The sequence below is a fragment of the Cryobacterium sp. TMT2-15-1 genome (assembly GCF_004402345.1).
In the GTDB taxonomy this organism is placed as follows: domain Bacteria; phylum Actinomycetota; class Actinomycetes; order Actinomycetales; family Microbacteriaceae; genus Cryobacterium; species Cryobacterium sandaracinum.
Genome location: NZ_SOGD01000024.1, coordinates 1 through 46989, shown reverse-complemented (window position 1 = coordinate 46989; position 46989 = coordinate 1). Strand labels below are relative to the sequence as shown.

31 protein-coding genes and 2 pseudogenes are annotated in these 46989 nt (G+C 68.4%); 19 read left to right on the top strand and 14 right to left on the bottom strand.

Annotation, left to right across the window (positions count from 1 at the left end; translation table 11 throughout):
* A partial coding sequence (locus tag E3O62_RS05610; protein WP_134397824.1) for an AAA family ATPase occupies positions 1-1389 on the bottom strand: 1389 nt, incomplete at its 3' end.
* A complete protein-coding gene (locus E3O62_RS05605; protein WP_134397823.1) occupies positions 1386-2561 on the bottom strand; it encodes an exonuclease SbcCD subunit D in 1176 nt (391 codons plus the stop codon). The genes E3O62_RS05605 and E3O62_RS05610, both read right to left, overlap by 4 nt.
* A 187-nt stretch (positions 2562-2748) precedes the next feature.
* Here E3O62_RS05605 and E3O62_RS05600 point away from each other — a divergent pair, with 187 nt between their 5' ends.
* The 5 genes from E3O62_RS05600 to E3O62_RS05580 all read left to right on the top strand — a co-directional run bounded on the left by E3O62_RS05600 (position 2749) and on the right by E3O62_RS05580 (position 8638).
* The gene (locus tag E3O62_RS05600; protein ID WP_134393575.1) at positions 2749-3537 is read left to right on the top strand and encodes a DeoR/GlpR family DNA-binding transcription regulator; all 789 of its coding nucleotides are present in this window, start codon (positions 2749-2751) and stop codon (positions 3535-3537) included.
* Positions 3534-4505 (top strand): 1-phosphofructokinase family hexose kinase, encoded by a 972-nt coding sequence (locus E3O62_RS05595; RefSeq protein ID WP_134397822.1) that lies wholly within the window; start codon positions 3534-3536, stop codon positions 4503-4505. The genes E3O62_RS05600 and E3O62_RS05595 overlap by 4 nt, the downstream gene beginning before the upstream one ends.
* A complete protein-coding gene (locus tag E3O62_RS05590; RefSeq protein WP_134397821.1) occupies positions 4502-6508 on the top strand; it encodes a fructose-specific PTS transporter subunit EIIC in 2007 nt (668 codons plus the stop codon). Before E3O62_RS05595 ends, E3O62_RS05590 begins: the two co-directional genes overlap by 4 nt.
* Positions 6509-6599: 91 nt before the next feature.
* Positions 6600-8285 carry a phosphoenolpyruvate--protein phosphotransferase gene (gene ptsP / locus E3O62_RS05585; RefSeq protein ID WP_134393572.1) on the top strand — a complete coding sequence of 562 codons (1686 nt, stop codon included), beginning with the start codon at positions 6600-6602 and terminating at the stop codon, positions 8283-8285.
* A gap of 74 nt (positions 8286-8359) precedes the next feature.
* On the top strand, positions 8360-8638 hold the full coding sequence (locus tag E3O62_RS05580; protein WP_134397820.1) for an HPr family phosphocarrier protein: 279 nt from the start codon (positions 8360-8362) through the stop codon (positions 8636-8638).
* Positions 8639-8723: 85 nt separating this feature from the next.
* On the opposite strand, the gene E3O62_RS05575 is transcribed toward E3O62_RS05580, so the two are convergent.
* Positions 8724-12236 carry a TM0106 family RecB-like putative nuclease gene (locus E3O62_RS05575; protein ID WP_134397819.1) on the bottom strand — a complete coding sequence of 1171 codons (3513 nt, stop codon included), beginning with the start codon at positions 12234-12236 and terminating at the stop codon, positions 8724-8726.
* 269 nt (positions 12237-12505) lie between these two features.
* Between E3O62_RS05575 and E3O62_RS05570 the strand changes: the two genes are divergently transcribed.
* Positions 12506-12769: a hypothetical protein gene (locus E3O62_RS05570; RefSeq protein WP_174720110.1), complete on the top strand. Its 264-nt coding sequence runs from the start codon at positions 12506-12508 to the stop codon at positions 12767-12769.
* 2 nt (positions 12770-12771) lie between these two features.
* Positions 12772-13764 (top strand): FHA domain-containing protein, encoded by a 993-nt coding sequence (locus tag E3O62_RS05565; RefSeq protein WP_174720109.1) that lies wholly within the window; start codon positions 12772-12774, stop codon positions 13762-13764.
* Between the two features lie 453 nt (positions 13765-14217).
* Here E3O62_RS05565 and E3O62_RS05560 read toward each other — a convergent pair.
* Both E3O62_RS05560 and E3O62_RS05555 read right to left on the bottom strand, forming a co-directional pair.
* A pseudogene (locus tag E3O62_RS05560) lies at positions 14218-14529 on the bottom strand (MFS transporter); the annotation flags it as partial.
* Positions 14526-15377: a tryptophan-rich sensory protein gene (locus E3O62_RS05555; protein WP_241973340.1), complete on the bottom strand. Its 852-nt coding sequence runs from the start codon at positions 15375-15377 to the stop codon at positions 14526-14528. The gene E3O62_RS05555 and the pseudogene E3O62_RS05560, both read right to left, overlap by 4 nt.
* Positions 15378-15417: 40 nt before the next feature.
* Here E3O62_RS05555 and E3O62_RS05550 point away from each other — a divergent pair, with 40 nt between their 5' ends.
* Positions 15418-15804: a VOC family protein gene (locus E3O62_RS05550; protein WP_104169668.1), complete on the top strand. Its 387-nt coding sequence runs from the start codon at positions 15418-15420 to the stop codon at positions 15802-15804.
* A 25-nt stretch (positions 15805-15829) separates the two neighbouring features.
* On the opposite strand, the gene E3O62_RS05545 is transcribed toward E3O62_RS05550, so the two are convergent.
* Positions 15830-16528, bottom strand: coding sequence for an HAD-IA family hydrolase (locus tag E3O62_RS05545; protein WP_134393567.1), 699 nt, complete (start codon positions 16526-16528; stop codon positions 15830-15832).
* A 68-nt stretch (positions 16529-16596) separates the two neighbouring features.
* Between E3O62_RS05545 and E3O62_RS05540 the strand changes: the two genes are divergently transcribed.
* A complete protein-coding gene (locus E3O62_RS05540; protein ID WP_134397818.1) occupies positions 16597-18765 on the top strand; it encodes a S9 family peptidase in 2169 nt (722 codons plus the stop codon).
* Between the two features lie 92 nt (positions 18766-18857).
* A complete protein-coding gene (locus tag E3O62_RS05535; protein ID WP_134397817.1) occupies positions 18858-21935 on the top strand; it encodes a DEAD/DEAH box helicase in 3078 nt (1025 codons plus the stop codon).
* On the opposite strand, the gene E3O62_RS05530 is transcribed toward E3O62_RS05535, so the two are convergent.
* Entirely contained in the window at positions 21932-22456 is a 525-nt protein-coding gene (locus tag E3O62_RS05530; RefSeq protein WP_134393564.1) for a flavodoxin domain-containing protein, read from the bottom strand. The genes E3O62_RS05535 and E3O62_RS05530 overlap by 4 nt on opposite strands.
* 148 nt (positions 22457-22604) lie before the next feature.
* On the opposite strand from E3O62_RS05530, the gene E3O62_RS05525 reads away from it, so the two are divergent.
* The 4 genes from E3O62_RS05525 (at position 22605) to E3O62_RS05510 (ending at position 31048) form a co-directional block, all read left to right on the top strand.
* Positions 22605-24908, top strand: coding sequence for a bifunctional diguanylate cyclase/phosphodiesterase (locus E3O62_RS05525; RefSeq protein WP_134397816.1), 2304 nt, complete (start codon positions 22605-22607; stop codon positions 24906-24908).
* A complete protein-coding gene (locus E3O62_RS05520) occupies positions 24869-27208 on the top strand; it encodes a bifunctional diguanylate cyclase/phosphodiesterase (RefSeq protein WP_166786423.1) in 2340 nt (779 codons plus the stop codon). The genes E3O62_RS05525 and E3O62_RS05520 overlap by 40 nt, the downstream gene beginning before the upstream one ends.
* A gap of 69 nt (positions 27209-27277) precedes the next feature.
* Positions 27278-30484, top strand: a complete 3207-nt coding sequence (locus E3O62_RS05515; RefSeq protein ID WP_241973339.1) for a cation-translocating P-type ATPase — start codon at positions 27278-27280, stop codon at positions 30482-30484.
* A 63-nt stretch (positions 30485-30547) separates the two neighbouring features.
* Positions 30548-31048: a DUF6328 family protein gene (locus E3O62_RS05510; RefSeq protein ID WP_134393561.1), complete on the top strand. Its 501-nt coding sequence runs from the start codon at positions 30548-30550 to the stop codon at positions 31046-31048.
* A 67-nt stretch (positions 31049-31115) separates the two neighbouring features.
* On the opposite strand, the gene E3O62_RS05505 is transcribed toward E3O62_RS05510, so the two are convergent.
* Both E3O62_RS05505 and E3O62_RS05500 read right to left on the bottom strand, forming a co-directional pair.
* On the bottom strand, positions 31116-31769 hold the full coding sequence (locus E3O62_RS05505; protein WP_134397814.1) for a thermonuclease family protein: 654 nt from the start codon (positions 31767-31769) through the stop codon (positions 31116-31118).
* An 84-nt stretch (positions 31770-31853) separates the two neighbouring features.
* Positions 31854-32801 (bottom strand): DarT ssDNA thymidine ADP-ribosyltransferase family protein, encoded by a 948-nt coding sequence (locus E3O62_RS05500; RefSeq protein ID WP_166786422.1) that lies wholly within the window; start codon positions 32799-32801, stop codon positions 31854-31856.
* Positions 32802-32988: 187 nt separating this feature from the next.
* Here E3O62_RS05500 and E3O62_RS05495 point away from each other — a divergent pair, with 187 nt between their 5' ends.
* Positions 32989-35271 carry an FdhF/YdeP family oxidoreductase gene (locus E3O62_RS05495; protein ID WP_134393558.1) on the top strand — a complete coding sequence of 761 codons (2283 nt, stop codon included), beginning with the start codon at positions 32989-32991 and terminating at the stop codon, positions 35269-35271.
* A gap of 94 nt (positions 35272-35365) precedes the next feature.
* On the opposite strand, the gene fmdA is transcribed toward E3O62_RS05495, so the two are convergent.
* The 4 genes and pseudogenes from fmdA to E3O62_RS17315 all read right to left on the bottom strand — a co-directional run.
* Positions 35366-36622: a formamidase gene (gene fmdA / locus E3O62_RS05490; RefSeq protein WP_134393557.1), complete on the bottom strand. Its 1257-nt coding sequence runs from the start codon at positions 36620-36622 to the stop codon at positions 35366-35368.
* A 36-nt stretch (positions 36623-36658) separates the two neighbouring features.
* Positions 36659-36949: an FmdB family zinc ribbon protein gene (locus E3O62_RS05485; protein WP_134397812.1), complete on the bottom strand. Its 291-nt coding sequence runs from the start codon at positions 36947-36949 to the stop codon at positions 36659-36661.
* An 18-nt stretch (positions 36950-36967) separates the two neighbouring features.
* Positions 36968-37348: an AmiS/UreI family transporter gene (locus tag E3O62_RS17320; protein ID WP_255573739.1), complete on the bottom strand. Its 381-nt coding sequence runs from the start codon at positions 37346-37348 to the stop codon at positions 36968-36970.
* A 118-nt stretch (positions 37349-37466) separates the two neighbouring features.
* Positions 37467-37568, bottom strand: a pseudogene (locus E3O62_RS17315) (transporter); the annotation flags it as partial.
* Between the two features lie 898 nt (positions 37569-38466).
* Here E3O62_RS17315 and E3O62_RS05475 point away from each other — a divergent pair.
* The gene (locus E3O62_RS05475) at positions 38467-39561 is read left to right on the top strand and encodes an S-(hydroxymethyl)mycothiol dehydrogenase (RefSeq protein ID WP_134393553.1); all 1095 of its coding nucleotides are present in this window, start codon (positions 38467-38469) and stop codon (positions 39559-39561) included.
* Positions 39561-40190: an MBL fold metallo-hydrolase gene (locus E3O62_RS05470; protein WP_134397811.1), complete on the top strand. Its 630-nt coding sequence runs from the start codon at positions 39561-39563 to the stop codon at positions 40188-40190. Before E3O62_RS05475 ends, E3O62_RS05470 begins: the two co-directional genes overlap by 1 nt.
* A 277-nt stretch (positions 40191-40467) precedes the next feature.
* Here the strand turns inward: E3O62_RS05470 and E3O62_RS05465 are convergent, their stop codons facing one another.
* Positions 40468-45333 carry an NAD-glutamate dehydrogenase gene (locus E3O62_RS05465; RefSeq protein WP_134397810.1) on the bottom strand — a complete coding sequence of 1622 codons (4866 nt, stop codon included), beginning with the start codon at positions 45331-45333 and terminating at the stop codon, positions 40468-40470.
* Positions 45334-45509: 176 nt separating this feature from the next.
* Between E3O62_RS05465 and E3O62_RS05460 the strand changes: the two genes are divergently transcribed.
* On the top strand, positions 45510-46490 hold the full coding sequence (locus tag E3O62_RS05460) for an NAD(P)H-quinone oxidoreductase (RefSeq protein ID WP_134397809.1): 981 nt from the start codon (positions 45510-45512) through the stop codon (positions 46488-46490).
* A gap of 81 nt (positions 46491-46571) precedes the next feature.
* Entirely contained in the window at positions 46572-46700 is a 129-nt protein-coding gene (locus E3O62_RS17310; RefSeq protein WP_255570051.1) for a hypothetical protein, read from the top strand.
* The last annotated feature ends 289 nt before the right edge of the window (positions 46701-46989 follow it).

Here is a 46989-nt window from a genome sequence, read left to right as displayed (position 1 = left end):
GTCCACGGCCGCCCGCAGCCGCTCCGCCTGGGCGCGCGCCTCGGGTTCGCGGGCCGCCGCCAGCGCCGCCGCCGCCAGGGCCTCGTCGACCTCGTCCAGCCGGTCCGGCAGCTCGTCCAGGAGCGCCTGGGTCTGCGCGACGGATGCCACGTGCAGGGCGAGCTCCTCCTGCAGCGTCACGATATTGGCCTCGATGCCGGGCAGCAGCCGTTCGACGTCGAGAACGTCTTTCAACGATCCGAGCCGGCCCAGGAGATTCTCGATGACGGCTTTGAGGCTCTCCGTCGTTTCCACCAGACCTGGGTCGTCCTGATACTCACGCCAGGCGCCGTGCGCGTACGATTCGCCGATCAGGGCACGTTCGAGCGCTTCCTCCGCCTCCCTACGCGTGCGGAGCGCCGGCCACACGCGGGACGCCCGGTTCGCGGCCAGCACGGCCGCCCGGTCAAGGGCGACCGCCCCCTGCCGGGCCTCGAGAACGACCAGGGCCGAGTGAGCTTCGTTGCGGCGGTCCTGCCGGCTGCGCAGGTCTTCCTGGGCCTGCACGTTTGCGGCGGCCAACTCCAGCGCCGACGTGGCCCGGTCGGCCCCCGCCGACGCCTCGGCCAGCAGCTCGTCCAGCTCCGCCAGGGCGGCGTCGAACCAGGTCCGGTCGCGACTGCCGGGCGCGTCATCGGAGTCGTTGCCGGGCAGGTCTTCGCGCTGCAAGTGCCGGGACGCGGTGGCCGCCAGGCCGGCCAGGCGCTGGCGCACGGATTCCAGCGCATCATCGAGCGACTTGCGCCGGCTGATCAGCCCGAGTTCGAGATGCTCGAACCGGGCGGTGCCGAAGAGGGTACGCAGCACCCCTCGCCGGTCATCGGTCTTGGCCAGCAGGAACCGTTGGAACCGGTTCTGGGCCAGCAGGATCACCTGCAGAAACTGGTCCTGCTTGAGCGGCAGGATGCGGCTGAGCTCATGCCCGACGTCGACCGGACGGGTCGCCACGCTGCGCCAGCCCTCAGGGGTGTCCCGGTCGTCGTGCAGGTCACGGATGTCGAGGCGCGCGTCGGGCGGTGACATGGTCGTGCCCGGGCCGCGCTTCTTGTTCTTCTCGTACCTGGGTGTGCGATAGATGCGGTAGTCGTTCTCGTGCAGCGCGAATTCCAGCTCCACGAAAGTAGGGTCATCCGGTTCGCAGTGGTCACTGCGCAGCTGGGACTCCGTTCCCTCATAGCGCGGCACGCTGCCGTAGAGGGCGAAGCAGACGGCGTCGAGGATGCTGGACTTGCCGGCCCCGGTCTTGCCGGTGATCAGGAAGATTCCATCGGCATCGAAGCGCTCGAAGTCGATCACCTGTTCGTTCTTGTAGGGGCCGAATCCGGCGATCCGCAGACGTTTGATCTTCATCGGCTCAGCTCCCTCAGGTCACCCTCGGTGAGGAGTTCCGCCACCAGGTCGCGTTCGAAATCGGATTGGCCGACCCCGTTGCGCACGAACTCGAGGAACCCGGCGACAATCTCGCGGTCACTCTGGCGGTCGATGCGCTCACCGTAGCTGACGGCATCCGAGTCGACGACGACAGCGGGCCGATGCTCGAGCGTGACGCAGTGCGGGAATCGTTTCTGCAGGCGCCGGATGCCGTCGAGGGGACGCACCTGGTCGGTCAGGATGGCCGACACCCAGTCGGGCTCGAACTCGGCCCAGGCGTCATCGGTCAGGAGCTGTTCGATCTCGCCGGTGAGCACGCTGAGTCGCCGCGGAACCGGAAGCTCGATCCATTCGATGTCGGCGGCAGGGCCGCCCTGGAGCTCGACCAGCCAGCAGCCCCGCGGTTTGCCGGCCTCCGAGAAGGAGTAGTGCAGTGGTGCTCCCGAGTAGCGCACGCGGTCGGTGAGGTGGGCTCGCCCGTGGATGTGGCCGAGGGCGACGTAGTCCGGTCCTGTGAAGACCGACACGGGCACCAGATCGAGGCCGCCCGCGGTGATGTCCCGCACGGCATCGGCCGCCGCGGCCGCGGGCACTCCCGCCGCGAAGCAGTGGCTGAGCACCACCGATCGCCCGCCGCGCGCGGCCAGGTCATCGCGGATGCGCTGCATCACGACGGTGAGCACCTGCTCGTGGGTCCTGAGCGGTTCGTCTGCCGGCCCGTGAAAGACGCTGAGGTGCCGGACCAGCGCCGGCTCCAGGTAGGGGATGCCATAGAAGTGCACGGGCCCGTGCTCGTCCGGCACGGTGACCGGTTCGAGGAAATGCTCCGGCCGGGTCAGCACATGGACGCCCGCGAGTGCGGCCCACTCCGCCTGGAAGCCGAGGCGGGTGGCGGAGTCGTGGTTGCCGCTGGTCATCACCACCGTGGCCCCTGCCTGCTTGATTTCCCGCAGCACCGCCGCGAGCAGCGTGTAACTCTCGGCCGACGGCATGGCCGAGTCGAAGATGTCGCCGGCCACCGCCACCACGTCGATCCGGCGCTGCCGCACCACCTCCACCAGCGCATCCAGCACCTGACGCAGGGCATCCAGGGTCGAATGGGTGTGGAAGGTTCGCCCGATGTGCCAGTCGGACGTGTGCAGGATCTTCATGCCATTCACGTTATCGCCGACGGCCGACACCCGGCGGCACCGGGCAGCACCGGGCGAGCCCGGTCGACACTGGGCAGCAAGTTCTTTGTTTGTCTTTGTTTTTCTTGACAAACAAAAACAAACACAGGTAAAGTTTTTATATTCTACAAATTCGTGGTTTCGGCCACTCAGCGTCGAGGAGGTCGCCATGTTCGCCGAAGAACGTCAGGCCCTGATCGTCGATCTGGTCACCAGTTCGAACCGGGTCACGGTCAGCGATCTCGCCTCCCGCTTCGATGTCACCCCCGAAACGGTGCGGCGCGACCTCGACAGCCTCGAGGGCGCCCGCCAGCTGCGCCGGGTTCACGGCGGCGCAGTCGCGTTCGACCGGCAGAGCATGTCCGAGCTCAGCCTCGAGGAACGCCAGACGCAGCGGCAGGACGAGAAGCAGCGCATCGCGGCCGCCGCCCTCACCATGATTCCCTCGAGCCAGACCGGCTCCGTCCTGCTGGATGCCGGCACCACGACCGAGCTGCTCGCCGACCTCCTGCTCGACTGGACCCCGGCAGCCCCCGGTGACGAACTCCTGGTCATCACCAACGCGGTGCCGATCGCCACGAAACTCGCCGGCAACGACGCCATCTCGTTGTATATCCTCGGCGGCCGCGTGCGCGGCCTCACCCGCGCCGTCGTCGGTCCCAGCACCATCGCCCAGCTCGATTCGTTGCGGCCCGACATCGCTTTCGTCGGCGCCAACGGCGTGCACGCCGAATTCGGTTTCAGCACTCCGGATGCCGTTGAATCCGCCGTGAAGACAGCCATCGTCCGTTCGGCCCGTCGTGTTGTCGCACTGGCCGATTCCTCCAAGCTCGACAAGGAAACCCTGATCCGCTTCGCGGCCCTGGGCGACATGGACGTGCTGATCACGGACGCTCTCCCATCAGATGAACTTGCCGCAGCCCTCGCCGCGGCCGACGTTGAGGTTGTGATCGCGTGATTATCACGCTTACCCCGAATCCGAGCCTGGATCGCACCATCGAGCTCCGCGCCCCGCTGGCCCGCGGCGAAGTTCAGCGCGCCGGTTCATCCCGCGAGGAACCAGGCGGTAAGGGCGTGAACATCGTTCGCGCCCTCAAGGCCTCGGACATCCTGAGCCTCGCCATCCTCCCCGGCGACGAGTTGGACCCCGTTCTGGTGGCCCTTCGGGCCGCGGGGGTGCCCCACCTCGGCATGCCGATCGGCGCCACGATCCGGAGCAACATCGCGCTGACCGAGATCGACGGCACCACCACCAAGGTGAACGTACCCGGACCGGTACTGACCGCCGCGCAGCAGAGCGACCTGATCGAACTCGTGATGGAGAAGGCGGAGGGTGCCAGTTGGCTCGTGCTGGCCGGATCGCTGCCGCCTGGAGTGCCCGTCGACTTCTACGCCGACATCACCCGGGAGCTCCGCACCCGGTTCGGCGCGAGCGCCCCTCGGGTGGCCGTCGACTCGTCTGGCGCACCCCTCGCCGCCGCCGTCACGGCCGGACCGGACCTGATCAAGCCCAACGCCGAAGAACTGGCCGAGCTCACCGGCATCCGCGACCCGGAGAGCCTCGAGGGCAATCCGGTGCTCGTGGCCCGCGCCGCCGAGCGTCTCGTCGCCACCGGCGTTGGCGCCGTGTTGGCCACCCTCGGCTCCCAGGGTGCCGTGCTGGTCACCGAAGACGGCGCCTGGCTCGCGAAAACGCCGCCGATCGTCGCCCGCAGCACCGTCGGAGCCGGCGATTCCTCCCTGGCCGGCTACCTGCTCAGCAGCATCGCCGGCGGCTCCGCCCCCGACTCTCTCCGCCAGGCCGCAGCCCACGGGGCCGCAGCCGCGTCCCTGCCCGGATCAACCGTTCCGGCAATGCACCAAACCAGACCGGGCGATGTCACCCTGACGTCGCTCAACACCCATCCAAAGGAGGATGTCCAGTGAGTGCACTGATCACCCCGGAGCTTGTCGCTCTGGATAAGAACCTCGGAGCCGCACCCTCGAGCGTAATCCGGCATCTTGCCGAGCTCGTCGTCGGCGCCGGCCGCGCCACCGAGATCGAGAGCCTCTACGCGGATGCCCTCGCTCGCGAAGCGAAGACGGCAACCGGCATCCTCGGCGGCCTGGCCATCCCGCATTGCCGTTCGGCAGCCGTCACCGAGCCGACGCTGGCGTTGGCCCGACTGACTTCGCCGGTCGACTTCGGCGCCGCCGATGGTCCCGCGGACCTCGTCTTCCTGATCGCCGCTCCCGAGGGCGCGGACCAGGAACACCTCAAGATCCTGGCCAAGCTCGCCCGCTCGCTGATGCAGGCCCCCTTCACCGCCGCGCTGCGCGCCGCGAAGACCCAGGCCGAAATCGTCGAACTGGTCACCAGCGTCGTCTCCCCCGCTCCCGTGGCCGCCGGCGGCGTCGCCGGCGCCGACGTCGGAAGCACGCCCGCGGCATCCGCCGGTGTCAAGCGCATCGTCGCTGTGACCGCCTGCCCGACCGGCATCGCGCACACCTACATGGCCGCCGAATCGCTCGTTGCCGCGGCGAAGGCCGCCGGCGTTGACCTGCAGGTCGAAACCCAGGGCTCGGCCGGCCTCACGATGCTCGACCCGGCCGTCATCGCCGCGGCCGACGCGGTCATCTTCGCCGTCGACGTCGACGTTCGCGGTCGCGAGCGCTTTGCCGGGAAGCCCGTCATCCAGGTGCCCGTCAAACGCGGCATCGACGAACCGGCCAAGCTCATCCACGATGCCCTGGCCGCCGCCCAGAACCCCAACGCCCGCCGCGTCGGCGGCACCGTCGGTGCGGCCGAGGCCGAGGAGACCAGCGAGCACTTCGGGCAGAAGGTCAAGCGCGCCCTGCTCACCGGTGTCAGCTACATGATCCCGTTCGTCGCCGGTGGAGGTCTGTTGATCGCCCTCGGATTCCTCCTCGGAGGCTACGAGATCACCGAGGTCGCCGACACGGTCACCCTGGAGAACAACCTGTTCAACCTGCCGGAAGGCGGCATACTCACCTATCTGGGAGCGGTCTTCTTCAAGATCGGCGCGCTGTCGATGGGCTTCCTGGTTCCGGCCCTGGCCGGGTACATCGCCTACGCGATCGCCGACCGTCCCGGAATCGCCCCCGGTTTCGTCGCCGGTGCCGTCGCCGGGTTCATGGGTGCCGGTTTCCTCGGCGGCATCGCCGGTGGTCTGCTGGCCGGTGTCGCAGCCGCCAGCTTCAACAAGCTTGACGTGCCGCGCTGGCTTCGCAGCCTGATGCCTGTCGTCATCATCCCGCTGGTCGCGTCGATCGTCGCCTCGGGCCTGATGTTCCTCGTGCTCGGTGGCCCCATTGCGCTGCTGACCACCGCCCTGAACGAGTGGCTGTCCGGCATGACCGGCGCCTCCGCCATCCTGCTCGGCCTGATCCTGGGCCTCATGATGGGGTTCGACCTCGGCGGACCGGTCAACAAGGTTGCCTACGCCTTCGCCGTCGCCGGTCTCGGCACCGCAACCATGGCCAACCAGGCTCCGTGGCAGATCATGGCCGCGGTCATGGCCGCGGGCATGGTTCCGCCGCTCGCCATGGCCCTGGCCACGGTGCTCGACCGCCGACTGTTCACTGTCGCCGAGCGCGAAAACGGCAAGGCAGCCTGGCTCCTGGGTGCGTCGTTCATCTCCGAAGGCGCCATCCCGTTCGCTGCCGCAGACGTGCTCCGCGTGATCCCGGCCTCCATGGTGGGCGCCGGCGTGACCGGTGCTCTCTCGATGGCCTGGGGCGTCACCTCGAAGGCCCCGCACGGCGGAATGTTCGTCTTCTTCGCCATCGACAGCTTCGCACTCTTCGCTCTGGCGATCGCGATTGGAACCGTCGTCACGGCCATCCTGGTGATCGCGCTGAAGCGATACGCTCGAAAGACACCGTTGGTCACCGCGGACGCAGCAGCGCCCGCCCTGGTCAACGCTTAACCGCACGTCGGCCGCTCCGAGAAAATCGGGGCGGCCGACGCGTAGCATCAATAGCGCAGTATTTTTGCTGCGCAAGAATAGAGGTTGTCCCGTGCAGAATTTCACTGGTGTAGGCGTAAGCCCCGGCCGGATCATCGGATCCGTTCGCCAGATGCCCAAACCGATCAGCGAACCCCCGGCAGGTGAACGCCTGGATGCGGCGACTACACCCGAAGTCGCAACGGCAGAGCTGCGGACGGCCGCCAAGGTGGTGCAAACCGAGCTTCAGCGTCGCGCCGAAGCCGCCACGGGCGCCAGCAAGTCGGTTCTCGAAGCCACCGCGCTGATGGCCACCGACCCGATGCTGATAAAAGCTGCAGTGAAATTAATCGTTACCGGAACATCCGCCGAACGCGCGATCTGGGAGTCCGGCGCATCCGTCGCCGAGATGCTGCACAACCTCGGCGGCTACATGGCCGAGCGGGCCACGGATGTCCTCGACGTGCGGGCCCGGATCGTCGCCGAGCTGCGCGGCGTCACCGCCCCCGGCATCCCCCAGTCTGACGAGCCCTTCGTTCTCGTAGCCGAGGACCTCGCCCCGGCCGACACCGCCACCCTCGACCCGAACAAGATCCTCGCCCTGGTCACCAGCGGCGGCGGACCGCAGTCGCACACCGCGATCATCGCCCGCGCCCTCGGCCTGCCGGCCGTCGTCGCCGCCGTCGGCGTCGACGCCCTCACCGATGGCACCGAGGTCTACGTGGACGGCGCCGCCGGAACCCTCCAGGTTGACCCCGGCGACGACGAGCGCACCGCCGTCACGGCGTGGGAGCACGTCGCAGCCAGCCTGTCCGTGTTCGACGGCACCGGCACCACCGCCGACGGCCACCTCGTTCCGCTGCTGGCCAACGTGGGCGGGGCCGCTGACGCGGTCAAGGCCGCGGCCGCCGGCGCAGAGGGCGTCGGACTGCTCCGCACCGAGTTCTGCTTCCTCGAGCGCGACATCGAGCCCACTATCGACGAGCAGGTCGTGGCCTACCGCGGCGTGTTCGACGCGTTCCCCGGCAAGAAGGTCGTCGTGCGCACGCTCGACGCGGGCGCCGACAAGCCGCTGCCGTTCCTCACCGACAGCACGGAGCCCAACCCGTCGCTCGGCGTGCGCGGTTACCGCACCGACCTGACCAGCCCCGGCGTGCTCAAGCGCCAGCTCACGGCAATCGCCACCGCAGCACAGGCCTCCTCCGCCGTGGTCTGGGTGATGGCACCGATGATCGCCACGGTCGACGAGGCCGCCGACTTCGCCGCCATGTGCCGCGTCGCCGGGCTGAAGACCCCCGGCGTCATGGTGGAGGTTCCCTCCGCGGCGCTCCGCTCCGCGAGCATCCTGACCGAAGCCGAATTCGTCAGCCTCGGCACGAACGACCTCACCCAGTACACGATGGCCGCCGACCGTCAGCTCGGCACCCTCGCCGCGCTGAACTCGCCGTGGCAGCCCGCCGTGCTTCAGCTGATCCAGCTCACCGTCGCGGGGGCGATAGACGAGGGCCACAACAAGCCCGTCGGCGTCTGCGGCGAAGCCGCCGCCGACCCGGTTCTCGCCGTCGTGCTCGTCGGGCTGGGTGTCAACACCCTGTCTATGACGGCCCGGTCGATGTCCGCCGTGGGCGCCGTGTTGAAGTCCGTGACGCTCGAACGGGCGCAGGAACTTGCCCAGATCGCCGTTTCGGCCCGTAATTCGGACGAAGCGCGTACCCGCGTGCGCGCCGGATTGCCCATACTTGAAGAGCTGGGTCTCTAGCCGCTTCGGATCTACGTCGCATCGCATCATCGCCGGCGAGCCACCCCTTCGCCGGGCACCAATTAGGAGGAACCATGTCCGAACGTAAAGCCACCATCGCGAGCCGCGTCGGCCTGCACGCACGCCCCGCATCCATCTTCGCGGCGGCCGTCGGCGACCTGACCCTCGAGGTCACCATCGCCCTCGAGACCGACCCGGCCGAGGACGCGATGGATGCCTCCAGCATCCTGTCGCTGATGAGCCTGGGTGCCGCCAATGGCGACATCGTTGTGCTGCGCGCCGAGGGCGACGGAGCCGATGTGGCTCTCGAATCCCTCGTCAAGCTCCTCGAAACGGACCTCGACGCCGAGTAGCACCCCCGACCGAAGGCACCTTCAATCCGCGCGAATCATGCCGGAGTGAGGGTGCCTTTTCGTGGGTCAGGCTTCGACGCCGGAGTCAGGCCCGGGCGGGCGTGACCAGGGTGATGAACGCGCTCAGCTGGGCCAGACTCTCCACACTCGAGGGCAGGGTCTCGGTCAGGGCCGGCGAGTAGACCAGCCAGGCCGCCCACTGGGCACGGGAGATGGCCACGTTGAGCCGGTTTGCCAGGAGCAGGAACTCGAGGCCGCGCGGCACGTCCTCTGCCGCGGAGGCGGCAAGCGAGATCACGGCGACCGCCGCCTCCCGGCCCTGGAACTTGTCGACGGTGCCCACCGGCACGTCACCCAGACCGGCCTGCACGAGGTGGCGGCGAAGCAGCTCGACCTGCGCGTTGTAGGGCGCCACGACGATCACGTCGCCCTGCGCCAGCGATGCGCACCGGCCACCGGATGTCCAGGGTCGGCCGAGCAGACCGGTCACCAGTGAGACCACGGCTTCGGCCTCCTCCACCGACGAGGTGGAGTTGAACCGGTGCGGCACGGGCATCGGGTGCAGGCCCGGCTCCACTCCCTCGAGTCGGCGATCGGAGGGGTGCGAGCGCAGCCGCCCCTCGTAGGACAGCGCCGACACCGGAGCGCAGACCCTCGGATGCATGCGCCAGCTGGTCTTCAGAAAGTAGCCGAATTCCGGCGGGAGCACCTGGTGTCCGTCGCTGAGCCAGCCCAGAGCCGAGCCGTCGACCGGTTCGGGGTGCGTGCCCTGGCTGACCTGCGGCAGCTGTTGCGGGTCGCCGAGCAGCAGCAGGCGTTCGGCCGCGACGGCAGCTGCGATGGTGCTGGCGAGGGAGAACTGGCCGGCCTCGTCGATCACGAGCAGGTCGAGGGAGCCCCGCGGCACCCGGTCGGCGTTGCTGAAGTCCCAGGCGGTGCCGCCGAGCACCCAGCCGCCGGACTGGCCGGTGAACCGGGCGAAGGTCTTGGTATCCAGGAGGGTCCACGGCACCGGCTTTGTCTCGTCGCCCTTTTTCGCCTTCTTCCCGACCTGGCCGGGCTCCAGCCCCGCGTCGATTCCGGCGGCGAGTACGGCGCGGAGCATGTTCTCGACCGCGGCGTGGGACTGCGCGACGACGCCGACGCGCCAGCCGTGCCGCACGACGAGGTCGGCGATCACCCTCGAGCCGACGAAGGTCTTGCCGGTTCCGGGCGGGCCCTGCACCGCGAGGTAGGACCGGTCGAGCACGAGCAGGGTGTCCCGGATGGCGGTGCGCACATCCCCTTCACCATCACCCTCGCCGTCGCCGGGGCGCGCCGGTGGCTGCACCAGGGGCTGCGTCGGGCCGCTTGCCCCGAGCAACCGGGGCGGGCGTCGGCGCAGCAGGTCGAAGGCCGCGTCCGGCAGCGGTTCCGGCCACCGGGAGAGCACGGCGCGGCCCCACTCCGCGATCGCGGTCACCTGGCTACCGGCTGGCGGCGGAGTGCCGGGGGTGAGGGCGATCGGCATTTCCCGGTGGGCGGGTGCATCGCGTTCGAGCACCTCCTCGACCAAATAGACCGACTCGTCGATCACGTCGATGATGGTCGCCCTGTTGTGCGCGGTGCGCACTCCGGGGGCGTCGCTGCGGCTGATCGGCGGGTAGGGCAGGTCGTAGAGCAGGAACGGCTGCTGCCCGACCTTGAGCGAACTGCCCGGCGCGAGTGCCCCGGTCAGGCGCAGTACCCGGCGGTCGAGCGACTGGCGGCCTTCCCGGTGCCAGCCCAGGTGCAGGGCTGCTGTTTCGACGATGAGCACGTCCCTGGTGTCCGCCCAGTCGTCCACGGGCGCGCCCAGGCGACTGTAGTGGTCCCACCAGAATGATTTCTGCTCCCGCCGGTGGTAGTCGATCGCCGCCGAGGCGAGGGCGAGCGCGGTCTGGTCGGCGGTGCGCTCGGCCGGCGGAACGTCGGCAAGCAGCGCGGAGAGTTCCAGGTAGACCGGGTCCGGTTCCCGCACCGGCAGGGGCACGCCTGCCAGGGTCGCCGGCGACGCTGCGGTGGCGCCCGGCTGCTCGGCCGCGCGGGCCAGCAACCAGTCGCGCAGGCGCAGGGTGGAACGGCAGTCGTACGCGTTGTAACGGGCGATGTCCGTGAGAATCTGCTCCGCGGCATCCGTCTGGCCGGCGGCCAACAGGGTGCGCGAGCGCACGTATTCGGTGATCGAGTCGGCGGCGTTGGCCACGCCCTCGCGTTCCTCGAGCCCCATGTAGAGCGGTTCGAGCTTCTTGAGCGAGTAGCTGCGGCTGCCGATGCGCAAGCCCTGCCGCACGATCGGGTAGAGGTCAACGAGCACATTCCGGCGCACTAGGTCGTCGACCGCTTCTTCGCCGACCCCGTGCCGGGCGGCAAGGCCGAGCAGGTGGGTGCGCTCGTAGGGGGCGTAGTGGTAGATGTGGAGCCCCGGATGCCGCGAACGGCGCTCCCGCACATACTCCAGGAAGTCGATCAGGGCCTGACGTTCCTCGGCGTGGTCGTGCGCCCAGAAGGTGCGGAAGGTATCGTCCGGCAGGGCCAGACCGAACAGATAGTCCAGCCCCCACGCTCCGTTGCCGGCCTCCTGGTAGAGCGGGTCACCCTCGAAGTCGAAGAAGATGTCCCCCGCATCGGGTGCGGGCAGCGCCGCGAGGGCGGCCGGGTTGATGATCTCCCAGTTCAGTGGCCGGCCGGGAGCCCGGGGGGCGATCTGCAGCCGGGCCTGCCCCTGCAGGGTCGCCAGCGTGGCGTCTGACAAACCGGGGACGGGCTCGCGCCGCGCGGCGAGGTCGTCGATGGAGCGGACGCCCGCGGAGCGCAGCCGGGCACGCTGGCTGAGCCGCAGGTTCGCGACCAGGAGCACGTCCCGGTGCTGCTGCACCTGCTCCTCGCACAGGTCACAGCGGCCGCAGGCGGCGTAGCGAGGGTCACCCCACGGGGTGGGTGCAGGGTCGGCGAGGCGTTCGTCGACCAGCCGCTCGAGGCGGGCGCGCCGGGCGCGGTAGACCGGCAGGATGTCCTGCAACCGGTGCGAGCTCGTGCGGCCGTCGCCGAGCAGAAGGTGCACGTTCTCCCCCGTCGGGATGCCCATCCGCTGCAACTGGTCGCTATACGCCGCCAACTGCAGCAGCGCCGTGATCTTCGCCGAGCGTGCCAGCTTCGTGTCGTAGACCTCGTAGGTCGCGGCATGGTCGGCGGGGTCGCTCTGGTCGCCGCTCCCGGTGCGGATGATGAAGTCCGCGTAGCCCAGGAATCGCCCGTCGAAGAACGCGGCCTGGAACACCACCTCGGCCCCTGCGCGCAGGGCCGCCTCGCTCATTTCAACGGCGGAACCGATGTCGACGAGGTCGCCACGTTCGATCTCGACGACGGTGCGGGTCGCGCGCAGCTGTTCGAGCATCCGCAGTTCGTGGGCGTCGCCCAGCTCGGCGGTGCGCTGGAGCATGGCGTCAGCGGCTGCCGGGGCGGCGTCGATGCGTCCCAGTTTCGCGTCGAGTCTGCGCAACAGTGCCCACTCGCAGGCGGCCGCGGCGCTGAGGTCGCTCGCCGAGTAGCCAACGGTGGCGGAGTCTGATAGGAACACGTTGATCTCCTTTTTGCGCCCGCACAACCACACCGGAAGCGCTGGTCACGGTGGTTTCGAGGCTAGCGGAGACCACCGACCAGAACAGGGGGTGCCGCGCCCTTCCCCCTGCAGCCGTGCTCAACTAGGGTTGGCCTACACGCGGCAGACGAGGCTCCTGATGGCTGTCCGCGCTGCGGTTCACCGTTGATCCGATTCTGGCCGATTGCGGGCCCGATGTGCGACGACCGAGTGCCGTTTCCCTGCAACCAAGCGAAAAGGAACACACCGTGACTGACAGCCAGAACCCCGTACCCACTGCCAACGCCACCGGCCCCGACGCCCACAACATTAAGGACTGGACCGACCTCGGCAAGGAGATGTGGTCCTACCTGACCGGCAAGAGCGCCGCCATCAACTACAGCTTCATCGACATGACCGTGGAGGTGCCTCGCGACATCGGCCCCGACGCCCCCCGTGCCACCTGGAAGCTGAACGGCACCCTGCGGGTCACCACGAGCGAGGGTTCCGGCACCGAACCGCTCACCAAGTAGTCATGAGCCCCACCACCCGCCTGGACATCGACCTGGAGTTCTCCCTCGCGGAGCCGGGCACACCGGGCGACACCACGGAGGCGACCGGCGCCGAGCAGATGGGCGGAACAATCACGGCCAGCGGCCTCGACGTCGAGATCTTCTCCAGCAAGCCCGAGATGTTCGTGCGCACCAGCACGATGAAGCTGAAGCAGCTCCGCGGCCTGGCCGGCGCCCTGGCCGAACGCGGCCTGACCGTCTCCGTGTCCGGCCCCGACGGCCTGATCATCCGGCTGGGAGCCGTCAAGGCACCCGTCATCCAGCGCCTGCTGACCGGTTCGTCGCACATCACGCTCGGCAGCCGGGCCGCGCTGGTTCCGCTTCTGCGGCGGCGCAGTACCGCACCGAAAGCGGGCCTGACCCTGCCGTTGCCGCCGGGCACCCTGTTGCCATTGGTGCCGACCTTCGACCGGCGCATCCGTCGCCGGGTGACCACGACGCACTACACACCGGGGGCAGGCCGGCCCCGGCTGGTTTTCGTGATCGGCTCGGAGAACTGGAACGGTCAGATGCCGCGCGAGTTCGATCTGCTGCCGACGGTCACCACCATCGGTTCGGCCCCGGATGCCGACCTGCAGCTGGCCGGTCTGCAACCGTTCCATGCCGAAATCCGCCACGACGACAACGACGAGTACGTTCTGTATCCGCTCGGCGACGTTTCCGGCGGAGCCAAGCGAAATTACCGGCCGGACGAGCACGATGGGCAGGTCCTGCGCACCGGCGCCCGGATCGAGATGGGTCCGTGGCGCATGGCCTACTTCCGTGAGGAGTACGCCGACCACGGCCGCCCCTACGGCGGTCGCGTGGGCGGGGAGCTGTCCGTGCAAAAGCCGCAACCGAGCCGCCGCGCAGCCCGGTTGGAGCGCGAGGCCAACGCCGCCGCTGCCGGCACCACGAACGGCGGCATAGAGCCGACGTCCGCGCGGCCGGGGCCGGTGGACGACTCCGAGATCTAGGGGCAGGTCCGGGTCGACCGATCCTGGCCTCGCCACTCGCCGCGACGGATGCCGCCGAGCCGCCCCGAACCAATTCGACGGATTTTGAGGAAAAAACGGGTTTACGGGCTCTTTGGGAGGGTCGTGGGCAAAATCCCCGTCGGATTCGTTCGGGCTGCGCGGTGGAGCACGGGGTGGCGGGTGGGGTGACGCGCGGGGTCGCGGGGGATGCAGAGCGCAGCTGTGCGGCTGCGGCTCTGGCGGGCCTTGTGGCCAACTCAGGAGATCCGTCCGGCCGGGACGGACATCCGCACCAATTCCGCACTGGTCCGCGGGAGCCGGGCAATGCGGGCGACGGATGTCCTGAGTTGGCCACACGCGCAGGCTCGGCCGGGCCTGACCCACGGCGGAGCCCGGGATCCTCCCATCCTCGAAACCCGCTGGCCGTCAGGGACACGCAGCTAGACGGGCTCCCGCGAAGACGGAGGCTGTGGCGAAGACGATTGCGCCGAGAATCAGGATGCGCCGTCGACCGAACCGGTCGGCGAGCGTTCCGAACACCAGCAGCAGGGCCGCGAAGACCAGGGTGAAGCTCTCCTACACCCACTGCACCTGGGTCGAGGTGATCGCCAGGTCGTCGACGATCGAGGTGATGGCCACGTTGATGATCGTGGAATCGACGATGATCAGAGCGACGGCGACGCTGATGAAGACGAGACCGGCCCAGCGCCGCCGCGCCGGGGTGACGCCCGCCGGGGTGACGGGCAGGGTGGCCGGATCGCTCATGCGGCGAACGATCGGGACGTGGAGGACGTGGAGGTGCGCACGCGCACGGTGATGGTGACGATCAGGATGGCGGCCACGGCGACGATCGCCGTGATCGCCGTGGGAGTGGAGAGCAGGGTGCCGGCCAGCCGGGCCACGGCCACCCAGGCCAGGCCCCAGCACAGCGACGCGGCCGGGGCGAGGCGGCCGTGGCCGTAGAGCGCGAGGAACACGCCGACCAGCCCGGCGACGGCGATGACCAGCACCGCCCACAGGTCCGCGCTGAGGCCGAAGCCTTCGAAGCCGGAGACGACGAGCACCGCGGTGACGTTGGCGGCGGTGGCGATGGCCACCCAGCCCAGGTACAGGCCCACGGTGCCGTCGGCGACGATCGTCTCAATCAGGTTTTTGGGCCGGGTGCGGAGCGTGAGCTGGAACGCCCGGATCAGCACGACCAGCAGAAGCACGATCACGGGCACACTGAGCCAGAGCAGGTCGAACTGGATGCTCAGGATCCAGACGGCGTTCAGCACGAGCGACGCGGCGATGGGGTAGCCCAGGGCGCGTTGGCGGGCATCCGTTTTCTGCGCCGGCATGAATTGCCACAGGGCGTAGGCGATGAGGCCGAGGTAGATCGCGGTCCAGATGCCGAAGGCCGGCCCGTCGGGGGCGATCGGGGTCGCGTCGGCGGCGAGCGCACCGCCTGACGCGTTCTGGATCGGGGTTCCGCCGGCGGCCCCGGACCCGATGAACGATCCGACGACGGCCAGGATCGCGCTCACCAGCACCACCGTTTGACGCAGTGGATCGCTGCTCTTATTCATCTCGGTCTCCCAACGATCAGCTAGCGTGATAATCGACGGTTTCATCCTGACCTCCTCCGCCCCCTGGAGTATGCGAAACTGCCGCATGCGCATCAACGGAGTGCACCACATCGCCATTATCGCCAGCGACTACGACGTGTCCAAGGCCTTCTACCTCGACGTTCTCGGCTGCACGCTCGAAGCGGAATACTTCCGGGCCGCGCGCCGGTCGTGGATGGGCAAGCTTGCCTTGAACGGCCACTACCTGATCGAACTGTTCTCTTTTCCCGACACCCCGCCTCGGAAGAGCGGCCCGGAAGCGCTCGGGCTGCGCCACCTCGCGTTCGAGGTCGACGACGTGCCGGCCGCGCGCGACGAGCTGATCGGTAAGCACGTCGAGGTTGAGGAACTGAGGGTGGACCCGAACACCGGCAAAGCGATGTTCTTCTTTCGCGACCCCGACGGGCTGCCGCTGGAGATCTACGAGCGCTGAGTCCGGACGCTATTGCTCCGGGCTGCTACTGCTCGGTCACCAGGTGGAAGACCACTCCGTCATCCTGCACGGACACGCGCAGGCGGTCGAGACCGGAGACCACCAGGTCGGCCTCCAGGTCGGCGGCCCGATGGGTGCCGACGACGCCGATCGTGGCGCAGCCGGCGGCGCGGGCGGCGGCAAGGCCGGCTGGGGCATCCTCGACCACAACGCAGCGGGCCGGGTCGACGCCGAGGCGTTCGGCCGCCAGCAGGAACGGCTCGGGGAACGGCTTGCCGCGGCTGGTGTCGTCGATGGTCACCACCGTGAGCGGTGCAGGGAAGCCGGCGGCGTCCAGGCGCACCAGGCACAGCTGCCGGGCACAGGACGTGACGATCGCCCGGCGGGCCTCGGGGATGCTCGCCATGAGTTCCGCCGCGCCGGCCAGGATCCTGACACCAGCCGTGTCGGCCAGTTCGAACTCGGTGAGCCGGGTGACGGATGTCTCGACCAGTTCCTCCGGCACCAGGGTCGCGATCATCTGACGCGCCGGCACCCCGTGCTCGGGGCCGGTGAACGACGGGCCGAGGCCGACCTCGGCACCCCAGCGCAGCCAGGACCGGGTGACCGCCTGAGTGGAGTCGACCAGGGTGCCGTCCATGTCGAAGAGCACCGCCTGGAAGACCTGCCCCTGCAGGGCCTCCTCTCGGGAGGTTTCGAGCGGGGCGATTCCGGGCTGCGTCATTGTGGTTCCATTCGTCTCTGGGCTGGTACCCCTCAAGTCTGCGCCCTCACGGAACTACGCTATGACTCATGACCACTCCTCCCCGCGCGGTGCAGAAGCCACAGCAGCGCAATTTCCATGACGACGTGTTCACCGACAACTACGAATGGCTGCGCGACAAGGACAGCCCCGAGGTGATCGCACACCTCGACGCCGAGAACACCTTCACGGATGCCCACACCGCCCACCTGGCCCTGCTGCGGGAGCAGATCTTCGAGGAGATCAGGGGCCGCACCCAGGAGACCGACCTCAGCGTTCCGGTGCGACAGGGCCACTGGTGGTACTACACCCGCACGGTCGAGGGGAAGGAATACGGCATCCACTGCCGTGCGCCGATCTCCGCGCCGGACGACTGGACCCCGCCGGTGCTTCCCGAACAGATCCCCGAACAGACCAGCGGGCAGGCGAGCGGGACCGCCGGACTCCCGGACGAGCAGCTCGTGCTCGACGACAACGCCGAGGCGGCCGGCCACGAGTTCTACTCGCTCGGCAGCACCGACGTGAGCGGCGACGAGAGCCGGCTGCTCTACGCCGTCGACACCGAGGGCGACGAGCGATACACCCTGCGCGTTCGCGACATCGCGACCGGCGAGGACCTCGCGGACGAGATCCCGAACACCGGCGAGGGGGCACTGTTCGACCCGAGCGGCCGCTACATCTTCTATACGACCATGGACGACGCCTGGCGGCCCGACACCGTGTGGCGGCACGAGGTGGGAACCGCGGCCGCCGCCGACGTGTCGGTCTTCCACGAACCCGACGAGCGCTTCTGGGTGGGCATCGGCCTCACCCGCAGCCGCAGGTTCCTGCTGATCGAGGCCGGCTCGAGTGTGACCACCGAGACCCGGCTGCTCGACGCCGTCGACCCGACCGGCGAGTTCGCCCTGGTCTGGCCGCGGCTGGACGGCGTCGAGTACGACGTGGAGCACGCCGTGCTGGGCGGCGAGGATCGCCTGCTGATCGTGCACAACCACCACGCGGTCAATTTCGAGCTGGTCAGCGTCTCCGTCGCCGACCCGCGGGGTGAGAAACGGATTCTGCTGCCCCACGATACGGCCGTGCGCCTCGAGAGCGTCGACGCATTCCGGGACTTCGTGGTGGCCGAATACCGGCGGGACGGGCTCACCCGCGTTGCCGTGAGCGCCGAGGCACCCGACGAGGAACTCGATTTCGTCGAGCTCGGCTTCGAGGAACCGCTGTACTCCGTGGGCACGTCGGCCAATCCCGAGTGGGACACGCCGACCATCCGTCTCGGTTACACCAGCTTCGTCACGCCGTCGACGGTCTACGACCACGTGGTCGCCACCGGCGAGCGCCGGCTGCTGAAGCAGCAGCCCGTGCTCGGCCGCTACGACCCGACCCTGTTCGAGCAGCGCCGCGAGTGGGCCACCGCCGCCGACGGCACGCGCATCCCGATCTCCCTCGTCTACCGGCGCGACCTGGTCGCTCCGGGAACTCCCGCCCCGACCCTGCTCTACGGCTACGGCTCCTACGAGATCAGCATCGACCCGTCGTTCAGCATCGCCCGGCTCAGCCTGCTCGACCGCGGCATGATCTTTGCGATCGCCCACGTGCGGGGCGGCGGCGAGCTGGGTCGACTCTGGTACGAGAACGGCAAGAAGCTGCACAAGCGCAACAGCTTCACGGACTTCGTCGACAGCGCCCGGCACCTGATCGACCAGGGTTACTCCAGTCCCGACCGGCTCGTCGCCGAGGGCCGGAGTGCCGGCGGCCTGCTGATGGGCGCCGTGGCGAACCTGGCCCCGGAACTGTTCTCGGGCATCCTCGCCGGGGTGCCGTTCGTGGACGCGCTGACATCGATCCTGGACCCATCGCTGCCGCTGACCGTGATCGAGTGGGACGAGTGGGGCGACCCGCTGCACGACCCTGAGGTGTACGCGTATATGCGCGGCTACTCCCCCGTGGAGAACGTGCGCGACACGCAGTACCCGCGGATACTCGCCGTGACCAGCCTCAACGACACCCGAGTGCTCTACGTCGAGCCGGCCAAGTGGGTGGCCCGGCTGCGCGAGGTGGGAGCGGATGTTCTGCTGAAGACCGAGATGTCGGCCGGCCATGGTGGGGTGTCCGGCCGGTACAGCCGCTGGCATGAGACGGCGTTCGACTTCGCCTGGATCATCGATGCCGCCAGGGCGCATCCGTCGAGGGAAGCAGCGGTCACCGCGGTAGCTGTGTGAGCCTCAGCAGTTTTCCGGCGCATTCTCCGTCGAATCGGTTCAACCGCGGACACTGCGCTCCGACCGCGCTGCCCACATGAGAGCATGGAGCCATGTCTGACGCCGGGTCTCCCCCGGCGCGGGTGGACTGGAAGCGGATCGCGGGACCCCCGCCCTGCGAACCGGGTGGGACCGCCGATCCGCCCGTTCCGATGGGCCTCCAATTCGAGCTGCGCGAGCAGACGCCCCGCACGAACGACCGCTGGCGAGGTGCGACGGCCCGGCCGGTGACGAACGTGCGCCCCGGGCAGGGCGAGATCCGGCTCGGGGTGCGCCCGGTCATCCGAAGCGCCCGCGGCAACTGGGTGCGCGCGGACGTGGCGTGGAACCAACTGGGCTTCCACCGCAACCGCCTCAACCTCAACCGTGAGCACCACCGCTGGCTGAGCCAGATCCTGGCCCTGCACCGGGCCGTGCGCGGCGTCTACACCAGCCAGGAGACGGACTGGATCTACCTCGACGACTTCGCCAGCCCGCTGCTCTGGACCCTCTTCGACGAGGCCGAGACCCTGGGGCTGCGTCTCGTGGGCAGCACGAAGGATGCCACGGTCAGCGTGGGCCGCGCGGCCCACGTGAGCCTCGACGCAAGCCGGAACGCCGCCGGCACCCAGGGTCTGCTCCTGACCACCCGGCTCCTGTTTGACGGCACCCCGCATCCCCCCGAGCATTCCGGGGCGATCGGCGGCCACGGGATCTACGGCTATGCCCTCGGGCCGCGCCCGATGTTCACCCTGGCCCCGACCGTCGACGGTCCGCTCACCGCCGAGCAGCGACGGCTGCTCGGTGCGCCCGGCACGGTTCTCGTGCCTGCCGACGAGACGGCCGAGTTCCTGAGCGACTTCTATCCGGCGCTGCGGCGTACCCTGCCGGTGACCAGCACGGATGGCTCCGTGCGCTTCCCCCAGGCCGACCCACCTCTGCTCGTGCTCACCGCCTGGTTCCGGCCGAGGCAGGCGCTGGAGCTGGCCTGGCATTGGGAGTACCGCGAGGGTGCCCTGCTGAAGAAGCTGCCCGTGCTGTCATCCACGTCCACATCCACGCCCACGTCCACGTCCACGTCCACGTCTTCGTCTCCCTCGTACGGAAGCCGCGACGAGCCCACCGAACGGGTCATCCACGAGCGGGCCAGGCGCCTCCTCGAGGAGGCCGGCCACACCGGCGCAGGCCCGGCCGCGACATCGATCACGCTGCGCGGCATCGATGCGGCCGAGGTGGCCGAACGTGCGCTCCCGCGGCTGGAGACGCTGCCCGGCGCACGCGTGGACATCCGCGGCACCCGGCCCGACTACCGCGAATTGACCGAGACTCCTGAGCTGACAATCAGCACGGTCGAGACGGACCAGCGGGACTGGTTCGACCTGGGCGTGATCGTCACGATCAATGGTCGGAGCGTGCCGTTCGGCCCGCTGTTCAAGGCTTTGGCGAAGGGGCAGGCGAAGCTCCTGCTGGTCGACAACAGCTATCTGTCGCTGCGGCAGCCGGCGTTCGAGCGCCTGCACGAGCTGATCACCGAGGCCCGCGCCCTGCAGGAATGGGACACCGGCCTGCGCATCAGCCGCTACCAGGCTGCCCTCTGGAGCGACTTCGAGGACCTCGCCGACGACACCGAGCAGGCCGTGGCGTGGCGGGCGGCCGTGTCCGGGCTGATCGGCTTGTCCAAGGGCGCCGACGACGCCGAGCACGCCCCGCCCGCCCCGCTGCCGGCCGCCGTGCACGCCACCCTGCGCCCATACCAGGCGCAGGGCTTCACCTGGCTGACCTTCCTCTGGCAGCACCAGCTGGGCGGAATCCTCGCCGACGACATGGGCCTCGGCAAGACCCTGCAGACGCTCGCACTCCTGGCGCACGCGACCGCCCACCCGGCCGAGCCGGCCCAGCGGCGGCCGGTCCTGGTCGTCGCCCCGACATCCGTCGTCGCCACCTGGCGTTCCGAGGCCGCCCGCTTCACGCCCGGCCTCGACGTTCGGGTGATCACAGGCACCGAGGCGGCCGGCGGCATCCCGCTGACGGATTCCGCGGCCGGCGCCGACGTCGTCGTCACCTCCTACACGCTGTTCCGTCTCGACTTCGAGGCCTACCAGGCGCACGGCTGGGCCGGGCTGATCCTGGACGAGGCACAATTCGTGAAGAATCGTGCCACCCGGGTGCACCTGTGCGCCCGCGACCTGACGACGCCGTTCAAGCTCGCGCTCACGGGCACACCGATGGAAAACAGCCTGCTCGAGCTGCATGCCCTGTTCGCGATCGTGGCACCGGGCCTGTTCCCCTCTCTTCGGCGGTTCACGGAGGAGTACGTGCGCCCGATCGACCGCGGCGACACCCCCGAGGTGCTCACGCGGCTGCGCCGGCGCATCCGCCCACTGTTGCTGCGTCGCACCAAGGCGGTCGTCGCCCCCGAGCTGCCGCCCAAACAGGAGCAGGTGCTTGAGATCGAGCTGAACCCCCGGCACCGCGCGCTCTACGACACGTTCCTGCAGCGGGAACGGCAGAAGCTGTTCGGCCTGATCGACGACCTCGACAAAAACCGGTTCATCGTGTTCCGCTCGCTGACCCTGCTGCGGCTGCTCAGCCTGGACCCGTCCCTGGTCGACGAGAAGTACACCGGAGTGTCGTCCAGCAAACTGGACGCCCTCTTCGAACAGCTGGGTGACGTCGTCGCCGAAGGTCACCGTGCGCTCGTCTTCAGCCAGTTCACGTCGTTCCTGAAGAAGGCGGCCGCGCGGCTCGAAGCCCGGGGCATCCCTTACTGCTACCTCGACGGGTCCACCCTGCGCCGCTCCGAGGTGATCGACCGGTTCAAGACCGGCAGTGAGCCGGTGTTCCTGATCAGTCTGAAGGCCGGCGGGTTCGGCCTCACCCTGACCGAGGCGGACTACGTCTTCCTGCTCGACCCATGGTGGAACCCGGCCACCGAGACGCAGGCCATCGACCGCACCCACCGCATCGGCCAGACGAAGAACGTGATGGTCTACCGAATGGTCGCCACCGGCACCATCGAGGAGAAGGTCATGGCCCTGCAGAAACAGAAGGCCGAGCTCTTCGACCAGGTGCTCGGCGACGCCCCAGCGGATGCGCCGGGGTTCAGTGGAAACCTCACGGCCGACGACATCCGCAGCCTGCTGGGGAGTTAGACGGACAGCTCCCGGGCGATCTCCGCCGCCCATTCGTCGATCGCGACCCAGTTGCGGAAGTCACCCTCGGGCAGCAGCTCGCGCCCACTCGGGATGCGCCGCACAAGTTTGTCCCGGCGGCCGAGCACGGCCGGGTCGAGCGCACCGAAGAACACCCGCATTCCGCGCGGCTGGAGCGACTGGCCGAACTCCTCGAACTGCTTCGGCTCACTCTCCTTGAGTAGATCCCGCCCCTGGGCGTCCTTGCCCGCGGTGCCCAGCGGCCCGCTGCTGAACAGCCACACCGGGTGCGCCGTGATCAGTTCCTGGTGGCGCCGCACGAACTCCGTCGCGTCCTTGCGCCACGACCCCATGTAGGCGGAACTGCCGATCACGAAGGCGTCGTACCCGTCCACCTGGTCAACGGATGCGACCGGCCGGGCCACGGCATCTTGCCCTGCCTCCCGCAGTTTGCGGGCGATGCGCTCGGCGATTCCCTCGGTGGCACCGTACTTGCTCGAAAACCCCACCAGTGTCGTCATGATTGCCTCCAGCTCGTCGGTCCTGCAGATCAATCGTATGGCGGTGCGAGGGTCACCCCAGAACAGATCTTCACCCCCATTTGCGCGGAAGGGTTGATTCACCTGCCCCCGCCGCTGCTAATCTAACTATTGATAACGTGGGGGTTCCGTGCAGGTGAATTCAGGGGCGCCCTACGGCCGCCTAATTCGAGGTTTCTTCACCAGGAGCGCCTCCTGGCCCGCCTGGCTGATGGCCGTGTTCCTCGGCAGCTACGTCATCGGCCTGCTGATGCCCGACGACGGGTTCCACCTCTTCGTCGACGGCTGGCTGGCGTCCCTCCTGAAGTTGTCCTTGGTCGTCGTGTGCTGGGCCGCCGTGATGCGTAAGCGCTCGCGGAGCCGAGTGCGGATCGCGGCCAACGGTCTGACGCGATTCCGGCATCCCGAACTCCTACTCACGGCCGCGGCGGTCACCATCATCGCGATCGTCGATTCCTACTCCTTGTGGATGCTGATCTGGGGCGCCGAGATGTTCCCCCGCGTGAGCGAGGTCGGCTACTTGCTGTTCTTCGCCCTCATGCTGGCCGTGCTGGTCATCATGGTGCGCCGCCAGCTGCGCGGCATGGTCTGGTCGGTGGTGCTGGACAGCGCCATCGGTGCACTCGGCGCGGCCTCGGTGCTGGCGGTGCTGCTCGGCCCGATGGCGAGTGCACTCGACGCGGCCGGGGCGAACGCGGCCATCACCGCCGCCGTCGCCTACCCGCTGTTCGACCTGCTGCTGGTTGCCGTCGTCGTCGCGCTCACCACCTCGCAGGGCCCGATTGCCGGCCGCCGCTGGGTCCTCCTCGTCTTCGGCCTGCTGATTTTCACGTCGACCGGCCTCGTCTTCGCCATGCTCGAAACCAGGTACGTTCTCGGCACTCCTCTGGACGCCGGCTGGGCCGTGGGGCTGGCCCTGATCGCGGTGTGGGCGGATGCCTCGTCGCGGCCCGATCTGGTTCAGAACAACTCCTCCAACGGCGTGGCGGCCCTGGCGCTGCCGGCGGTGTCGACCGCAGCCGGCCTGGGTGTGCTGCTCCTCGCCAGCCAGACGCCGGTTCCCCACATCGCGGTCGGGCTGGCGGCGGCGACCCTGGCCCTCGCAGCCGTTCCCCTGGTCTCCCGGCAGGTGGCCCTGCGTCGCCAGTCCAAGACCGACGAACTGACCGGTCTGCCGAACCGGCGTGCGCTGTACGCCGAGGTCTCGTCGAGACTGGCCGACGACAGGAGCCGGAACCGGGCGCTGCTGCTGCTGGACCTGGACCGCTTCAAAGAGGTCAACGACAGCCTCGGGCACGACGCCGGCGACCGGTTGCTCGTGCAGGTCGGCCGTCGTCTGCTGGAAGGAATGCGGTCCGGTGACCTGCTCGCGCGGTTGGGCGGCGACGAGTTCGCCATCCTGCTCGAGCACACCGACCAGGTGGAGGCCGAGGCGGTGGCCAACAAACTCCGGGCCACCCTGGCCCAGCCGTTCACTCTGGAAGGCATCTCCCTGCAGACCAGCGCGAGCATCGGAATCGCCCTCTACCCCAACCAGGGCGATGACCTGACCGCACTGCTGCGCAAGGCCGACATGGCGATGTACAAGGCGAAGGCGACCCACAGCGGCCACCACGTCTACCGCAGCGCGGACAACCGCCACGGTGACGCCCGGCTGCGCACCCTGCAGGAGTTGCGCCTCGCCCTGACCGAGGACCAGCTGGTTCTGCACTACCAGCCGAAGATCTGCCTGAAGACCGGATTCGTCTCCGGCGTCGAGGCCCTCGTGCGCTGGAACCACCCCGAGCGGGGCCTGCTGTTTCCCGACCAGTTCCTGACCCTGGTCGAGGAGGCCGGCCTCATGCACGCGCTGACCCAGGAAGTTCTGCGGAAGGCGTTGGACCAGTCCGTGCTCTGGTCGGCCCAGGCCCGCACCCTGACGGTTGCGGTGAACGTGTCCGCCAGCTCGCTGATCGACGCCGATCTGCCCGAACGGGTGGGCACCATGCTGTCGGCCCGCGGGCTTCTGCCCACCGCGCTGATGCTCGAGATCACCGAGGACTTCCTGATGGCCGACCGCGACCGAGCCCGGGACATCCTGACTCGGTTGCGCGCCAGCGGTATCCGGATCTCGGTCGACGACTTCGGCACCGGATACAGTTCGCTCGCCTATCTTCGTGACCTGCCCATCGACGAGCTCAAGCTGGACCAGTCCTTCATCTTCCCGATGGCCGACGACGCCCGGGCCGCCGCGCTGGTGGCCTCCACGATCGACCTCGCGCACGGCCTCGGCCTGAAAATGGTCGCCGAGGGCGTGGAGAACAGCGTCGCCTACGACGAGCTGGTGCGCTACGGCTGCGACTTCGCCCAGGGATACTTCATGTCACGCCCCATCTCCGCCGCGGCACTCGACGAGTGGCTGACCGCCCGGCAGAGCGCGGCGGCCCTGCCATGACCGGCAGCACCCGTGAGCGGTTCCGCTTCGGCGCGCTGACGCTCATGCTGGTCCTGGTCATCGCCTATACCCTCGGTCTGGCCCTGAAGGGCGATGACTTCAGCCCGCTGGTCGACGGCTGGCTCGCCATGCTCTCGGTGTGGGCACCCGTGCTCGTGGGCTGCGCCGCCGTCTACCGGGTCGGGCGCGGGCAAATCGAGGTGGGCCTCGCCACCGCCGCTCTGGCGGCCAACGCCCTGGCGGACAGCTACTCCCTCGTCATCACGGATGCCGACGGTGCGATACCGTTCCCCTCGCCGGCCGACATCGGCTATCTGCTGTTCTACCTGCTCCTGCTCTGGGCGCTGGCGGTGCTCGTGAACCGGCAACTGCGCGGATCGGCCTGGTCCGTCTTCCTGGACACCGCCGTGGGTTCGCTGGGTGCCGCCGCAGTGCTGGCCGTCATCCTCAGCCCCGTCTTCGATTCCGCCGCCGCGGACCCGCTCAGCCTCGGCGCTGTCATCGCGGCCGCCTATCCGGCGCTCGACCTGCTGGTGGTGGCGGCGATCGCCGGGATCGTGGCGTCGCACGGCCCGGATGCCGGCAAGCGCTGGATGCTCCTCGTCGCCGGCCTGGTGGTCTTCGCCGGCGCCGACACCGTCTTCGCGCTGCAGGGTGACCTGTACAGGGTGGGCACCCCACTCGACGCGACCTGGAACATCGGGGTCGTACTGATTGCGCTCTGGGTGGACAGCACCTCCCTCCCGCGCCCGGTGCGGGATCGCAGGGCCACGGCCACAACCGTGTCCGCTCTGGCCGTGCCGATGGTGTCGACGATCGCCGGACTGGGGGTTCTGATCCTCGCCAGCCAGGTCACGGTGTCAAACCTCTCCGTGGTCCTGGCCGGGGCAACCATGACACTGGCGGTGGTGCCGCTGGCCGGCCGGCAACGGGTTCTGAACCTGCTGGCGCGAACGGACGACCTCACCGGTCTGCGCAACCGTCGCGCATTCAACGCGGACGTGCCCACCCGCCTGGCCGCGGTCGAGGGCCGGAAGAATGCCCTGCTGCTGCTGGACCTTGACCGGTTCAAGGAGGTCAACGACAGCCTCGGCCATGACGTCGGTGACCGGCTGCTGATCCAGGTCGGCATCCGTTTGAACCGGCAGCTGCGTGCCGGCGACCTCCTGGCCCGCCTCGGCGGCGACGAGTTCGCGATCCTGCTCACGGACTCCGCGCGGGAGGATGCCCTGACGGTGGCCGTCAAACTGCGTGCCGCGCTGGCCGAGCCGTTCATTCTGGAGGGCATCACGCTGCAGACCAGCGCCAGTGTCGGGATCTCCCTCTATCCCGACCAGGGCAAAGACCTGACGGCGCTGCTCCGCAAGGCCGACATGGCCATGTACAAGGCGAAAACGAGCCGCAGTGGCCACCACGTGTACGACAGCGACGACGACAGCCATGGCGAGACCCGGCTGCGCACCCTGGCCGAACTGCGCCTCGCTCTCATCGATGAGCAGCTGGTGCTGCACTATCAGCCCAAGGTCGACCTCGGCAGCGGGGCGGTGCGGGACGTCGAGGCCCTCGTGCGCTGGAACCACCCCGAGCGCGGCCTGCTGCCGCCCGATCAGTTCGTGCCGATCATCGAGGAGGCCGGGCTGATGCACACTCTGACGCAGGTCGTGCTGCGGCAGGCGCTGGACCAGGCGGTGCTCTGGCAGGCGCAGGGGCGTCCGCTGACCATCGCCGTGAACCTGTCGGCCAGCTCACTGGTCGACACGGAACTGCCGGACCGGATCGGTGCCATGATCGCCGCCCGCGGTCTGCCCTCGTCGATCCTGGCCCTGGAGATCACCGAGGAATTCCTGCTCAATGACCGGGGCCGGGCCCGCGGCATCCTCACCCGGCTACGCGAGCAGGGCATCCGCATCTCCGTCGACGACTTCGGCACCGGCTACAGTTCGCTCGCCTACCTGCGCGATCTGCCCATCGACGAGCTCAAGCTCGACCGATCCTTCGTCTTCCCGATGGCCGGCGATGCCCGAGCCGCGACCCTGGTGTCCTCGACGATTGCGCTGGCCCACAGTCTGGGGCTGCGCATGGTGGCCGAGGGCGTGGACAGCGGCGCCGCCTACGACCAGCTGGTCGGCTTCGGCTGCGACTTCGCGCAGGGCTTCCACCTGTCGCAGCCGGTTTCCGCCGCCGCGCTGGACACCTGGCTCGCCGACCGACGAGTCGCAGATACCGAGTCGGCGCACGCGCGTGACGTCGCACCCGCCGTGCCGCCCGGTGACCTTGTCGCGGAGCCGGCCGAGGTGTAGACCCATCTGCGCACCCTGTCCACGATCGGGGTGGGGGCGCATCCGTCGGACACGCCGCCCTACGATCAGATGAGCTTCCGCTTCAGGGGCGGGTTCCCCGGCTACGCGTTGGAGTTCGTGCCCGAACTCGACGGTGACGCCAGCGGACTGCCGATCCCCATGCCCGGCACCAGCCGCATCCTGCGGGTCGTCTTCACCGCGGCGCAGGCGCACACCGAACAGGGCCAGTCGAGCGTCGACTCGGCGCCGCCCGCCTTCATCGACTACGACGCGATCACCCGCTACGCTCCGGCCGGAGACTTCGAGGGCTACGTGACCTACGGGATCGGCGTCGGCCGCCCGGCCCCGGTTCTACACTGGGTGAAGCCGCGGGCCAGACCGACCCGGCACTCCCGGAAACGAGGAACCCACCCGATGGACGCGTCTGCTCAATCGGAGAAATCAGCTCAATCGGAGAAATCAGCTCAATCGGAAGAACCGAACCCGATCGACCGTCTCGCGGTCGATCCCGCCGTTACCGATGCCACCGAGATCGCCCGCCGGCTCGAGACCGACGCCGCCCGGGGCCTCACCGGCGCCGAAGCCGCGCGTCGCCTCGCGGCCGAGGGCCCGAACGAGCTGCGCGGCGTGCGCCCGGTGCCGTTCTGGCGCCGGATCCTGGCCCAGTTCAACGACCCGCTGATCTACCTGCTGCTGGTCGCCACCGCGGTGTCGTTCGGCGCCTGGCTGATCGAGGGGGCACCCGGCCTGCCCGTGGACGCCATCGTGATCGCCGTGATCGTAGTGCTCAACGCCGTGCTCGGCCTGGTGCAGGAGGCGCGCGCCGACAACGCCGTGGCCGCCCTGTCCACCATGACAGCGGCATCCTCGACCGTCCTCCGCGACGGCCTGCTCGCCACCGTGCCCAGCACTGACCTGGTGCGCGGCGACCTGCTGGTTCTGGGTGAGGGCGACAGCGTGGGGGCGGATGCCCGCCTCACCGAGGCGAGTTCGCTGCGTATCGCGGAGGCCTCCCTCACCGGCGAAAGCGAGGCCGTCACCAAGAACCCGCGCACCCTTCCCGCCGCGGCCGCCCTCGGCGATCGCCTGAACATGGTCTTCAAGGGCACCGCCGTCAGCCAGGGCGTCGGCCGCTGCATCGTCACCGGAACCGGCATGGACACCGAGGTCGGCGCCATCGCCACGATGCTTGACCGCACCGAGGCTCACCCCACCCCGTTGCAAACCGAGATCGGCCACATCGGCAGGCTGCTCAGCGTCGTCGTGATCGCGATCGCCACGGTCGTGATGCTCACCGTCGTGCTCGTGCAGGGCGTGTCCACGCCCGCCGACTTCGTGACCGTGTTCCTGCTCGGGGTATCCCTCGCGGTCGCAGCCGTTCCCGAGGGGCTGCCGGCGATCCTGTCGGTGATCCTCTCCATCGGGGTACAACGGATGGCGCGGCAGAACGCCGTTGTCAAGAACCTGAAATCCGTGGAGACCCTGGGCTCCGCATCCGTGATCTGTTGCGATAAGACCGGCACGCTGACCCGCAACGAGATGACGATCCAGCAGCTGCTGACCGCCTCCGGCCGGGTAGACGTGACCGGGGTGGGCTACCGCCCCGAGGGCGAACTGCGCCAGGGCGCCGAGCCGCTCACAGACCCGGCACTCCGCTTTGAGGCCCAGCTGGTGCTGGGCGTCGGTTCCCTCGCCGGCAACGCCCAGCTGACCGAGCAGGACGGCGAGTGGGAGATCCAGGGTGACCCCACGGAGGCCGCGTTCCTGGTGGCCGCGGCCAAACTCGAGGGCACCACCGAGCACATGGCCCGGTTCGAACGTCGGGGTGAGATGCCCTTCACCTCGGAACGCAAGATGATGTCCACCCTGCACCAGGCGACCGGCGACGGCAGTCTGCGCATCTTCAGCAAGGGCGCGCCCGACGTGCTGCTCGAGCGCTGCGCCTACGTGCAGGTCGGCGAGACGGTCGTACCTCTGACCGCCGAGCAGCGGCCACGGTTGCTCGCCGACATCCAGGCGCTCTCGGCCCAGGCCTTCCGCACCCTGGGTGTCGCCTACCGCCGCGCCGACGAGAACACGGCCCCGCTGGACGAGGCCGACGAGCAGGGCCTGATCTACGCCGGGGTGGTCGGCATCATCGACCCGCCCCGCGCCGAGGTGACGTCAGCCGTCCAGGAAGCCCACCGGGCGGGCGTGCGCGTGATCATGATCACGGGCGACCACCCCGCCACGGCCGCGCGGATCGCGAGCGACCTGGGGATCGTCGAACCGGGGGCGACGGCGCTGGCGGGAGCAGACCTCGACCACCTCGACGAGCCGGGGCTGCGGGAGGCGGTGCGCGGCACATCCGTGTTCGCCCGCGTCTCCCCGCGGCACAAGCTGCGGATCGTCGACGCCCTACAGGCCAACGGCGACATCGTGGCGATGACCGGCGACGGCGTCAACGACGCCCCGGCCCTGAAGTCCGCCGACATCGGCGTGGCCATGGGCATCACGGGCACCGAGGTGACCAAGGAGGCCGCGAAGATGATCCTGGTCGACGACAACTTCGCCACCATCGTCGCCGCGGTGCGGGCCGGCCGGGTCATTCTCGAGAACATCAAGAAGTTCCTGCGGTACCTGCTGTCCTCGAACATGGGCGAGGTGCTCACCGTGTTCCTCGGCGTGCTCCTCGCCGGGGTGCTGGGCCTGACCGGCGCCAGCAGCGAGACCGTGGTGCTGCCCCTGCTGGTCACCCAGATTCTCTGGATCAACCTGATCACCGACTCCGGTCCGGCCCTGGCGATGGGCGTCGACCCGGAGATCGACGACGTGATGGCCCGCCCCCCGCGCGGGATCAACGACCGTATGATCGACCTGCGCATGTGGGTGGGCATCATGTCGACCGGCCTGGTGATGGCGGTGGTCACCCTCGCCACGATCGACCTGTTCCTGCCCGGCGGGCTGCTGCCGGCGCTGGAACCCGGCACCGACGGCCTCACCGTGGCCCGCACCGCGGGGTTCACCACCCTGGTCTTCGCCCAGCTGTTCAACACGCTCAACGCGCGCTCCGAGCTGACCACCGCGTTTCACCGGCTGTTCGTGAATCCGTGGCTGTGGGGGGCGATCCTGCTTGCGATCCTGTTGCAGGTGGCCGTGGTCGAACTCCCGCTCCTGCAGACCGCGTTCGGCACCACCCCGATGGACCCTCTGCACTGGGCCGTCTGCGTGGGCATGGCATCCGTCGTGCTGTGGGTCGAGGAACTGCGCAAGTGGATCCTGAGGGTGCGCGCCTGACCTCGCCCGTTCCGTGCTCGCCGCGTGCGATCACGTTTTCGCAAAGCGCATTACGATCGGGGCATGAGCCTGTCAGGACCACCGGAACCCACGGCGACGGAGCCGGCATCCGCGCCCCGCCGCAACGAAACGGATGTCCAGCGCCTCGACCGCAATTGGCTCTCGCTGTTGCAGGAGCTCAGGGTCACCCAGACGGGCACCCAGATCGTGGGTGGTTTTCTGCTCGCCCTCGCCTTCCAACCGCGGTTCACCGAACTCGACCTGTACCAACTGACCGTGTATCTGATTCTTGTCGCCACGGCCACCACCACCACCGTTCTGGCGCTCGGGCCGGTCAGCCTTCACCGGCTGCTTTTCGGGAAGCATGCGATGAAGCAGATCGTGCGGATCGCCGACGTGCTCGTGCGGGCCACACTGGTCGGTGTCGCCGTGATCCTCGCCGGCACCACCCTGCTGGTCTTCGACGTGGTGCTGGGCCGAACGGCCGGTCAGGTGGCCGGGGCCGCGGTGCTTCTGGTCATCGTGGCGGTCTGGCTGGTCCTGCCGCGCCGGGCGAAGCGCTGAGGACGACGCGCTGAGGACGACGCGCGGGCGACGACGGGCGGGGATATCGGTGGCACGGCGCCGCGCATCAGCAGGCGCCCCACTGGCCCGCGCCCGCCGTCGTTGCGGCGTCCTCGGCCGTACGCAGCAGCGGGTAGTGCGCGTCATTCGGCGGGATCATCAGCGACTCGGCGGCGCCGCCGGCGACGAGCTCGTAGTTGACGAATCGCCCGTCCTCGGTCCAGAGATAGAACAGGCTACGGCCGTATCGGTCGGTCGGGTCCTGGTCGGCGGTGACCCAGGTGCGGCTGCCATCGGGGAGGAGTGCCCGCAACTGCTCCGTGGCCTGATCGCCGAAGCATTCGGCGCTGTCCCCCACCTCCGGCGTATCGATTCCGAGCAGTCGTACTTTGACGGCATCCGTCGTCGCCACCAGGGCGTTCGGCTGGTCCGTTCGCAGAAAAAGCGTGTCACCATCGTGCACATGTTCCACGGTCATCGGGACGGCTCCGCTCGGTCGCGCGGGGATGCCGCCGACCGCTGCCTCGACGGCGCCGTCCGCCACGGTCGCCACCGGACCGGTGCTCTCGCCGGTGCTCTGGCCGGAGCCTTGGCTCACCGAGCTCAGCAGGCTCTCGAACTCGGTCGCCAGGAATCCAGACTGTTGCACCCAGGCGAAGCCGAGTACTCCGAGAACGAGAACACCGATCGGCACGCGCGAGCGGCCCTGTCGTCTACCCATTCCCCGAGACTAGGGCAGCGCCGGACAGAACCGGACAGGGCAGGGCAGGCCCGGGGCGAGAGGGTGCTCCGGACGTCTGACCGGCTAGGGCGCTGCGGTTTCCTCCACGGCGTGGAACCACGGCGGGTACACGACGACCTTGGGCTTGTGCGCCGCGGCGGCGAGGATCGTGCGCACCGCGTCGCGCACCTTGTCGTTGGCGACGCCGACGAGCGTGACCAACTCGAACGGGAACGACTCGGTGACGAGCAGCTCCGCCTCCCGGATCTTCTGTGATTCCTGATCGGCGCGCAGCGAACGCAGCATGCGGTCGGCAGTCTCGGGAGCAGCGCCGAACCTGGTCAGGGCCCCGGCGGCATCCCCGTTGGTCACCGCGACGCTCGCTGCGACGGTTTCCTCGGCGCCGGCCTGGGCGTCGAGGAGCTTCTTGACCGTGCTGACCAGAATGACGAAGTCGTACGTCGGGGAGCGGTGCGCCTCCGGCGACAGGCGCGGATCGTTGGCTTCGGTGAGGAGGCTGTCCCACAGGCGCGCATTGGGCGAGAGGAAGAACGGCACGTAGCAGGCGACGCTCGCGCTGTCGTCTCCGGCGACGAGCGCGGCACGCCGGGCCGCGCGCTGCGGTGCCGACGACAGGTCGACGGCCGGCCGGGCGGTCCAGGCGTCGCTCGCGTCGGCAAGCAGGCGCCCGCTGTTCAGGATGCCGGCGAGGTTACGGATGTGGGTGACGTGGTAGATCCGCTGCTCACCGACGTTGTCGTGGGAGGATTTCGTGCTCCTGACGGGCTTCACGGTGCTGGCAGCCTTGGCGGTGGCCGGCTTCGCGGTAGCGGTCTTCGCGCTCAGGGTGGGGTTGGGTCCGCCCAGGGTGACGGTGCGCGGTGACGGCGAACTGCGAAGCGACGGTGCGCGTCCCGTCGACTTGCTCCGGCTGGCGCGGGTGGCCACGCCGGGCACGATTTCGGGAGCGGCCTTCGGGAAGCAGCTGGCGCAGAGGCCACCCTCGAGTCCATGGATGCATTCGTCGCTCAAGCTAGAAAAACCTTTCGTGTGCGTGGCCCCCACACTCTTCAAGTCCGATGCTCGAAGACCACATATCAACGGTACGGTCATTTCTGACCTCGTAGTGACCGATGGGGGGATTCGTTGGACCCATTTCGGACTGAGGGCGCGTCGCATATGCCTTGCCGCTCCCGGCAAGGGATGCTACTACCGATGTATGAGCAGCATTGACGATATCGACGAGGACAAGATCAAGGTCGGCACACCCCGGGAGTGGGCGGCGGGGGTGCCCGGCGTCACCCATGCGATGGGGCCGGCTTTCCGGCAGATGGGTGTGCCCCGCAGCCTGAAGGCACTGACCGCGATGAACCAGCGAGACGGCTTCGACTGCATGAGCTGCGCCTGGCCGGATCCCGATCGGCGCAAGATATTCGAATTCTGCGAGAACGGCGCCAAGGCGGTGACCTGGGAGGCCACCCCGGTCACGGTTCCCGCCGAGTTCTGGGCCCAGAACCCGATCAGCGAGTTGCTCACGAAGTCGGAGTACTGGCTCGGCATGCAGGGCCGCCTCGTGCAGCCGGTGCATAAGCCGGCCGGGTCCGAGCACTACCGGCCGATCACCTGGGACGATGCGTTCAACCTGATCGGCGAGACCCTCCGCGGGCTGGACTCGCCCGACCAGGCGGCCTTCTATACGAGCGGCCGCACGTCGAACGAGGCTGCCTTTCTCTATCAACTGTTCGTGCGCGCGTTCGGCACGAACAACCTGCCGGACTGCTCGAACATGTGCCACGAGTCGACCAGCCACGCGATGGCGGAGACCGTCGGGATCGGCAAGAGCACCGTCACCTACGCCGACTTCGCCCGTGCGGACCTGATCATCATCATGGGACAGAACCCGGGTAGCAACCATCCGCGGATGCTCACGGCGCTGGAAGAGGCGAAGGAGGCGGGCGCCGCCATCGTCGCCATCAACCCGCTCGTGGAGGCCGGGCTGATGCGCTATAAGAACCCGCAGCGGGTGCGGGGCGTCGTCGGGGCCGGAACCGTGATGGCCGACCAGTACCTGCAGATCCGGCTCGGCGGCGACATGGCCCTCATGCAGGCCCTCTCCCGCCGGGTGCTCGACGCCGAGGCCGCCCGGCCCGGAACCGTGCTCGACCATGAGTTCCTGCGTGAGAGCTGTGTCGGTCTGGAGGAGTTGCGCGAGCACCTCGCCCACCAGGATGACGATGCGGTCCTGGCGGCCACGGGGTTGCGCGCGGCCGAGATCGACGAACTGGCCGACCGGTATCTGCGGGCGGAAAGGGTCATCATCACTTGGGCGATGGGCATCACCCAGCACAAGAAGGCCGTGCCGACCATCCGGGAGATCATCAATCTGCTCCTGTTGCGCGGCAACATAGGCAAGCCCGGCGCGGGCGCGTCCCCGATCCGTGGGCACAGCAATGTGCAGGGCGACCGCACCATGGGCATCTGGGAGAAGATGCCACCGGTGTTCCTGGATGCCCTGGAACGAGAATTCGGGTTCGACCCGCCCCGCGTGGACGGCCTAGACAGCGTGAACTCCATTCGCGCCATGCAGGGCGGCCTGGTCAAGGTCTGGATCGCCCTGGGCGGCAACCTGGTCGGCGCGATCTCCGACACCGTCGTCGCCGAGGCCGCAATGCAGAAGACGGCGCTGAGCGTGCAGATCTCCACCAAACTGAACCGGTCCCACGCGGTGGTCGGCGAGCAGGCGCTGATCCTGCCGACCCTGGGCCGCACCGAAATCGACCTGCAGGCCACCGGCCCGCAGTTCGTGTCGGTTGAGGACACGGTCTCCGCGGTGCACTCGTCCACCGGCCTGCTCCCACCGGTGTCGGATCAGCTGCTTTCCGAGGTGGCCATCGTGTCGCGCCTCGCCCGGGCCGCCCTGGACGGCACCGCCTCGATCGACTGGGCCGGTTTCGAGAGCGACTACGACATCATCCGTGACCACATCTCGCACGTCATTCCCGGCTTCGCCGACTTCAACCAGCGCATCCGCCAGCAGGAAGGTTTCTCCCTCCCCCATGCTCCGCGCGACCTGCGCACGTTCCCGACCCCCAGCGGCAAGGCCCTGCTTACGGTCAACGAACTCGAGCCCCTCGAACGGCCGCCGGGGCGTCTGCTCCTGCAGACGCTGCGCTCGCACGACCAGTTCAACACCACGATCTACAGCCCCAACGACCGCTACCGGGGCATCAAGAACGGCCGCCAGGTCATCTTCGTCAACCCGGAGGATGTCGCGGAGCTGGGTCTGATCAGCGGCATGCTCGTCGATGTGCACAGCGAGTTCAGCGACAACGTCGACCGTGTGCTGCGGCGGCTCCGGCTCGTCGCCTACCCGAGCGCCCGCGGCTGCGCCGCCGCCTACTTCCCCGAGGCCAACGTGCTGGTGCCCCTGGATTCCACCGCGGAGGGCAGCAACACCCCCGTCTCCAAGGCGGTGCTGGTGCGACTGGAACCCTCGCGCTGACCAGATACACACCCTGACCAGAACGAAAGCGGGGCGCCCGATCCGCTGGACCGGGCGCCCCGTGTATGGGTAGTGTCGTGCCGCTAGCTCACCCTCACTTGTTGTTCGACCTTGGTGCGCCGATGCCTGGATCGATCTGGTGCGGCCCGGCGGCGGAGGGCCGCACGTCGAAGTCGAAGATCGCCGTGGGGATGTAGACGGTGGAGCAGGAGTTCGGGATGTCCACCACCCCCGACAGCCGGCCCTCGATCGGTGCGGCGCCGAGGATGATGTACGCCTGCTCCGGGCTGTAGCCGAACTTCACCAAATAGTCGATCGCGTGCAGGCAGGCCCGCTGGTAGGACAGGTGCGAATCCAGGTAGCGCTGCTCTCCGTCGAGGGTCACCGAGGTCCCCGAGAACGCCAGCCACTCGCTGTACCGAGGGTCGACGTTACCGGGCATGAAGATCGCGTTCTCACTCACGCCGTAGGTGTCCATCCCGCCCTTGATGAGGTCCACCCGCAGGTCGATGAACCCGCCCATCTCGATGGCGCCGCAGAACGTGATCTCACCGTCACCCTGGGAGAAGTGCAGGTCGCCGAGAGACAGGTTGGCTCCGTCGACGAACACCGGGTAGAAGATGCGGGTGCCCTTGGACATGTTCTTGATGTCCTGGTTGCCGCCGTTCTCACGTGGCGGGGCGGTGCGAGCCGCTTCGCCGGCCACCCGGTCGAACTCGGATGCGGCGAGGCTGCCGAGCACCGCGAACTGAGGCTCGGGCGGCAGCGCCAGTGGCGGAACCCGGTTGGGGTTCGTCTTGATCAGGTCACCCTCGCGTTTGTTCCACTTCGCGAGCAGCTCGGCCGACGGCGCAGTGCCCATCAGACCCGGGTGGATCAGGCCGGTGAAGGAGACGTCGGGTACGTGGCGGGAGGTCGCGGTCTGGCCGGTGAAGTCCCAGATGGCCTTGTAGGCATCCGGAAACTGGTCGACCAGGAAACCGCCGCCATTGTTCTTGGCGAAGATGCCGGTATAGCCCCAGCCCTGCCCGGCGAGGGGTCCGGCATCCTCCTGCGGGATCGGGCCGACATCGAGGATGTCAACGATGAGCAGGTCTCCCGGCTGAGCACCCGCGACAGCGAAAGGTCCACTGAGCTTGTGCACCGTCATCAGCGGTGCATTCAGGATGTCGTCGGCCGAGTCGTCATTGACGATCGCACCGTCGAACCACTCCCGGCAGTCGACCCGGAACGATTCTCCCGGCTTGACTGTGGCCACGGGAGGAATCTCCGGGTGCCATCGGTTGTGGCCGACGAGCTCCTGGTCCTCGAATTTCTTGCTGGAATCCAGGGGAAATATTTTCTTGGGCATGTCGTCTCCTGTACTGGTCGAGCCGGACCGGACTGCTTAGGGCCGCGGCAGTTTCTGATGAAGCGGATTGGACGTGTAGCGCGGGGTCTGGCCCGTGCGCACCCCGGGCTTCTTCGAATCGACGACGGCCGGTTCGTGTGCGCTGCGATTGGCCGCGTCGATCAGCGCGAACGCCGACGAAGCCGTCCGGGAGATATGCGGGGCGGTGATCCGGCGCCGGGCGTCGCCCCGACAGGTCGGGCAGGCCACGACATCCGGCGCCGTGCCCATCGGAAGAATCAGCTCAAAGCTCAAGCAGTCGGCGCACAGGAACTCGTAGATGGGCATGGAGGTTGCGTTCCCTTCTCAGGCGGGCCGGGTCGACGCCGCGGGCCGGGTCGACGCCGCGGGTTCGGTCGATTGCCGCGAGGGGACGGGGCCGTGCCCCAGCACCCACGCCACCCCCAGTGACAGCGCGGCGGCGAGCGCCACGATCAGCGCATAGCCCGTGTTGGTGTCGTATTCACCGAGCAGCAGCAGGAACGCGGGGATCGTTCCGGTCATGTGGCTGATGAAGATGGTGAACCAGCCGGTCGTGCGGGTCAGAGACCCCCTGCCGAGGCCCAGCACGAGGAAGAAAAGGAACCAGAGCACCGCCCAGATGAGCCAGATGACACCGAAAACGGGGTCCTCCAGCAGGGTGAACTGAAGAATGCCGATGACCGTGGCGCAGAAAACCACGAACAGCGAGAACCAGCCGAGGCCCTCCCCACTGATGCCCGTGAACTGCAGAATCGCTACATAAGAGGTACGTGAAGCCGAAGAGGTAGAGCCCGGACGCCCCGAAGATGGTGGACAGGTCGCCGTCGGCTCCCAGGATGATCAGCGTCGGGAAGATCACCTGCATCCCGCCGACGAAGAAGTTGAGGATTCCGGCCGACTTGCCTGGAATCACCCCCACCAGCATCAGGCCGTTGATGAAGAGAACGGCCCCCACGTACAGCAAACCCACTGCGCCCATCAGAGAACTCCCGTGCTCAGGAGCAGTCGCAAGACTCGTCACAACCGCTCGGTTGGCGGAGACCGCGCTCGAACACCAGTCACGGTAGACCGGGCCCCCGGGGGTGTCAACGGAGGCAGGTGAAGACCAGACTGAGCCCCCGCCCGGTGAGAAACGACACCGACTTGGACAGCAGGACCACGAAGCTCACGGCTGTCGCGGCGCTCGTCGGCACCGTCGGCACCGTCGGCACCGTCGACAGCCGGCCGATGGTGGTGCGTGCCGGCCGGAACGCAGCCCGGGGTCCAGAACCCGGCCGACGTCAGGTGTCCCGAGCGGGGGTGTCACAGCACCGATCCGGTGCCGGAGCGAGTGCTGCCGCACCGAGCGCATCCGTTGCGATACTTGAAAGTTCGTAGTCAAAATTGTCAATTTTCCTAGACATCCGGGTCGCGGTCTGCCTACACTGGAAGCTTGCGAATGCCCTTCTCTGGGCTGGGGAACTCGTTTGCAGAATCGAAACTGAACTCCGAATGAACGACGACAAAGTGCTCCCCACACCGACCTGCGCTTCCTGCTATGACCCGATGGCGCCGGTCGGCGGCGACTGGTGGTGCGATCACTGCCAGGAGTTCGCATAACCGGTCTCGCCTCGGCCGGTTGCGTGGCTCCGCGCGCGACATCCGCACCGTGAACCCCTAACGAATTTGACTGTGATTTTGTCTCTACGAGCCTGTTTCGGACCGAAACGGGCTCTCTCTGGCACACTCTCCGTCGAGTTGGTGAGACAGGGCGGGGCAGGGAGTTTAGGTAGTGTAGTTGGGTTCCACCACCGCCTGTCCGGGCACCAACCCAGAGGAGTCCCATGTCGATCACCGTTAAAGGCGTCATCGCTCGATCGAAGGGCGCGCCGGTGGAGCTTGTCGACATCGTCATCCCCGACCCCGCTCCCGGTGAGGTCGTCGTCGAAATCGAGACCTGCGGCGTCTGCCACACCGACGTGCACTACCGTGAGGGCGGAATCAACGACGAGTTCCCATTCCTGCTCGGCCACGAGGCCGCCGGCCGGGTCAGCGTCGTCGGCGAGGGCGTAACCCACGTCGCCGTAGGCGACTTCGTCGTGCTGAACTGGCGCGCCGTCTGCGGCGACTGCCGCGCCTGCAAGCGCGCCGAGCCCTGGTACTGCTTCAACACCTTCAACGCCACCCAGAGGATGACCCTCACCGACGGCACCGAGCTCAGCCCCGCTCTCGGCATCGGCGCATTCGCCGAGAAGACCCTCGTGCACGAGAAGCAGTGCACCAGGGTCGACCCTGCCGCCGACCCTGCGGTCGTCGGACTGCTCGGCTGCGGCATCATGGCCGGCATCGGGGCCGCCATGAACACGGGCAACGTGACCTGGGGCGACTCGGTCGCCGTGATCGGATGCGGCGGCGTGGGCAACGCGGCGGTCGTCGGGGCCCGGCTCGCCGGGGCATCCGTCGTCATCGCGATCGACCGCGACGCGAAGAAGCTCGTGACCGCCCAGACGCTGGGCGCCACCCACACCATCGACTCAGCCGGCCTCGACGAGGACGGCGTGGTCGCGGCCGTGCAGGCACTGACCGGCGGTTTCGGTGCGGATGTCGTGATCGACGCCGTCGGGCGTCCCGAGACCTGGCGGCAGGCGTTCTACGCCCGCGACCTGGCCGGCACCGTCGTGCTGGTGGGCGTGCCGACCCCCGAGATGATGCTGGAGATCCCGCTGCTCGACGTGTTCGGCCGGGGCGGTGCTCTGAAGTCGTCCTGGTACGGCGACTGTCTGCCGGAGCGCGACTTCCCGATGCTGACCGACCTCTACCTGCAGGGCCGCTTGCCGCTGGACGAGTTCGTCAGTGAACGAATCGGAATCGGACACATCGAGGAGGCCTTCGCGAAGATGGCCCGCGGCGACGTGCTGCGCTCCGTGGTCGTGCTCTGATGACGGCGCGGATCGAACACCTCATCACCTCAGGCAGCTTCAGCCTCGACGGCGGCACCTGGGACGTGGACAACAACGTCTGGATCATCGGCGACGACGACGAGTGCGTCGTGGTCGACGCGGCCCACGACGTCGACGCCATCCTCGCCGCGGTCGGCGACCGCAAGCTGGTGGGCATCCTCTGCACGCACGCGCACGACGACCACATCGGTGCCGTCGCCGGGGTGCAGGCCGCGCACACCGCGCCGACCTACCTCCACCCCGACGACATGATGCTGTGGGACCGGGTCTACCCGGATGCCCCGCCGAGCCGTCCGCTCGAGAACGGCCAGCGCATCCGGGTGGCCGGTATTGAACTCGAGGTGCTGCACACGCCCGGGCACTCCCCCGGCGCCGTCTGCTTCTATGCGCCCGCGCTCGGCACTGTCTTCAGCGGCGACACGCTGTTCCACGGCGGACCCGGCGCGACCGGCCGGTCGTTCAGCGATTTCCCCACGATCCTCGCCTCGATCAAGGGCAAGCTGCTGATGCTCCCGGCGAGCACCGTCGTGCTCACCGGCCATGGCGAGTCGACGACAATCGGCGCCGAGGCCGGGCATCTGGATGAATGGATCGCCCGCGGCCACTAGGTCGTGACCCGGAAAGACCGCCCGGGACATCCGGCGAGCGGCGCCGCCGATGCGGTCAGAATCCGTTTTTGGCAGCACGGATTGTGGCTAACTCAGGAGATCCCCGCGCCCGGCCGGCACCCGCCTCGTGATTCCGCGGCCGATGCCGGCCCACACTCATCAGGCTCACCATTCTCCTGAGTTAGCCCCAAACGGGCGGTGGCAGCGGGCAGTAGTAGTGGGTGGCAGCGAGCGAGCAGCGCGCAGCGCGTTGCGACGGATGCCCGCAGCCGGCAGGTCAGCGGCGCACGATCGAGCGCAGTAGCCGCACAACAACGGACAGGGACGCCATGTCGTCCTGACCGAGGGCGTTGACCTCCTCGAACACGCTGCGAGCCCGTCCCAGCTGTTCAGCGTTGAGCGCCTCCCAGGCAAGCAGTCGGGCGTCGGCGTGGCCGGCATGCGTTTCCTTCAGCACCGCCCGCGTCATATCGGCGACCGTCGAGTACAGGTCGTCGCGGAGGGCGGCGCGGGCCAGGGCCTGCCAGCGGTCCTTGCGCGGCAGCACGGTGATGCGCTCCAGCAGGTTGTCCACCCGGAATCGATCGTAGACCGTGTAGTAGACGCCGGCGACGTCGGCCAGAGGCTCATCGACCTGGGCGGAGATCTGCGCCACGTCCAGCAGGGCGAAGGCCTCGAAGAGTTCTGCCCACCGGCGACCGAGGTTCTCCGGAACGCCCCACTCCTGGGCGGTCTCCAGCAGGGACTGCACGCGTTTGAGGTCGCCGCCCTTGAGGTAATCCTCCAGGTGGGCCCGCATCAGGTCCATCTGCGGTTTGTACTGGGCCACCACCTCGCCCACCGGTCGCGACGCCCCCTGGTTGACCTGCCAGCGCACGGCCCGGTCGAGCAGGCGACGGATGTCCAGGTGGATCGACGTCCAGTGCTTGGTCGGGAACGACGACGGCAGGGCGTTGACCTCGGCGACGAGCACGTCGATTTCGAAGATCTCCCGCAGCGCGACGAACGCCTTCGCGACCGTGGCCTGGTTCGCCGAGGTCTCCTCCATGGCCCGGAAGGCGAAGGTCACGCCGCCGAGGTTGATCATGTCGTTCGCGACGACGGTGGCGATGATCTCGCGGCGCAGCGGATGCGTGTCGAGCTCGGCGTCGAAGCGCTCGGACAGCTGCACCGGAAAGTACCGGCGCAGGGTTCGGCCGAACCAGGGGTCGTCGGGCAGGTCGCTGTCCCGCAGCGTGGTCGCCAGATCGATCTTGGCGTAGGCGGCCAGCACGGACAGCTCGGGTGAGGTCAGGCCCTGGCCCGTTTCGAGGCGCTCCCGCAGCGTCGCCGTGGTGGGCAGCGCCTCCAGCTCGCGCTTGAGGTCGCCCGAGGCCTCCTGCCAGTCCATCAGCCGTTCGTAGCTGGGGCTCCAGGTGGTCACCTTCGCCCGGTCGTTGAGCAGCAGAATGTTCTGGTCGACGTTGTCTTCCAGCACCAGCCGCGCCACCTCGTCGGACATGGAGGCGAGGAACTCCGACCGCTCCGACTCGGCCAGCTTGCCGGCGGCCACCATCCGGTCGACGAAGATCTTGATGTTGACCTCGTGGTCGGAGCAGTCCACCCCGGCGGAGTTGTCGATCGCGTCGGTGTTCAGGATCACGCCGGTGAGGGCCGCCTCGATGCGCCCGAGCTGGGTCATCCCGAGGTTGCCGCCCTCGCCGACGACCTTGACCCGCAGCTCCCGGCCGTCGACCCGGATGGCGTCGTTCGCTTTGTCGCCGACCTGCGCGGCCGTCTCGCCGCTGGCCTTCACATAGGTGCCGATGCCACCGTTGTAGAGCAGGTCGGCCGGGGCGGTCAGGATGGCGCGGAGCAGTTCCGGCGGGCTCAGCCGCACCGTCCCGTCCGGCAGCCCGAGTGCGGCGCGCACCTCGGCGGAGATCGGCACCACCTTGGCCTGGCGCGGGAAGACCCCGCCGCCGGCACTGATCAGGCTGGTGTCGTAGTCCGCCCACGACGACCGCGGCAGGGCGAAGAGGCGCGCTCGTTCCTGGAAGGAGCGCGCGGCATCCGGAGTCGGGTCCAAAAAAATGTGTCGGTGGTCGAAGGCCGCCAGCAGACGGATGTGCTCCGAGAGCAGCATGCCGTTGCCGAAGACGTCGCCGGACATGTCGCCCACGCCGACGACCGTGAAGTCCTCGGCCTGCGTGTCGACGCCCAGTTCGCTGAAGTGGCGCTTGACCGACTCCCATGCACCGCGGGCGGTGATGCCCATGGCCTTGTGGTCGTAGCCGACCGAGCCGCCGGAGGCGAAGGCGTCGCCCATCCAGAAACCGTATTCGGCGGCGAGGCCGTTGGCGATGTCGGAGAAGGTGGCCGTGCCCTTGTCGGCCGCGACGACCAGGTAGGAATCGTCGTCGTCGTGGCGCACCACCCGGGCGGGGGGCACGAGCTGCTCCCCGTCCGCCGTGGTCACCAAGTTGTCGGTGAGGTCGAGCAGCCCCCGGATGAAGGTCTTGTAGCTCTCGATGCCCTCAGCCATCCAGGCCGCGCGGTCCAGCGCCGGATCGGGCAGCTGCTTGGCGAAGAAACCGCCCTTGGCGCCGGTCGGCACGATCACCGCGTTCTTGACCGTCTGCGCTTTGACCAGGCCGAGCACCTCCGTGCGGAAGTCCTCCCGCCGGTCCGACCAGCGCAGCCCGCCGCGGGCCACCTTGCCGAAGCGGAGGTGGACACCCTCCACCTGCGGGGAGTACACCCAGATCTCGTACTTCGGTCGCGGAAACGGCAACAGCTCGATCGAGGTCGGGTCGAGTTTGATGCTCAGGTAGGGCTTGTCCTGGAAGAAGTTCGTGCGCAGCGAGGACTCGATCAGGTTGATCAGGGTGCGCAGCACCCGGTCGGCGTCGAGCGTGGTGACCGCTTCCATGGCCGCCGTCAGCTCATCCTTGACCTGCTGGCTGCGACGGATGCGCTCCGGCTCGGCCAGGTCCGGATCGAACCGCGCCTCGAAGAGCGCCACCAGCCCTCGGGTGACGGCCGGATTGGCCAGCAGGGTATCGGCGATGAAGCCGTAGGAGTTGGTGTTTCCGGCCTGGCGCAGGTACTTGGCGTAGCTGCGCAGGATGACGACCCGGTGCCAGGGCATGCCCTCCCGCAGCACGAGTCGGTCGAGGCCGTCCGACTCGATGGCCCCGCTGACGGCGGCGCCGAAGGAGTCGGCGAGGAGTGCGCCGGTCGCAACCGGGTCCACGCCCTCGGGGTAGCTCAAGCCCAGGTCATAGAGGTAGAACGCGCGGCCGTCGGCGGTCTCGATCTCGAAGGGCACCTCGTCGAGCACCTCGATGCCGAGGTTCTGCAGGAACGGCAGGATCTGGCTGAGGCTCTTGGGCTCCATCATGTAGAGCTTGATCCGGGCGTCCTCCACCGTGACGCCGCGTCCCGCGGTGCTTCCGTCGTCGGCGTCGATGACCGTGTCACCGGCGCCCGTGCCGGTCGGAAGATACACGTTCAGCGCCGGCCGGATCGGCCCGGTCCCGGCGGCCTCCGCCGCGGCGGCCGCCGCGGCGCCGGCCTCGAATCGCCCGATGTCCTGCACGGCCTCCTCGAGCTCGTAATCCACCCGGTAGCTGGCGGGGAACGCCTCCGACCAGAGTTCGGAGAGGCGCTCCGCCTCGTCCAGCGGGTGACTCGCGCGCAGTTTCTCGCCGATCCCCTCGGGCCAAGACCGCACCGCCATCACCAGCCGGTGCTCCAGTGCGACGGCGTCGACGACACCGACCGTGTCGTTCTTCTGCAACCGGATGCGGAAGAACAGCCGGGCCAGCGCGGACTCGGTCATTCGGGCCTCGAAGTCGACGGACTCGGCGTGGAAGGTGTCCCGCAGCTCCTTCTCGATCCGCAGCCGCACGGCGGTGGTGTACCGGTCGCGGGGGAAGTAGACCAGCGCGGTCATGAACCGACCGTAGACATCCGGGCGGAGGAAAAGCCGGGTGCGCCGCCGCTCCTGCAGACGTTGGATGGCCAGCGTGGTGGTGAACAGGGTGGGCACGTCGATCTGGAACAGCTCATCGCGGGGGTAGGTTTCCAGGATGCCGAGGAGTTCCTTGCCGCTGTGCGACCCTGGTGGGAACCCGGCCTGGTCCATCACGGCGTCGACCTTTTCGCGCAGGATCGGCACGTCCCGCACCGAGCTCGTATACGCCGTGGCGGCGAACAGGCCGATGAAGCGTTGCTCCCCCCGCACGTTGCCGTCCGCATCGAAAGTCTTGATCCCGATGTAATCGAAGTAGGCCGGGCGGTGGACGCTGGAACGCGAGTTCGCCTTGGTGATCACCAGGGCGCTGCGCTCGCGCGCTTTGAGCCGGCCGGCATCCGTCAGGTGCTGAATCTGGTGGCCGTCTTCGGTGGAGCGCAGCAGCCCCAGGCCGCTGCGGTCACGGATGCTCAGCACGTCCTCTCCGTCGACGGTCTCCAGGTCGTACTCCCGGTAGCCGAGGAAGGTGAAGTTGTCGCGGTCGAGCCAGCGCAGTAGTTCCTGCGCCTGCTTGATCTCCTGGATGCCCTCGGCGTGGGCGACATCACCGAGCGCGTCGGCGATCTCCACGGCCTTCGTTCGCATGGCCTGCCAGTCCTCGTTGGCGGCGCGAACGTCGCCGAGGACCGTGGCCAGCCCGGCGACCAGAGCAGCCCGCGCCTCGTCGTTGGCGGTTTCGATCTCGATCGCGATCCACGACTCGACCTGGGTGACGGTCTCGTCGACGTCACCGGGCCGGGCGCCGTCGCCGCCGTGCACGCGGGTGACGCCGAGGAGCTCGTTGGTGTTCCGGTCGCGGGTCACGACGAGGAGCGGGTGCACCTCGAGGTGGATGGCCGAGTGTTGGCGCACCAGCTCGGCGGTGACCGAGTCGACCAGGAATGGCATGTCGTCGGTGACGATGTAGACGATGCTGCGGCCGGCTTCGTTCCGGATCTCGATGTTCGGGGTGCCGGGGGTGCGGCTCTGGGCGACCTGACGATGCTGGACGGCCCGCTCGCGGAGGGTTCCCCCATCGGAGTTCTGCCGGTCTTCCCCGGCCAGGTGCTCGTAGTAGTCGCCCAGGAAAGCGTCCAGTGTGCTGTCTGCCGGTGATTTCCCGGTGCGGGTGGACTCAGACGTCATTGAAATAAGCCTCCATCAGAAAATCTCCGCGTCATTGCGGATCACGTGCGTACGAACCACGGCATGCTACGGCCACGCCCCTGTCTACCATCGTAGATTCGGTGGCCGGGTTCCACAGACCGAACCACCGCGCAGTGGTGGATCCGTCGCAAAGTGCACGCGCGTAGGCTGACCCGATGCGCGCGATCATCGTAGACACCCCCGGCGGCCCCGATGCCCTCACCCTCACCACCGTGGACGACCTGCCCATCGGGCCCTGCGACATCCGGATTCGGGTCGCCGCGGCCGGCGTGAACCGGGCGGATGTCGCGCAGCGGCTGGGCAGCTACCCGTCGCCGGCCGGGGCGCCGCAGTGGCCCGGCCTGGAGGTGTCCGGAGTCGTCAGTGAAGTCGGCGCCGGGGCAAAGCGGTTCGCGGTCGGCGACCGGGTGTGTGCCCTGCTGGCCGGCGGCGGCTACGCCACCGAGGCCGTGGTGCACGAGGACCTGGCCCTGACCGTGCCCGACTCCATGGACCTCGTCGAGGCGGCGGGCCTGCCGGAGGCGCTGGCCACCGTGTGGTCGAACGTGTTCCTGAGCGCGGGGCTGGCCGCCGGGGAGACGCTGCTCGTGCACGGCGGCACCAGCGGCATCGGCACCACCGCGATCCAGCTGGGCGTGCTCGCTGGCGCGCGGGTGGCCGTGACGGCCGGCTCAGCCGAGAAGCTGGCGGTGTGCCGCAGCCTGGGCGCGGAAATCTTGATCAACTACCGCGAGCAGGATTTCCCCACCGAAATCCAGACCGCCACAGAGGGGCGCGGCGCCGACGTGATCCTCGACATCATCGGCGGCTCCTACGCGGCCCGCAACGTGGCGGCACTGGCGGTCGACGGCCGCATCATGGTGATCGCCAACCAGAGCGGCGAGAACGCCGACTTCAATCCGTTCCATCTGATGCAGAAGCGCGGCCGGTACTGGGGTACCACCCTTCGCTCCCGCCCGTTCGAGGAGAAGGCGGCCATCATGCAGGCCCTCAGGGCGGATGTCTGGCCCTGGCTCGAATCCGGCCGCTTCCGCCCGGTGATCGACAGCATTTTTCCGTTTGAGAAGGCCGCCGAGGCACACCGGCGGCTGGAGGCATCCGTTCACGTGGGCAAGATTCTGCTGGTCGGTGATTGAGCCCGTCGGGACTCGGGACTCGGGACTCGAAACTCGGGACTGAAACATGCGCTGGAAAAAAGATCTAAGGGAGGATGAGTCATGGACAGCATCAGTCTGTTCGTGCCGATCCTGCCCGGCAAGCTCGACGCCTGGAAGCAGTTCACCAGGGAGTCGAGCGCGCGCATGGGCGAGCACGCGGAGTCGCGCCGGCGGGCCGGCATCACCTGAGAAACTGGCACACCGAGAGCCAGCGGCAGGCCACGGCCAGCTTCGACACCGAGTGAGGATGCCGCCGTGGATCCAGAGCTGCTCCACGTTGGTCGGCTTCCACTCTGTCGGCGACCTCCGGCGACACGAGGTCGACCAGCCATCCGTCCCGAACGAATTCGACGGAGATTCTGCCGAAATCTGCCCTAAACGGTATTTGTCAACCTGTGTGAGACAGGTTGAGGATGGTTTTTTGGTGCGGGTCGTTGATGCAGACGCGTCGGGGCAGGGTGGGTGGTTTGGGGCGGTG

Excerpts from the sequence above, each read along its gene's own strand:
- E3O62_RS05530 (WP_134393564.1), bottom strand. The coding sequence starts at position 22,456 with ATGACGACACTGGTGGGGTTTTCGAGCAAGTACGGTGCCACCGAGGGA.
- E3O62_RS05485 (WP_134397812.1), bottom strand. The coding sequence starts at position 36,949 with ATGCCCATCTACGAGTTCCTGTGCGCCGACTGCTTGAGCTTTGAGCTG.
- E3O62_RS05460 (WP_134397809.1), top strand. The coding sequence starts at position 45,510 with ATGCGCGCGATCATCGTAGACACCCCCGGCGGCCCCGATGCCCTCACC.
- E3O62_RS05580 (WP_134397820.1), top strand. The coding sequence starts at position 8,360 with ATGTCCGAACGTAAAGCCACCATCGCGAGCCGCGTCGGCCTGCACGCA.
- E3O62_RS05470 (WP_134397811.1), top strand. The coding sequence starts at position 39,561 with ATGACGGCGCGGATCGAACACCTCATCACCTCAGGCAGCTTCAGCCTC.
- E3O62_RS05535 (WP_134397817.1), top strand. The coding sequence starts at position 18,858 with ATGTCTGACGCCGGGTCTCCCCCGGCGCGGGTGGACTGGAAGCGGATC.
- E3O62_RS05605 (WP_134397823.1), bottom strand. The coding sequence starts at position 2,561 with ATGAAGATCCTGCACACGTCCGACTGGCACATCGGGCGAACCTTCCAC.
- E3O62_RS05600 (WP_134393575.1), top strand. The coding sequence starts at position 2,749 with ATGTTCGCCGAAGAACGTCAGGCCCTGATCGTCGATCTGGTCACCAGT.
- E3O62_RS17310 (WP_255570051.1), top strand. The coding sequence starts at position 46,572 with ATGGACAGCATCAGTCTGTTCGTGCCGATCCTGCCCGGCAAGCTCGAC.
- E3O62_RS05510 (WP_134393561.1), top strand. The coding sequence starts at position 30,548 with ATGAGCCTGTCAGGACCACCGGAACCCACGGCGACGGAGCCGGCATCC.
- E3O62_RS05515 (WP_241973339.1), top strand. The coding sequence starts at position 27,278 with ATGAGCTTCCGCTTCAGGGGCGGGTTCCCCGGCTACGCGTTGGAGTTC.
- fmdA (WP_134393557.1), bottom strand. The coding sequence starts at position 36,622 with ATGCCCAAGAAAATATTTCCCCTGGATTCCAGCAAGAAATTCGAGGAC.
- E3O62_RS05550 (WP_104169668.1), top strand. The coding sequence starts at position 15,418 with ATGCGCATCAACGGAGTGCACCACATCGCCATTATCGCCAGCGACTAC.
- E3O62_RS05555 (WP_241973340.1), bottom strand. The coding sequence starts at position 15,377 with ATGAAACCGTCGATTATCACGCTAGCTGATCGTTGGGAGACCGAGATG.
- E3O62_RS05465 (WP_134397810.1), bottom strand. The coding sequence starts at position 45,333 with ATGACGTCTGAGTCCACCCGCACCGGGAAATCACCGGCAGACAGCACA.
- E3O62_RS05495 (WP_134393558.1), top strand. The coding sequence starts at position 32,989 with ATGAGCAGCATTGACGATATCGACGAGGACAAGATCAAGGTCGGCACA.
- E3O62_RS05475 (WP_134393553.1), top strand. The coding sequence starts at position 38,467 with ATGTCGATCACCGTTAAAGGCGTCATCGCTCGATCGAAGGGCGCGCCG.
- E3O62_RS05540 (WP_134397818.1), top strand. The coding sequence starts at position 16,597 with ATGACCACTCCTCCCCGCGCGGTGCAGAAGCCACAGCAGCGCAATTTC.
- E3O62_RS05565 (WP_174720109.1), top strand. The coding sequence starts at position 12,772 with ATGAGCCCCACCACCCGCCTGGACATCGACCTGGAGTTCTCCCTCGCG.
- E3O62_RS05545 (WP_134393567.1), bottom strand. The coding sequence starts at position 16,528 with ATGACGCAGCCCGGAATCGCCCCGCTCGAAACCTCCCGAGAGGAGGCC.
- E3O62_RS05505 (WP_134397814.1), bottom strand. The coding sequence starts at position 31,769 with ATGGGTAGACGACAGGGCCGCTCGCGCGTGCCGATCGGTGTTCTCGTT.